41 protein-coding genes, 2 pseudogenes and 1 other annotated feature are annotated in these 43,755 nt (G+C 42.0%); of the genes and pseudogenes, 23 read left to right on the plus strand and 20 right to left on the minus strand.

Going from position 1 to position 43,755, the window contains the following annotated elements; translation table 11 throughout:
• Positions 1 to 153: 153 nt before the first annotated feature.
• The 7 genes and pseudogenes from ACEYX7_RS03545 to ACEYX7_RS03575 form a co-directional block, all read right to left on the minus strand.
• Positions 154 to 618: a hypothetical protein gene (locus ACEYX7_RS03545; RefSeq protein ID WP_374805069.1), complete on the minus strand. Its 465-nt coding sequence runs from the start codon at positions 616 to 618 to the stop codon at positions 154 to 156.
• A gap of 37 nt (positions 619 to 655) precedes the next feature.
• Positions 656 to 3,763, minus strand: coding sequence for a type III restriction-modification system endonuclease (locus ACEYX7_RS03550; RefSeq protein WP_374900210.1), 3,108 nt, complete (start codon positions 3,761 to 3,763; stop codon positions 656 to 658).
• Between the two features lie 10 nt (positions 3,764 to 3,773).
• Positions 3,774 to 5,654, minus strand: coding sequence for a site-specific DNA-methyltransferase (locus ACEYX7_RS03555; RefSeq protein WP_374900211.1), 1,881 nt, complete (start codon positions 5,652 to 5,654; stop codon positions 3,774 to 3,776).
• Positions 5,655 to 5,694: 40 nt separating this feature from the next.
• Entirely contained in the window at positions 5,695 to 6,393 is a 699-nt protein-coding gene (locus tag ACEYX7_RS03560; RefSeq protein WP_374900212.1) for a DUF4391 domain-containing protein, read from the minus strand.
• Positions 6,390 to 9,689, minus strand: coding sequence for an SNF2-related protein (locus ACEYX7_RS03565; protein ID WP_374900213.1), 3,300 nt, complete (start codon positions 9,687 to 9,689; stop codon positions 6,390 to 6,392). The genes ACEYX7_RS03560 and ACEYX7_RS03565 overlap by 4 nt, the downstream gene beginning before the upstream one ends.
• A 3-nt stretch (positions 9,690 to 9,692) precedes the next feature.
• Entirely contained in the window at positions 9,693 to 9,893 is a 201-nt protein-coding gene (locus ACEYX7_RS03570; protein ID WP_465246274.1) for a helix-turn-helix transcriptional regulator, read from the minus strand.
• A gap of 361 nt (positions 9,894 to 10,254) precedes the next feature.
• Positions 10,255 to 11,078: pseudogene (locus ACEYX7_RS03575) on the minus strand (integrase core domain-containing protein).
• Positions 10,687 to 10,803 (minus strand) — a sequence feature (AL1L pseudoknot). It overlaps the preceding pseudogene by 117 nt.
• Before the next feature lie 67 nt (positions 11,079 to 11,145).
• On the opposite strand from ACEYX7_RS03575, the gene ACEYX7_RS03580 reads away from it, so the two are divergent.
• From ACEYX7_RS03580 to ACEYX7_RS03610, 7 genes are all read left to right on the plus strand, one after another.
• Complete coding sequence (locus ACEYX7_RS03580; protein WP_374900214.1) at positions 11,146 to 11,433, plus strand: hypothetical protein; 288 nt, start codon at positions 11,146 to 11,148, stop codon at positions 11,431 to 11,433.
• Positions 11,434 to 11,555: 122 nt separating this feature from the next.
• Positions 11,556 to 12,884, plus strand: coding sequence for a deoxyguanosinetriphosphate triphosphohydrolase (locus ACEYX7_RS03585; protein ID WP_374804586.1), 1,329 nt, complete (start codon positions 11,556 to 11,558; stop codon positions 12,882 to 12,884).
• Positions 12,885 to 12,954: 70 nt separating this feature from the next.
• A complete protein-coding gene (gene ruvA / locus ACEYX7_RS03590; RefSeq protein ID WP_374804588.1) occupies positions 12,955 to 13,563 on the plus strand; it encodes a Holliday junction branch migration protein RuvA in 609 nt (202 codons plus the stop codon).
• 1 nt (position 13,564) lies between these two features.
• Complete coding sequence (gene ruvB / locus ACEYX7_RS03595) at positions 13,565 to 14,572, plus strand: Holliday junction branch migration DNA helicase RuvB (RefSeq protein WP_374900215.1); 1,008 nt, start codon at positions 13,565 to 13,567, stop codon at positions 14,570 to 14,572.
• 92 nt (positions 14,573 to 14,664) lie between these two features.
• The gene (gene ybgC / locus ACEYX7_RS03600) at positions 14,665 to 15,075 is read left to right on the plus strand and encodes a tol-pal system-associated acyl-CoA thioesterase (protein WP_374804592.1); all 411 of its coding nucleotides are present in this window, start codon (positions 14,665 to 14,667) and stop codon (positions 15,073 to 15,075) included.
• Positions 15,076 to 15,291: 216 nt separating this feature from the next.
• A complete protein-coding gene (gene creD / locus ACEYX7_RS03605; RefSeq protein ID WP_374900216.1) occupies positions 15,292 to 16,698 on the plus strand; it encodes a cell envelope integrity protein CreD in 1,407 nt (468 codons plus the stop codon).
• Positions 16,691 to 16,906: a hypothetical protein gene (locus ACEYX7_RS03610; protein WP_374804596.1), complete on the plus strand. Its 216-nt coding sequence runs from the start codon at positions 16,691 to 16,693 to the stop codon at positions 16,904 to 16,906. Before creD ends, ACEYX7_RS03610 begins: the two co-directional genes overlap by 8 nt.
• 75 nt (positions 16,907 to 16,981) lie before the next feature.
• Here ACEYX7_RS03610 and tsaD read toward each other — a convergent pair whose 3' ends face one another.
• Positions 16,982 to 17,989, minus strand: coding sequence for a tRNA (adenosine(37)-N6)-threonylcarbamoyltransferase complex transferase subunit TsaD (tsaD, locus tag ACEYX7_RS03615; protein ID WP_374806773.1), 1,008 nt, complete (start codon positions 17,987 to 17,989; stop codon positions 16,982 to 16,984).
• Positions 17,990 to 18,185: 196 nt separating this feature from the next.
• Between tsaD and rpsU the strand changes: the two genes are divergently transcribed.
• The 4 genes from rpsU to ACEYX7_RS03635 all read left to right on the plus strand — a co-directional run bounded on the left by rpsU (position 18,186) and on the right by ACEYX7_RS03635 (position 20,993).
• Positions 18,186 to 18,401 carry a 30S ribosomal protein S21 gene (rpsU, locus tag ACEYX7_RS03620; RefSeq protein WP_374804600.1) on the plus strand — a complete coding sequence of 72 codons (216 nt, stop codon included), beginning with the start codon at positions 18,186 to 18,188 and terminating at the stop codon, positions 18,399 to 18,401.
• 115 nt (positions 18,402 to 18,516) lie between these two features.
• Positions 18,517 to 18,963, plus strand: coding sequence for a GatB/YqeY domain-containing protein (locus ACEYX7_RS03625; RefSeq protein WP_374804602.1), 447 nt, complete (start codon positions 18,517 to 18,519; stop codon positions 18,961 to 18,963).
• Positions 18,964 to 19,130: 167 nt separating this feature from the next.
• Positions 19,131 to 20,072: an alpha/beta fold hydrolase gene (locus ACEYX7_RS03630; RefSeq protein WP_374900217.1), complete on the plus strand. Its 942-nt coding sequence runs from the start codon at positions 19,131 to 19,133 to the stop codon at positions 20,070 to 20,072.
• Positions 20,073 to 20,081: 9 nt separating this feature from the next.
• Positions 20,082 to 20,993, plus strand: a complete 912-nt coding sequence (locus tag ACEYX7_RS03635; protein ID WP_374806774.1) for a LysR substrate-binding domain-containing protein — start codon at positions 20,082 to 20,084, stop codon at positions 20,991 to 20,993.
• Between the two features lie 83 nt (positions 20,994 to 21,076).
• On the opposite strand, the gene ACEYX7_RS03640 is transcribed toward ACEYX7_RS03635, so the two are convergent.
• Complete coding sequence (locus tag ACEYX7_RS03640; RefSeq protein ID WP_374806777.1) at positions 21,077 to 22,966, minus strand: SurA N-terminal domain-containing protein; 1,890 nt, start codon at positions 22,964 to 22,966, stop codon at positions 21,077 to 21,079.
• Positions 22,967 to 23,214: 248 nt separating this feature from the next.
• On the minus strand, positions 23,215 to 23,487 hold the full coding sequence (locus ACEYX7_RS03645) for an HU family DNA-binding protein (RefSeq protein ID WP_374804610.1): 273 nt from the start codon (positions 23,485 to 23,487) through the stop codon (positions 23,215 to 23,217).
• A gap of 493 nt (positions 23,488 to 23,980) precedes the next feature.
• On the opposite strand from ACEYX7_RS03645, the gene ACEYX7_RS03650 reads away from it, so the two are divergent.
• The 9 genes and pseudogenes from ACEYX7_RS03650 to ACEYX7_RS03690 form a co-directional block, all read left to right on the plus strand.
• Positions 23,981 to 24,655: a hypothetical protein gene (locus tag ACEYX7_RS03650; protein WP_374804612.1), complete on the plus strand. Its 675-nt coding sequence runs from the start codon at positions 23,981 to 23,983 to the stop codon at positions 24,653 to 24,655.
• A gap of 148 nt (positions 24,656 to 24,803) precedes the next feature.
• On the plus strand, positions 24,804 to 25,277 hold the full coding sequence (locus tag ACEYX7_RS03655; RefSeq protein WP_374804614.1) for an Rrf2 family transcriptional regulator: 474 nt from the start codon (positions 24,804 to 24,806) through the stop codon (positions 25,275 to 25,277).
• Positions 25,278 to 25,279: 2 nt separating this feature from the next.
• Entirely contained in the window at positions 25,280 to 26,497 is a 1,218-nt protein-coding gene (locus tag ACEYX7_RS03660; protein ID WP_374804616.1) for an IscS subfamily cysteine desulfurase, read from the plus strand.
• Between the two features lie 101 nt (positions 26,498 to 26,598).
• Positions 26,599 to 26,982 (plus strand): Fe-S cluster assembly scaffold IscU, encoded by a 384-nt coding sequence (iscU, locus tag ACEYX7_RS03665; RefSeq protein ID WP_374804618.1) that lies wholly within the window; start codon positions 26,599 to 26,601, stop codon positions 26,980 to 26,982.
• A gap of 92 nt (positions 26,983 to 27,074) precedes the next feature.
• Entirely contained in the window at positions 27,075 to 27,395 is a 321-nt protein-coding gene (gene iscA, locus ACEYX7_RS03670; protein WP_374804620.1) for an iron-sulfur cluster assembly protein IscA, read from the plus strand.
• 49 nt (positions 27,396 to 27,444) lie between these two features.
• Positions 27,445 to 27,963: a Fe-S protein assembly co-chaperone HscB gene (gene hscB, locus ACEYX7_RS03675; protein ID WP_374804622.1), complete on the plus strand. Its 519-nt coding sequence runs from the start codon at positions 27,445 to 27,447 to the stop codon at positions 27,961 to 27,963.
• Positions 27,964 to 28,020: 57 nt separating this feature from the next.
• Entirely contained in the window at positions 28,021 to 29,892 is a 1,872-nt protein-coding gene (gene hscA / locus ACEYX7_RS03680) for a Fe-S protein assembly chaperone HscA (RefSeq protein WP_374804623.1), read from the plus strand.
• Between the two features lie 3 nt (positions 29,893 to 29,895).
• A complete protein-coding gene (fdx, locus tag ACEYX7_RS03685) occupies positions 29,896 to 30,237 on the plus strand; it encodes an ISC system 2Fe-2S type ferredoxin (protein ID WP_374804624.1) in 342 nt (113 codons plus the stop codon).
• A gap of 144 nt (positions 30,238 to 30,381) precedes the next feature.
• Positions 30,382 to 31,572 (plus strand): annotated as a pseudogene (locus ACEYX7_RS03690) (multifunctional CCA addition/repair protein); the annotation flags it as partial.
• Positions 31,573 to 31,948: 376 nt separating this feature from the next.
• On the opposite strand, the gene ACEYX7_RS03695 reads toward ACEYX7_RS03690, so the two are convergent.
• The 5 genes from ACEYX7_RS03695 to ibaG all read right to left on the minus strand — a co-directional run bounded on the left by ACEYX7_RS03695 (position 31,949) and on the right by ibaG (position 35,944).
• Positions 31,949 to 32,167, minus strand: coding sequence for a DUF1653 domain-containing protein (locus ACEYX7_RS03695; RefSeq protein WP_374805096.1), 219 nt, complete (start codon positions 32,165 to 32,167; stop codon positions 31,949 to 31,951).
• 17 nt (positions 32,168 to 32,184) lie between these two features.
• Positions 32,185 to 33,651, minus strand: coding sequence for an adenylate/guanylate cyclase domain-containing protein (locus tag ACEYX7_RS03700; protein WP_374805081.1), 1,467 nt, complete (start codon positions 33,649 to 33,651; stop codon positions 32,185 to 32,187).
• A 43-nt stretch (positions 33,652 to 33,694) separates the two neighbouring features.
• Positions 33,695 to 34,129: an HIT domain-containing protein gene (locus tag ACEYX7_RS03705; protein ID WP_374805082.1), complete on the minus strand. Its 435-nt coding sequence runs from the start codon at positions 34,127 to 34,129 to the stop codon at positions 33,695 to 33,697.
• A 292-nt stretch (positions 34,130 to 34,421) separates the two neighbouring features.
• Entirely contained in the window at positions 34,422 to 35,690 is a 1,269-nt protein-coding gene (gene murA, locus ACEYX7_RS03710; RefSeq protein ID WP_374805083.1) for a UDP-N-acetylglucosamine 1-carboxyvinyltransferase, read from the minus strand.
• A 2-nt stretch (positions 35,691 to 35,692) separates the two neighbouring features.
• Entirely contained in the window at positions 35,693 to 35,944 is a 252-nt protein-coding gene (ibaG, locus tag ACEYX7_RS03715; RefSeq protein WP_374805084.1) for a BolA family iron metabolism protein IbaG, read from the minus strand.
• A gap of 280 nt (positions 35,945 to 36,224) precedes the next feature.
• Here ibaG and alr point away from each other — a divergent pair, with 280 nt between their 5' ends.
• Complete coding sequence (gene alr / locus ACEYX7_RS03720) at positions 36,225 to 37,463, plus strand: alanine racemase (protein WP_374805085.1); 1,239 nt, start codon at positions 36,225 to 36,227, stop codon at positions 37,461 to 37,463.
• Between the two features lie 78 nt (positions 37,464 to 37,541).
• The gene (locus ACEYX7_RS03725; protein ID WP_374805087.1) at positions 37,542 to 38,162 is read left to right on the plus strand and encodes a hypothetical protein; all 621 of its coding nucleotides are present in this window, start codon (positions 37,542 to 37,544) and stop codon (positions 38,160 to 38,162) included.
• On the opposite strand, the gene ACEYX7_RS03730 is transcribed toward ACEYX7_RS03725, so the two are convergent.
• On the minus strand, positions 38,155 to 38,973 hold the full coding sequence (locus tag ACEYX7_RS03730) for a protein kinase domain-containing protein (RefSeq protein WP_374805089.1): 819 nt from the start codon (positions 38,971 to 38,973) through the stop codon (positions 38,155 to 38,157). The two genes, ACEYX7_RS03725 and ACEYX7_RS03730, sit on opposite strands and share 8 nt — an antisense overlap.
• A gap of 19 nt (positions 38,974 to 38,992) precedes the next feature.
• Complete coding sequence (locus ACEYX7_RS03735; RefSeq protein ID WP_374805090.1) at positions 38,993 to 40,504, minus strand: DUF3336 domain-containing protein; 1,512 nt, start codon at positions 40,502 to 40,504, stop codon at positions 38,993 to 38,995.
• A gap of 182 nt (positions 40,505 to 40,686) precedes the next feature.
• Here ACEYX7_RS03735 and ACEYX7_RS03740 point away from each other — a divergent pair, with 182 nt between their 5' ends.
• Positions 40,687 to 41,568, plus strand: coding sequence for an ATP-binding protein (locus ACEYX7_RS03740; protein ID WP_374806954.1), 882 nt, complete (start codon positions 40,687 to 40,689; stop codon positions 41,566 to 41,568).
• A gap of 86 nt (positions 41,569 to 41,654) precedes the next feature.
• On the opposite strand, the gene ACEYX7_RS03745 is transcribed toward ACEYX7_RS03740, so the two are convergent.
• The 3 genes from ACEYX7_RS03745 to ACEYX7_RS03755 form a co-directional block, all read right to left on the minus strand.
• The gene (locus tag ACEYX7_RS03745; protein WP_374805092.1) at positions 41,655 to 42,077 is read right to left on the minus strand and encodes a hypothetical protein; all 423 of its coding nucleotides are present in this window, start codon (positions 42,075 to 42,077) and stop codon (positions 41,655 to 41,657) included.
• A 324-nt stretch (positions 42,078 to 42,401) separates the two neighbouring features.
• Complete coding sequence (locus ACEYX7_RS03750) at positions 42,402 to 42,989, minus strand: hypothetical protein (protein WP_374805093.1); 588 nt, start codon at positions 42,987 to 42,989, stop codon at positions 42,402 to 42,404.
• Positions 42,990 to 43,232: 243 nt separating this feature from the next.
• Positions 43,233 to 43,688 (minus strand): baeRF3 domain-containing protein, encoded by a 456-nt coding sequence (locus tag ACEYX7_RS03755; protein WP_374900218.1) that lies wholly within the window; start codon positions 43,686 to 43,688, stop codon positions 43,233 to 43,235.
• Positions 43,689 to 43,755 lie beyond the last annotated feature (67 nt).

The raw sequence follows: 43,755 nt of genomic DNA on the forward strand, positions 1-43,755 counted from the left end.
GTGATGCTCTGCATAGTAGGTGAGTGTGTAGTTGGTTTGGCTCACCATTAGGTATTGGCAGTAGTCTAAGCGTGTGAGTGGTTTTTTTGTCATGCCTTATGCTACTATAGTTTATTCCCCTTATGCAAAAAAAATTACGGTTTTGCGTAAGTCCTAAATTAGTCTACGCGAAGAGTTTAGTGAGGATGGGTCTAAGATTGTTTTTTCGCCCGAGGATTTAATTTCTAGCTCTATTGACGTTGCATCCTTTTGGATTTTCAAATCGAACATGTCTCTATTTCTAAAGTCATCGCTTCTTATTTTATCATATTCAATAAGAAATGGTGAAACTCCGGCAATCTCTTGCAGCAAGTATTTCTTGACGATATTTTTTGCCAGATCTCCAAGGAAAATATTCTCAAACCGCTTATGAGGGAATCGCCCTTGCCAAGTATCTGCCGTGTGGTTCGCCTTCTTTAAAGCAGTGCTTTTTGCCCAATTTATTTCTGCAGGCACATCGGCGACAGTGTATTTCTCTACTAGCTTTCCGTTGTTTAACTTGATTCTCATGATTTCCCTTTGTGAAACACAATCATTTTCCGCCGAAGAAATGCCTCCTGCAACTGCGGAGGCAATCAAGGCTTAGATTTTTCTGAATTTCCTAAGATGCCGGTATCTATTGTTTGACCAACTCCATAAGTCGGCCAAAGCTATCCACTACGTCATACTTCACATTTTCAGGTGAGTGGCGACGGTTCATCTCATCGAAAAACTTGCGAGCGCATTTGATCTTGGTTTTCTCGATCTCACGCAGATCCATCGAGGACATCGATCCTTTGGTTTCTGCGACGAAGTAGATGTGCTTCACCGCGCCTTCCTTAAACGAGATGGCCCAGTCTGGGTTGTAGTCGCCGACCGGTGTCGGGATCAAGAAACCGCGCGGCAACTTGGCATACACGACGACCTCAGTGCTGGCCTCCAAAGCCTCCGCAAAATCGCGCTCTGGCTTCGATCCGGAATCCGGCAGCACGAAGTCGTAGATGTGGTGTCTGGGCGTCTTGACTGCGTTGCTGAAGTCCTGCTTGGTTTGTCCGGCAGTGAAGATGTCTAGATCGAACTTGTCCTCAACCGGATCGTAGGCCAGATGCTCGATGATGACGGTGGCTTTCTGCTCGTTGATTAGGCGTATCGCCTCGGCAATGAAGCTCTCTGGATTAGTCTTGAACTGCGTGAATACAGCGGTGCTGAGCCCCTTGAGGATTTCGGTCACCGTACGCCGTGTCAGCAGGGTGCCTTCTGCAAGTTTTCCGATCAGGTCATACTTGACCCCTGAATGGATTGAAACGCGGTTAGTTTCCGTCTCAGAGTCCTTCAATTCAAAAGCTTTGCCGCCCTTGATCCCATCGTAGGTCACAGCGGCTGCCTGTTCACCGTGCTGGATGGTGTACTGCAACGGGGTCACACGAAGCCCTGCATCTTTGTCGTTGAGTGTCTTGACCGCTTTCTGCACCAGCTCGTCGGAGTTGAAGTCGACGCTGTACGCCGCTTTACGGTTGATCCGATTCCAAAGCTCCTTGAACTCCTGCTTCTCAAAGTTGGCGTTTAGCGGGTTCTTCTTGGGCTTGCGGTCGTCACCAATTTCGGGCAACAGGCTCTCGCTGAAAACACTGTCAATCAGTTTGAACACCTGCTCGGCATGTGGTGCCAACTCGGGGGGCAGCGCAGCCAGCGCGCCGTCTTTCTTGGCCTCGTGGTACGCGGTGGTGATGCGATCTGCGTCGTCGGTGTAGTCGTGCTTGAGCAGGTACTTGTAGATCTGCTTAGCGAGTTGCGGTGTGACCTCGACATCACCAGTCGCTGTCTTCAGAACTTTGCCGGTGAAGTAGGCCTCATTCGCCAAGCGCGGACGCGCCGACAGCGACTCGCTGATGTCCTTCTGCAGCGCCGCTACGAAGTCCTTGTAGCTCTCGCTGGCCACCACAGTCAGCACGTTCACTTCGTGTACCGTGGCCGGGTGATCCATCCTGTCACCGCTTTGGTTGACGGACAGTCGCAAGCCACGTCCCACTTCCTGGCGGCGGGAAATTGTGTTGTCACTGTGCTTGAGCGCGCAGATCACAAACACGTTCGGGTTGTCCCAGCCTTCACGCAGGGCAGAGTGCGAGAAGATGAAGCGCACGGGCTCTACGAACGACAGCAACCGCTCCTTGTCCTTGAGGATCAGGTCGTAGGCGTCTACGTCGTCAGAAAGTCCCGCGTTCTCGCCACGCGCTGCGACCTTTCGGTCGGCCAGCCGTTTGCTCTTCTTGTCGATGGAGAAATAGCCGCTGTGCGTTTTGTCGGCAGAAATCCCTTTGAGGTATTTGACGTACGGCGTCTCATCCAGCTCCAGCACCTCGTTGAGGTAGAGCTGGTACTCCTCCTCGAAGATGCGGGCGTACTCACCTTTTTCGTCGGGCTGCGAGTAGTCTCGGTACTTGACCACTTCGTCGATGAAGTAAAGCGTGAGCACCTTCACGCCTTGCTGGAACAGCGCCTGTTCCTTGTCGAAGTGCGCCTTTATGGCCTCTCGGATCTGTATGCGGCGCAGCGCGGCCTCGGTCACATCACCAGTCGCATCCCCGACGGTGAGCTCAACGCCATTGGTGAAGCTCAGGGTGTCGGAGTTGGCGTTGATATCGGCTACGACAAATCCATCTCGGTACTGATCGAGCCCGTTCGACAGATCGAACAAGTTGTCGCCTTTGGAGAGCTTCCTCACTACCCGCTTGATGTTGCCACCCGCCAGTTTTTGCTCGAACTCCACACGCGCCTCTGGCGGCTTCTTGCTCGAAATCTCGATGGACTGCAGGTACAGATAACCCGCCGTGCCCGCTAGCCCCTTCACCGCGATGCCGCGCACGGCAATTTTTTTCACCAGCTTCTGGTTGTAGGCGTCCAGCGCATCGAGACGGTGGATCTTGTTGTGCGTAGTCTTGTGGGTGGCCGAGTAGCGCAACACCATCAACGCCTTGAACTCCTCCAGCGACTTCAGCGTCTCCTCGCCTTCCATCTTCTGAGGCTCATCCAGGATCAGGATCGGGCGGTTGGCGCTGATCACGTCGATGGGCTTGCGCGACTGGAAGTCGTCCAATTCTTCGTAGATCCGGCGAGCATCTTTACCAGTAGCATTAAAGACCTGGACGTTGATCACCATCACGTTGATGCCCGCATCCGAAGAGAAACTCTCCAGGTGGTGCAGCTGCTTTGAGTTGTAGATGAAGAAGCGTGCCTTCTTGTGATAAGTCTCCAAGAAGTGCTCGGCGGTGATCTGCAGCGACTTGGCCACGCCTTCACGGATGGCGATGCTGGGTACCACGATGATGAACTTGCTCCAGCCGTACTGCTTGTTCAGCTCGAAAATGGTCTTAATATAGCAGTAGGTCTTGCCCGTGCCCGTTTCCATCTCGATGTCGAGATTGACCTTGGCCACCTTGGTCTTGACCAGTGCGTCCGACACGGGCAGATTCTGGCCGTGCTGCACGGCTCGGATGTTGTCGAGCAGCGCTGTTTCCGACAACGTGAAGTCGGCGTTGCGGAATGCGGCTTCCCTTTCCGCTGCAGCTTCAGGCGAAGCGGCCTCCAGCGCGAGCGCCGCTTGCGGGCTCGCTGGGGCTGCTTTCTGGCTGCCTGGATCGAGCCGATAGCGAACGCCGCCATGATGCGGAACCTGTCCCTTGAAACAGTCCACTACTGCCTGCACGGCCGCCGTCTGGTAGGCCTGCGTCTTGAATTTCAACTTCATCGCCGCCTCCTCAAATGCATTTCACTTCGGTTGCAGGCGACAAGAGCTTGAAAATCTGCTCCACATTGATTTTGACCGCACTGTCCTTGAAACCTGCATCGCGGAACACCACGCGCAGTGGCTGTCGCTTGGCAAGCTCTTTGACAAAGGCCTCATCAATACCGCCATGCGCATCAAAACAGGCGGCTAATGCATTTTCATCAACAAAGAACACTTCCTTGTCCTGCATGGTTTCTTTGGTAATTGGCAGCGCCAAGTCAACGCCCCAATCGAGCATCACCTGGAACAGCAGGTCTTCCGCCGTGCGGTCAGGCTTGATGTTGTCAACCAATAAGTCAAGTTGATCTTTTTCGATTTCGTCTGGGCGATAGTAAACATCCGCCAAATTCGACGAATCGATTTTTAGAACCCGAAAGCCAAAATCGAATACTCCAGCTGCCGCTTGGTGTACGGTTTTTCCAGCTCGTCTAATTCTCTCCTTTGAGATTTCTGCTATGGTCAAAGGAAGATTATTTTTCGATAGGAAGTCGACCGCTGGCTTATGCTCCTTCTTGGCTCCGTCAAGCGGCTCTGGTATCTGAATGCCAATCAATTTCAGATTCTTCCCATACTCGAAAGCTGCTTGGAATGTTGATCCGGAGCCGAGGAAAAAATCAAGGACAACATCTCCTTCTTTGCAATTCGCAATCGCCATCAAATTGCGAATAAGCTTTGGAGGCTTCGGGTTGCTGAATGTGTTTTTGGTTCCATCCATCAATTCGGTCAGCACCGAATTCCCCTCCTGGTTATGGCCAAATTGCTCATGGCTCCACCAGTTTGTTGCGCATTGACCCTCCTCTTCGCGCTCGAATTTAAAGTATTTTTTACGCGGAGATCCGTTCCCATTATTTGGGAAGATAATTCTATTGTCTTCAAGAAGCTTCTTGTAGGTGGCTTCTTCTCCCATCCACTCATCATCAAGACGGTTTCCGGTAGGGGTGACAATTGTGTATCTTGAGCCACTTTGATCGCTGCCCACTTTCCAAGGCTTAGATGCCCAATCACCTCGTGGGTCGTTGTCTGGGTTCGAAAAAGCTCCCGTTAGTTCGACTTTACCCACCCCGGCAGCTTTGTAGACCCATTTGTCTTTTGCGTAAGCAAGGATGTGCTCAGCGACCAGACCAATCATTTTGGTTGGGTCGTTCGGTTGATTGCTGCGGCGGCGCCAGTGGATGTGCCCTTCAAAGTTATCTCTTCCAAAAATCTCGTCGCAGATATTCCGCAGGTTTGCAACTTCCTCGTCGCCGATGGATATAAATATCAATCCATCATCTCTAAGAAGATTTCTGGCGAGCTTAAGTCGGGAGTACATCATGCTAAGCCAGTCCGAGTGATATCGCCCGCTGCTGTCTGAATTCAGTATAAGACGAGCGCCAGCTTCGTCTCTCTGGTTTGATCGCGCAAGATAAGCAGATGTATTTTCGGCGAAGTCATCTTCGTAAATAAAATCATCTCCTGTGTTATAGGGAGGATCAATATAGATCATTTTAATTTTGCCGAGATAAGACTCCTGAAGCAGCTTTAGTCCGTCCAAGTTGTCTCCCTCAATGAACAAATTGCGCGTTTCGCCGAAGTGCAAGCTCTCCTTGATATTTGGTCTTAGCGTCTTCGCGATGGGGGCGTTAGCAGCGAGTAGAGCCTCTCGTTTCCCTGGCCAGTTTAGGTGGTAGCGCTCTTGCGGACCTTCAGTAATCGACTCGGCCAACTCCTGTTTCAATTGGTCGAAATCGACGGCCAGCGTCACGCTTCCATCTTTACCCTTGGCTTCCGTCACGCAACCCGGAAACAGATCGCGAATGCGTGCGATGTTTTCTTGCGTGAGGTTGGGTGAGTGCATTTTGAGTTTGGTCATGTTGGTGCCTTTGGTTGCTTTGCTTCCACCATATCGGGGTTCAGCGGGTTAATTGTTCAAGCTCAGATTTCAATTGCCGCAGGGTTGCGTTGATTTGAACCTTGCGGTTGAATTGTTTTTCCTTAGCTAATTTTGCCTGTGTTTTTTCAATTTCACGCTGCTTGGCTTGTGCCCGTTCAATGCGCGCAATCCAGTCGGACAAGGCCTCCTGTGGACGTGCTGGCAACGGCATTAAGCCTTGCAGCAGGACGGCGTACAGGTGGGCCATGTCGAGGGCCACCGGCATAGCCGTACGGGCAGTTGCCGCAGGCATCCAGTCGCTGGTGAAGTAGCTGGATAGCACCCAGCGACTGGCATCGGCTTCGCTCGGGCGCTTGTAAGCCGCCACTACCTGCGTTTTCGCCTGATCGCCCTGGCCTTGGTGTAGTTCAAACATGATCGGGAACTGCACCGCGCCATCAATGCAGCGGAGCACGTCTTCGTGCAGCTCGGTGGACTTGAGCTGGATGCTGAAAATCTGGATTTCCGGCACACCGGGCCGCGCAGGCAGGTTGATCGTCTCTGGGGCGAGCTTGTACTGCCAGACGATCTGCTCGACCTGCTCGACGAACAGTTCCTTCAGCCGGGTGTTGGCCCCGCTGTGCTCATAGATTTTGTTCTTGGGCAGCACGCGCCCGAAAGCAGCTTGCTTGGGGTAGGCGATCAGCGCTGTTTTTTTTGTGGTCACTCCTTGACTCATCCTGCCTCCTGAATCACGAGGAAGCTGATGAGTTCGAAGTCGTCCAGGCCGGAGATGGTGTCTGTCAGTGCTGTGGTCTTGCCACCGCTGAACAGGCTGTCCAAATCCTTTTCTTCCGTCACCTCGATCATCGAACGGATGGACTTGCCCAACAGGTCGGAGTACGGCTGCATCCGGCGGCCATCCGCCGTTTCCTGATTGAAGCGCTGGCACACGTCGACGATGGGTTTGTCCTGGCCCTTGCAGCAGGTACGCACTAGATCGAGTAGGCGCTTAACCTCGGTGTGATCATGAATGACCTCTCCCTCGCGGTTGATGTAGACGAGGTAGTACGGATGCAGGCGGTTGTGCTGGTTGAGGCTGATCCCAGCATTGCGATTGCGCAGCGTGAAGATCGTGCCCGGCCGCAAGCCCATCTCAGGTCTGGCGGGAACGACGGCGTGCATCCCGTTGGGCACATTGCTCAGTTCGCCCTGGGCTTTGACGTAGTTGAGCAAATCCATGCGGAAGTCGTTGAGGCCCAGGTCGGTGATGGAGACACCGGTCTTTAAATCCTCCAGCTCGATGACTTCCTCCTGCAGGCGACGTAGTTGTTCCTTGCGGTATGACACGTCGTTGGCCTGCGCAGACAGCACGTTGTCGTCACCTGTGGCGGTCACGTCAGCGATCATCATTCGGCTCTCGACGCGCTCTTTGAGGTTGATGTACTCGTCGAGCGAAATGTCGGGCCAGTAGTTGACCAGCTGGATGCTGCTATTGGGCGAGCCAATGCGATCTATGCGCCCAAAGCGCTGGATGATGCGTACTGGGTTCCAGTGGATGTCGTAGTTGATGAGGTAGTCGCAGTCTTGTAGGTTTTGGCCTTCGGAAATGCAATCGGTGCCGATCAGCAGGTCCACCTCGTGCGGCTCGTCTGGCAGTATCAACGCCTTCTCTTTAGAGCGAGGGGAGAACAGGGTGAGCAGTTCCTGGAAGTCATAGTTGCGCTTCTGAGTTTTGCTCTTGATGGTGGACTGCGGTGCCCCCTTGCCGGTGACCTTGGCGGTGTGGATGGCGAGCGTAGCCAGCAGCTCCGGCGCAAGGTTGGCGTACAGGTAATCAGCGGTGTCAGCAAAGGCTGTGAAGATCAGCACCTTCCTGTTGCCGGGGTTGATTGGGTTTGCAATCTTGCCGAGCAGTTGTGCTTTGAGGTGCTGCAACTTGGCGTCGTCCTGCGGCGTGATCTTGTTCATCGAAGCCAGCAAGGCATCGATGACCTGTAAGTCCACCTTCAGTTCGTGCTCCCAGGACGGTAAGTCCATGTCGGCGAGGCTGATCTTGATCTTGCTGCCGATCTCGCCGATCTCGCCGATCTCGTCGCCAGGCATTGGCAGCTCATCGTCCTCTGCATCCAGCACTTCCAGCACTTCCGTGAGGTCCCCCACCGTGACCGCGCCGCCGGATTGATTGAACGCAGCGATCTTTGCGAGGGTGGCTTCGTTGTTGGCCCGCAGCGATTGCAGCGTTAGCCGGAACGACTGCACCGAACTTTCAAGCCGTTTGAGCAGGTTGACCGTCATCAGGGCCTGCAGGCTCTTTTCGCGGTCGGCTTGGCGCAGCGTGCCCTTGCCGCCTACCTTGGTGTCGTAGATCTCCTCGTACTTCTTCAGACGGCTGGGCAGGATGTAGCTGATGGGCGCATACACGGCCAGCTTGAGCAGTGAGAGTTGCTCGAAAATTTCATTGAAGCCCAACACATCCGACCGCTCGGTCAACGGGCAGTGAAACGACAGCGGTTTGCGGCGCTCCGGAAATTGACCGATGTCCTTGGTGTCGTAGAAGGTCTGGATGTGCTTACGCGAGCGTGCGATGGTGACGCTGTCCAGCAGTTCGAAGAAGTCGAAGTCCAGTGAATCGAGGATCGCACGCGCGGTACGTTCTTCCAAGGGGAGCTTCGACCACGCGTTGAACGCTGCTTGTGCGCCTCGGAAAATTTCCTCGACGCTTCTGTCCGTGCGCAGCTTTTTTGTGAGGTTTTCGGAGTTGCCTTCGTAGGCCAGGGCCAGTTGGTTGCGCAAGTCAGTAAAGCGGTTGTTGACTGGCGTGGCCGACAACATCAGCACCTTGGTCTTGACCCCTTCTTGGATCACCTTGCGCATCAGCTTCTGGTAGCGGGTTTCCTTATCCTTGTAGGCGTCGTTATTGCGGAAGTTGTGCGACTCATCGATGACGACGAGGTCGTAGTTTCCCCAGTTGATTCGGTTCAGCGGCGTACCGAAGGACTCGCCGCTGGTGCGGGACAGATCCGTGTGGCAGAGGACGTCGTAGTTAAACCGGTCGCGGGCGAAGATGTTGGTCTTGAGGTTGCGGTTGTAGTTCAGCCAGTTATCCGCGAGCTTCTTGGGGCAGAGCACCAGCACTGACCGGTTGCGCAGTTCGTAATACTTGATGACGGCCAGTGCGGTGAAGGTCTTGCCCAAGCCGACGCTGTCCGCCAGGATGCAGCCGCTGTAGGTTTCCAACTTGTTGATGATCCCTGTAGCAGCATCCTTCTGGTAGTTGAACAGCTTGTTCCAGATTAGGGTGTCTTGGTAGCCCGTGCGGTCGTTGGGCAGGACGTCTTCGTCGATGTCGTCGAGGAACTCGTTGAAGATGTTGTAAAGCATCAGGAAATAGATGCTCTCGGGTGAGTTCTCTTGGTAGACCGAGGCGATGTGCTCGCAAATCTGCACAGTCACGTCCTCCAGCTTTTCGGGGTCGTTCCAAATTTGATCAAATAGGCTCAGGTACGTGGCAGCAAAGAGTGCCTCGTCCATCTTGTTGACGAGGTTGGAAACCGCATTGCCTTGCTGGTACCCGAGATCGACAGCGGTGAACCCGTGCAGGGGCATGTAAGCCGTGTCGGTGCCGCCAGCCTGCACGCAGGCGAACTGCTGCATCGGCGCTTTGGTGCGGTTGCTCTTGAATTTGGCCTTGCGCCGTATCCACTCAGCACACTCCTTAGCCACCGCCCGCTGGGTGAGCTTGTTGCGCAGCTGGATTTCAAACTCGCTGCCGTAGAGGCTGCGCTCGCGGTCGAGCTTGGGGATGTGGAACTCCTTTCGCTCTTTGCGAATCTTGTCGGTGACCTCGTTGGCAACAAAGGTGGGCGAGGTGAAGATAAAGTCCAGCTCGTCAATTTTTCCCAGCTCGGCTTTCAGCGCCTCGAAGGCGTACATCGAAAAGCACGAGGCCGCGACCTTCAGGCGCGCGCCTGGCCGGAGGGTCTGCTTGAGATCGTCGCCAAGCAACCTGCTGATATTGTCGATCAGTTCCATCAGTCACTTACCCCCGAATCCTTGTTGGTCAGATTGGTAGCAATTCATTCGTCCAGGTCGCTGCGATGGAAGCGCCACGTGCCGCCTAGCTTGAAAGCGAGAAGCCTTGCCTTCGGCTGCGAGACGGTAGACGGTGCGCTTGCCAGCCTTCAAGTAAGCGGCTACCTCGTCCAGAGTCAGGATTTCACCTTCCAAGTCTGCCATCGTCTCGCCTTTGCCGTTGATGAATATAAATTGCCAAGATTTGCCAATTTTTCCATATAACGGCGAATTAGGCAAGAGGCTGGGCGAAGAAAAACAGCCAAATCGTCGAATCGACGGACTCAGGAGCCATGCGTTACTATCTGGTTCTGAAAGCGGACGCGGGTTCGGTTCCGTGTTCCGCCACCATAATGTGAAATCCCAACCTGAACCGTACCGAGATTGTCGGAGACCCAGAACTCTGAGACAATACCGTTATGAAAAACAAACAATACTCAACTGAAATCAAGACTCGAGCCGTTGAACTACTCATCGACTCACAAAATGAACCGTACTAAGAAAATCGGAGACAGATTATCTTGAGTCAAGCAGCATAGCTTGACCGATTTAATGAACGATAGTAAATATTTTCTGCCTCAACAGGTGACAAATATTCATTAGTAGAATGTAATCGTTCATGGTTGTACCAGTGTACCCAATCAAGGGTTGCCGATGCAACATCCTTTACACCCTCCCATTCATGTTTAAAATAATCAATTACCTCCGTTTTGTATAGCCCATTCACACTTTCAGCAAGAGCGTTGTCATAAGAATCGCCAGTCGTACCAACCGACAATGACACGCTTAAATACGTCAATGACAAAGGCGGTATAGACCCAGCCTGTTTTTGTCTTGATGTGGTGAAATCAGCCACCCATACTTTTTTAATCCGTGCAAGCAGGTAGCTGTGGTTTTGTTTACGGCGACTTTGTTTTTCTGGGTTGTCCTGTTCGTCTTTGATACGATAGTAGGTGGATGGGGCGATTGGCAGGATTCTGCAAATCGACTCGACCCCATATAAGGATTTCTCATCATCAATGAATTTGACCATCACTTGCGTGGGCGGTCGAGCTCCGCCTGGGCGAAAAAAGCGGCGGCTTTACGAATGATTTCGTTGGCTTGTTTGAGTTCTTTATTTTCTCGTTCAAGTTCCGCAATGCGAGTAGCCTGGCTTTCAACAGTTACGGTAGTGGGATTTTGTTTGGCTAGGTGCTTTTGATGCCATGAACGAAGGGTTTCAGGTGTGCATCCGATTTTGGGTGCTATGGCTTGTATGGCTACCCATAGTGTGGGATAGTCTTTTTGTGAGTCGATGAGTAGTTCAACGGCTCGAGTCTTGATTTCAGTTGAGTATTGTTTGTTTTTCATAACGGTATTGTCTCAGAGTTTTGGGTCTCCGATTTTCTCAGTACGGTTCATTACTTTGGGCTTGATGGTGAATAATACTTTGGTCACAGTGAATCGTTATCTAAATGAAAATGATGCAACAATACAACTCACTATTATCAATGCCAAACTGGTAAAAATGACCGATTATTATCAAACATGGCAAATCATTGATAGTAAAAATCCACCTTTAAAACAAGCAGATTTTACCATCAACGAACGTTGGCATGGCTATCAAAAAGACATTAAAGTCAATCAAACCTATCAAATTGTCTTGTATCAAGGTCGGTTTGATGATGTGTTTTTAAAAGAAAATAGCTTTAAAAGTGTCAACTAATTTTTGAAAATTTAAAACCGTTTGAGCGACAAATCAAGTCGCTTATTTTTAAAGTTTTCATTTTTTTTCAGTAAAAATATGGCATGATAACACAAATGAAAAATCAACTGAGATAACACAATATGACTGAAATGAATTGGATACAACTACTCAATGCCAATCGCCTTGGCAGCCACAAAAGCCATACCGAACAAGCCCGCAGCCCTTTTCATAAAGATTATGATCGGATTATTTTTTCATCCAGTTTTAGACAACTGAACCGTAAAACCCAAGTCCATCCATTGACCCAACAAGATGGTATTCATACTCGCCTAACCCACTCGCTAGAAGTGTCTTGTATCGGGCGTTCTTTGGGCATGATGGCAGCAGAAAAAATCAACCACGCCTTACCCAAATGGATTAGTCCCTATGATGTGGGTGCCAGTATCCAAGCCGCCTGTTTGGCACACGATATTGGCAATCCGCCTTTTGGACATGCAGGGGAATATGCCATTCGGGATTGGTTTGATGATGCCTACCAACAGCATCCTGATTGGTTTAGTGCTGAACAATGGGCAGATTTGCGTCAATTTGAAGGCAATGCCCAAGGCTTACGTGTGCTGACACGCCTTGATTATCACCCCAATGATGGCGGTATGCGATTGACTTATGCCACTTTGGGGACGTATCTTAAATATCCTTGGTTGAGCCAAGCACAACTCGATGGTGTTGCATCGCATCAACGTGCCAAATTTGGTTGTTATCGCAGTGAAAAAGATTTATTGGCAAAAATCGCTGAACAACTGGGTCTAATTCAGCTTGGTGAATATCACTATTGCCGTCATCCTTTGAGTTATTTATTGGAAGCAGCCGATGATATTTGCTATGCCCTGATTGACCTTGAAGATGGCTTAAGCCTACAGATGCTGGATTATGATGAAGTTGAAGGCATTTTGATTGCTTTGCTTGGCGATCGGGGTTTGCCTTTAGAATTGTCACAAAACACCACTTGGCAACAAAAAATCGCCGCCTTGCGTGGGCGTGCCATGAAACATTTGGTAGAATGCGTCACCGATGCCTTTAAAGCACAGCATGACGTACTCTTGCATGGTCAATTACAGCATCATTTATTGCATTATTGCCATCCCGATATCCGCCAAGGTATTCAAGATGCCAAAAATCTCGCTCGACAAAAACTCTATAATCACCGTAGCAAAGCCGATTTGGAGTTGCTCGCTCATAGTAGCTTACATCAATTATTGCATGCTTTTATTCCCCTTGCCTACCCACAGCATCAGGTTAGTTTTAAACAACAACGCATTTTGGTGATTTTACAAAGTCTAGGTATACATTTTGGTGATAATCATTTTGACAACGTGATTGCGGTATTGGATATGCTAGCAAAATGTTCCGACCATCAAGCCTATGCTTTGGCTCAAGAGTTACAGGGCAATAAAGTGGGCTTGTTATAATTTTTTAAATCTCAAGCCAGCTTATGCTATAGTGTGGCAGTTTTTTATTGACAACATAGGCTAACAAATCATGATTGGTTATTTAAGTGGTGAAGTGATTTACCTAGAAGCTCCAACCGTTATAATACTCAGTCATGGCGTAGGCTATGAAGTAGATGTGCCTTTATCTACCTTTTGTCAATTTAAAAAAGGCGAAACCGTCAAGCTTTGGACGCATTTTGTGGTGCGTGAAGATGCTCAGCATTTATATGGTTTTAGCGATATGCAAGAAAAATTTTTGTTCCGCACTTTACTCAAAGTCAATGGTGTTGGGGCAAAAATGGCATTAGGGATTTTATCTACCTTGAGCGTAGAATTGTTAATTCATAGTATTGAACATGAAGATATTCAAAGCTTGGTCAAAGTCCCAGGGGTCGGTAAAAAAACCGCAGAACGCTTGGTGATTGAACTGCGTGATCGTTTAAAACAATTGGCAAAAAATGGCAGTAGTCACAATAACTTACCACAAATTGAACGTTTGCAATTTTTACCTGACTCGCCTGTTGCTGAAGCCGAAGCCGCATTAATGTCTTTGGGCTATAAACCAGCCGAAGCCCAAAAAGCAGTCGCCATGGTCAAAGCTGATGGCCTAGACAGTGCTGGATTAATCAAAGCTGCCTTAAAAAATATGGTGAAATAATATGTATGACCGCCTGATTACTGGACAAGAAAAAGCCGAAGATCATATCGACCGAGCCATTCGTCCTACCACATTGGCAGATTATATCGGTCAGCCTGTGGTACGTGAGCAAATGGATATTTTTATTCGTGCTGCCCGTGGACGTGGTGAAGCTTTAGACCATACTTTGATTTTTGGTCCCCCAGGTTTGGGTAAAACTACACTGGCAAATATTATTGCACGTGAGATGGACGGCAATCTCAAATCCACATCAGGACCAGTACTGGAACGGGCAGGCGATTTGGCAGCCATGCTGACCAATTTGGAAGAAGGTGATGTGTTATTTATTGATGAAATTCATCGTTTATCACCCGTGATTGAAGAAATTCTCTATCCTGCCATGGAAGATTATCAATTAGATATTATGATTGGTGAAGGGCCAGCCGCACGTTCGATTAAGCTCGATTTGCCGCCATTTACTTTGGTTGCAGCCACAACCAGAGCCGGCTTATTGACATCACCTTTGCGTGATCGGTTTGGTATTGTGCAACGTTTGGAATTTTATTCGGTTGATGATTTGAGCATTATTGTTGAGCGTTCAGCACGATTAATGAGGGTTGCCATGACTGCACAAGGGGCTTTAGAAATTGCCCGCCGCTCACGTGGTACGCCACGTATTGCCAATCGTCTATTGCGTCGTGTACGCGATTATGCTGAAGTGCGTGGTACAGGTGAAGTCACACAAGATATGGCACAGCAAGCCTTGGATATGCTCAATGTCGATAAAGTCGGATTGGATACGTTAGACCATCGTTATTTGTCTATGCTATTAGAACGTTTTAAAGGCGGGCCTGCTGGTGTGGAAGCATTGGCAGCGTCTATGGCGGAAGACAGTGGCACGCTTGAAGATGTGATTGAGCCATATTTGATGCAACAAGGCTATATTATGCGTACCGCACGTGGCCGTATCGCCACGGCTCAAAGTTATCATTTATTTAATTTGCCTATCCCAGACGGTGAAAAAAACTAAAAACTTGAGCAATATCGCCAAAGTATTTTTTGCAATCTCGGGTAAAATCAACGCCATTCTGCATCATTTACTTTTGGCTTTTTGGGGGCAATATGTCCGAGTTTCGTTTCAATATTCGTGTTTATATCGAAGATACTGATGCAGGCGGTATTGTTTATCATGCCAATCATATCAAATATATGGAACGCACTCGCACTGAATGGCTTAGAGCCGCAGGTTTTGATCATTATTGGCACCAAAGCGATTATAACTTTGTAGTACATCAAATCGCAATAAAATATCATCGTCCAATCATGATGGATGACTATGTGACAGTTACTGCAAAGGCTTTATCTTGTAAAACCGCATCATTCGTATTAGAACAAAAAATATATCGTGGTGAAGAGTTATTAGTCAGTGGTGAAGTGGGCATTGCTTGCTTAGATAAAAACTTACGCCCACGCAAATTTCCTGAAAATTTACGTGCGATGCTTATCGATTCAATTGCAATGAATTCACAATAATATTTTTTAATTTAATCAAGATTTTAGGTTATATTCAAGGTATTACCAATCAACTCGTATATCTAATGTTGCACGGATGCTCATTCTTGCATGGGCAGATTTAAAATCAACGCATCTCAGTTCACACAAACTTCACACATATTTCATTTTCATTTCAAATAAAAACCATCTGTACCATGCATGATTGCATCATCTCAATCATATAGGTCAAAGATGATGCAAAAAGTAAATGTAATGGCAAAATTGGCAATACTCTGTGTATTGCTCATCGCAATGATGATGGCGTTGTCCTTTGTACGCTATTTGGTCAATGAACGGCAAAGTTATCAAAACAATGTCGTCGAACAGATTGAGCAAAATCAAATCGGTTCACAAGCGATGATGTCACCTTTTATTATGGCGCCTTATAAACCCTATGTTGCCTGTGACAATATGAAAGAAACGACAACTTCCACACCACAAACTAGCTCTGTAATAAACTGCTCACAAGATGAATACCGTATCACGCCGATGCAACAAAATGATTGGAATGCAGATTTTGAGGTCAAAAATGACCAATATCAGCGTGGTATTTATCGTGCCACCAATTTTATCACGCATATCACAGGTAAAGGGCAATTTAATACACCAGCCTCAAATCCAAATAATCCATCTGAATTAACAGCTGCAAAAATGATTTTGCCAATTAAAGATTTACGTGGATTATCGCAAAAAATCATGATGACCATTAATGGGCAAAAATATGCTTTTTCAACCAGTAAAGCCTATCCAGAACTAGGCTTAGAACTAGATTTAGGAAATATCCCATTGCAAAGTGTTAATCAGTTTGAGATTGATATTCAGCTTGAAGGATTAAAACAATTTAATTTCTTTGGCGATGAAAATACACAGTCTTTTAATGCACAAGGTAATTGGCAAAATGTAAAATATTTGGGAAGTAGTTTGCCCAAAACCAATAACTCAGATACACAACATTTTAATGCAAAATGGTCTAACTTTGCATCATACACGCTATTATCAAATACTGATGTCAATCAATGTTTAAAGAATGCCCATTGTACATTATTAGACGACAATAATAATGGCTTAGCGATGGAATTTTTAGATCCAAAGAATATTTATCAACAAACTGATCGTGCCATCAAATATGGTTGGTTTATTACGCTGATTACTTTTGCATGCTTCTTCTTATTTGAGGTTGTAAAATCATTACGTATTCACCCGATTCAATATTTATTGGTTGGTGTAGCACAAGCGGTATTCTTTATGTTGCTGTTATCTGTTAGTGAGCAATTAAACTATATGCTTGCCTATTGGATCGCCAGTGTAGCATGTATCAGCCTGATTTCATGGTATTTAATCTATGTATTAAAGCGTTGGCAAGATGCCACAATTTTCGCCTTATTATTAAGTAGTTTATACGGTGTAATGTATGTTTTATTACAGTCTTCGGGTATGACTTTGATTTTCGGTTCAGTCTTAGCGTTTATGATGGTGGCAGTAGCGATGTTTGTAACACGAAATATCGATTGGTATGCTTTGAATGAAAACGTTAAACCAAAAAATAAATCAGATGATGAAGAAACTTTAACATCACCACAGTATGGAGAAAGTGATGAATAAAATCAGTATCAAACGTGTAAATCGCCACTCAAATAGAATAAAGTTTTTATTATCCAGTAGTTTGGCAGATTGTTTAATGCAGTTACGTTTAAATAATCTATTGTATTTAAATCTAGGTAGTATGGTGGTTTGTCAATCTTTGGGTATATTACTTTATTTTCGAGGAAATAAATTATATCGCGTTGATGAGAAAATCCATTTAGCTTAAATCATCAAAATATAGACATCCCATAAAATAAACGTTTTATGGGATGTTTATCATTTCCAATTGTTAAAAATCAGCTTAAACCGCTTGCAATTCTGCCATTGGCCAACGTGGCGTAGTGCTGACTTGCAAATCATCCTTTTGCCCAGCTCTCAAACGTTGATAACCTGCAAAAGCAATCATCGCTCCATTATCAGTACACAGTGCCGGCTCAGCATAATAGACTTTCGCCCCCATACCTGATAAAGATTTTTGCAATTTTTCTCGCAATCGCACATTGGCACTCACACCGCCGGCGATGACCAACTGTTTTAGACCTGTTTGTTTTAACGCTTTTATAGACTTTTTCACCAAAGTATCGACTACCGCTTCTTGGAATGAGGCTGCAATATCTGCATCACGTCCCCGCCCTTGTAATGCATTGACTTGAGCCGATACAGCGGTTTTTAAACCACTAAAAGAAAAGTTTAATGCCTGTTGCATCAATGGACGAGGGAAAGCAATCGCATCAGGATTACCTTGCTCAGCAAGCTTAGCAATATTTGGCCCACCTGGATAAGGTAAATTCAGCATTTTTGCTACTTTATCAAAAGCTTCCCCAGCAGCATCATCGATGGATTCGCCCAACAGTTCATATTGTCCCAAAGCATGTGCCGCCATGAGTTGCGTATGTCCGCCAGATACCAACAATGCCACAAATGGAAACGCTGGCGGTGTCTCAGACAATAGCGGTGCAAGCAAATGCCCTTCCATATGGTGCACGCCAATAGCAGGAATATTCAAAGCAAAAGCCAAACTTCGCCCAAACAATGCACCTGTCATCAACGCTCCCATTAGCCCAGGTCCACGCGTATAGGCTACAGCATCTAAGTCTTGCTTTGTCACTTGGCAATCTTGTAATAATTGTTCTAATAAAGGAATTAATTTACGCACATGATCGCGTGAGGCGAGTTCTGGTACCACGCCACCGTATTCAGCATGCAATGCAATTTGGCTATATAATACTTGTCCGAGCAAGCCTTTTTCGCTGTCATATAATGCCAAACCTGTTTCATCACAAGATGTTTCTAAACCCAATACCAACACAATCAATTACCTACTTTTGTGGTCTTTCTGACAAGAATACACATTATAGACTTGTAAGTGCAAACAGAAAAGCGTAAAATAGCGCCTTCATTCACCGTAAGTTGTTGTTTCTATCAATAAAGCTTATCGAAATTCACTGTATTGATATGATTTTAAAGCAATTTACATTATCCATCATCTTGACAGAGAGGTTATTATGCCACAAGTTAAATTGAAAGAAGGCGAGTCAGTAGACGTTGCTATCCGTCGTTTTAAACGTTCTTGCGAAAAAGCAGGTATCTTGGCTGACGTACGTAAACACGAATTTTTTGAAAAACCAACACAAGAGCGTAAGCGTAAAAAAGCTGCTGCTGTTAAGCGTTATCAAAAGAAAGTATCTCGTGAATCAATCCGTACTACTCGTTTGTACTAATTGATTATTGATACTTAAGAAAATTTTTTAAGTTAAGTTTTAGGTTAGATTTTCTAATTTAATTCAATAATTTATTTGATTTGTTGTTTGACTTTAATTTGATTGAGATACACTGATGACGACTTTAAAAGCCAATATTACTGAAACGTTAAAGACTGCCATGAAAGCAAAAGATATGGCGACCGTGACAGTGATCCGTGGTTTGCAAGCGGGCATTAAACAAATCGAAGTCGATGAGCGTATCGAGCTTGATGACAATCAAGTGTTGAACGTAATCGAGAAACAGGTCAAGCAACGCAAAGAATCGATTAAAGCTTATCAAGCTGCCAATCGAGAAGATTTAGCTAGTAAAGAACAAGCCGAACTTGAGGTTTTATCTCAATTTCTACCAGAAGCTATGACTGAGGAAGAACTTGATTCTCTTATTGTGCAAACCATTACTGCACAACAAGCAACTAGCATGAAAGATATGGGTAAGGTGATGAACGCTCTACGTCCAATCATAGCTGGACGTGCTGATCCTGTACAAGTATCTGCTAAAATCAAAGCACAACTCGGCTGATTTTAACTCTATTCTACTCCCAAAATAAATTTTATTATTGACCCTATTAAGTGTCTGCATTTCTACGTCCATAAAAATTAAAAACCACTTTGTATTTTTGTCTTGCATTGCATTTTTTTGTTTATTTTGGCTACAATAGCATGTACTTACACAATTAAACGACTACTATGACCAAATCAACCACAGCAAAAAGCACTACTCTTCCATTTATGCAACAGCATTTTATTGATCTATCGAATAAGCAACGACTTTGCGTAGAAATGGCTGGCGATGAAAAACGTCCTACCATTCTGCTCATCATGGGTTTAGGCTCGCAATTAACCATGTGGCCAGATGCTTTTTGTCAATTATTGCTAGATAGTGGCTTTCGGGTAATACGTTTTGATAATCGTGATAGTGGTTTATCCAATAAGTGTGAATTTCTGCAACCACCTTTATCTTTACTTAAAACTATGGGGCGTTTTAGTCTTGGCTTAGCAACCAATGGGGCGAGTTATACACTCTACGATATGGCAGAAGATGTGCATTTATTACTCAATACACTACATATTGAAAAAGCCCATATTTTAGGTGCATCAATGGGTGGTATGATTGCGCAAATTTTAGCAGCGAAATATCCAAATCAAGTCAAAAGTCTAGGCTTATTATTTACTAGCAACAACCAATCATTCGCACAACCACCCAACTTATCTATCTTAAAACAAATGTTCAAACGCCCTAAAAGCAATAATCCTGAAGATATTATCAACAACACTGTACAGTTTTATCAGATGATCGCATCGCCAAATTATAGCACCAATTCACAGTTTTACGACTTTGCACAAGGTTTATACCAACGTAGTTACCACCCAATGGGCACACAGAGACAGTTCTACGCAATTCTAACCACAGGCTCACTCAAAAAAATTAACCATATGATTCAATCACCTACATTAATCATTCATGGTTCAAAAGACAAACTCATCCCGCCGAGCAACGGAAAAGCCGTTGCAAAAGCCATTCCTCATGCAAAATTTGAATTAATTGATGGTTTAGGGCATGACATCTCCCCCCATTTTATGGCAAAATTAGCAGACTTATTTACAGACCATTTTATGGCAAACAATTGATAGGACACCATGGCAGCATTACCTTCACTCCGTCAGCTTTCTTACTTGGTCACTTTATCAGAGACTTTACACTTCACTGAGGCCGCTCGACGTTCGTTTGTTACCCAATCCACTTTATCAGGCGGGATTATGGAACTTGAACGTTTACTTGGTGGAATGTTGGTCGAACGCGATAGACAAAACGTACGTTTAACACCACTTGGAGAAGAAGTGGTTGCACGTGCCAGAGTACTTCTCGCAGATGCACAAGATCTAATGCGTCTAAGCCGTGAAATGAGCGAACCTTTAACAGGTGACTTACACTTTGGTATTATTCCTACTATTGCGCCTTTTATCCTGACACAACTATTAAATCAAGTGCAGGAAAAATTACCACGCATCAATTTCCATCTGCATGAAAATCAGAGCAGTAAAATCATTTCAGATCTTGAGCATGGTAGTTTAGACATGGTGTTTTTGGCATTGCCTTTTGACACCAACAGCTTGAAATTAAAAGAAGTATTTACTGAAGAGCTTTATATTGTATGTAGTGAAAAAGATTCCAAAACACTCAATGCAAAAGAAATGACTGATTTAGATCTTAGTCGATTGATTTTGCTTGACGAAGGACATTGTTTACGCGATCACACTTTAAGTGCCTGCCCAATCAATGAACGCAAAAATGATGCTCGCTTGAAAGCCAGCTCTTTGCCAACTGTGTTAGAGATGGTTTCTGCCAACTTAGGCTTTACCATGATGCCACACATTGCACTCAAAAATATCAATCAATTACAACTTAAAGGGTTAAAAACCTTTACTGTAAATCAAGCACCAAAACGCACTTTAACTTTGGTTACACGTAAAAGTACGCCATTACAAAACGAATTTGACATTGTTTATCATATCTTAAAAGATATTTGTGTAGAGATGTCTAAAGCATAATTGCAAACTGATTTAATCCAGCTCAAAAAAAAAACCTATCATCGATTGATAGGTTTTTTTTATTGCTTCAGCAACAACACGCATTATGGTGTTGTTGGTTGCGTGGTATGGATTTTTACTTTTGCATTGTCACGTAAGTAATGCGTATAATCATTCAAAATCAATTGTCCACGTGGGTCATAACGATCTGTCAATTGTGCTGTCTGCTGTGCATCCAAATTAAATTGTGGATTCTTCTGCACTGCTGACACACCGATCACATACAGTTTATCACCGCTGTCTGCCGTGGTTACTGACCACTGCCCTTCTTTTGGTGCAGCAACACTGTAAATCGCACGTTCAATACTTTGCGGTAACATACGACCAAATCGTGGCACTGGGCCTAGATCTCTAAAGTTTAATTTACTTTGAGCGATTGCACTGCTTGCAGGCTGACTTGCAAGAGCTTTAAGGCTTGCATCAATGCTGGCACGTGCTTGCTTAATTTGCTCTTCACGTTTTACCGCTTGCATAACTTGTGTCTTGGCTTGTTCAAAGCTTTGTTGTGCTTCTGCACGGTAGCTGGCTACTTTTACCCACACAATATCGTGGTTTGGCAATGTAATCGCAGTAGAGACGTTATGATCGCCGTGTGCCACTTCGCTCGAGAACAGTTTGCCACGTACACTTGGGTTGGCAAGAATTGGATTAGCTGTTGCTTGCGTAAATGCCTTGGCAGATTGAACAGTGGTTTTGAATTTTTCAGCAATTGGGGTCAAATTGTCTGCTTGCATACCTGCATCAGTTGCTTGATTAACCAATTCAGCAAACTCTTGTTCTGCTTTATGTAATTTTGCTTGTGCTGTTACTTCTGCACGAATGTCCGCCAATGGTTGGACGTTCGCCAAACCTTCTACATTATCCAAACGGATAAGGTGATAACCATATTGTGTTTTGATTGGTGCAGACACTTGCCCTTGAGCCAAACCTACCACCGCACGGTCAAATTCATCACCAAATACACCAACACTATAGCCAGTAATCTTACCACTTTGTGCTTTAGATGCAGGATCTTCAGAATATTGCTGCACTAAAGATGCAAAGCTTATGCCTGCTTTTAATTTAGCATTGATTTCATTTGCCAAAGCTTGTGCTTGTTCTGGGCTGTGTTTTTCTGTAGTGACCAAAATATGGCTGACTTCACGTTTGGCATCTTTACTATGTTCCGCCACATAGCGGTTGTATTGTGCTTGGATTTCTTCTTCGCTCACTTCAACCTTTTCAGCGAACTGTCTTGGTGATGCCACGACATAACTGACATCAACCGCAGCAGGCAAAATAAATTGCTTTTGATGTTGATCATAATAGGCTTTGGCTTGTGCATCAGTCGCAGTAAAATTCTGGGCAAACTGATTGAGATCAATCTCAGCAATATGGCTTACGCGTTCCTGTGCAAGCATTGCAATTAATGCTTGACGTGTATTGTTTGAATAAGGTGTTGCCTTGATGATACTATCCATCAATAAGGTAATTACATCTCGCTGACGTTGCGATGCAATCAGTTGATCCACACTCAAACCTTGTTGTTTTAAAATTGCTTCAAAACGTGCTTGTGAAAACTGACCATTTTCTTGAAAGTCAGGAATGGTACGCAAAATATCTGCAATCTGTGCATCACTAAGATTGATACCCAATTTGTCTGCTTGTTGTAATAAAAGCTGTTGCATAATCATTGCATTCAGCGTTTGTTCTTGTAATACAGCATCATTGATCAGTGAACTATCACCGTTTAGCATCTGTAGATAATCGCCACGTTGTTGATTGATACGCTGATCTAAATCCGTTTGGCTGATTTTCTCACCATTGACTTTGGCAGCGTATTGACTACCACCGTTAAAATACTGATCTACACCTGTTAATGCTAAAGGTGTCAAAAATGCCACCAATAAAACTTTACCCAGCCACCCACGCATCAAGCGACGAAACGTTTCCATAACAACTCTCAAAAAAACCGCAAAATAAGTGGCAATGTTACCGAAAAATGGCATTTAAACCAAGTAAAATCGGCTATTTTTCACAAATTTAATATCAAACTTAGTGCGGCTTAAATCCAAATATGGCTCATATATCAGATTTATTGCTTATTTTTAAATATCAGAAAACAAAAAAACGTATCATAAAGATACGTTTTTACTCAAGTAAGAAAACTAGAGCATAATTTTTTTGTATTGATAACAAAAACTTATGCAACAGAATCTTTCAAGTTTTTACCTGCTTTAAAGCTTGGTACTTTGCTGGCAGCGATTTGAAGTTCTTCACCAGTCTTAGGGTTACGACCTGTACGTGCAGCACGCTCTTTTACCATGAATGAGCCAAAGCCCACCAAAGTTACAGTGTCATTTGCTTTTAACGCATCGCTGATAGATTCCAAAGTTGCATCTAGGGCTTTACCCGCGTCAACTTTAGTTAATCCACTTTTTTGAGCAATTGCATCAATTAATTCTGACTTATTCATCAAAGATATCCTCTGGTTCGATTTTCAAATAGTTAGGCTATACCTGCCATGGCTCGCCATCTTGCTGTTATAGCAATAGCGAATACATAAAACAAGTATTCTCCTAGAAATTTCTCAAAAAACTTAAAAAATCCCACAATGGCAAGCATGATAGCTGATATCACAGTGCGTTAAAAGAGATTTTCATACTTTTTTATGAATTTTTTTCTTGTAATTTCAGGCATATTGCAAAGTTGAGATCAATATCACAGATACCTAAAAATTATCTTTATCATTCGACATTTTTTAATTTAATATTTTTATTTGAACCAATCTTGAAGCGACATCATGATTTGCTTAATCAACCGATAAGATTGTGATAAAATCATACAAATTCTTTACTTACAAAGCACATCTGTTACATCACCTATCCATAATAGCTCTTTTTTAGGCTTGACAGTCATGACTTTTTAGCCTTAAATCCGTACATCATTTCTTTGCAATCTGAGCCACTATGACTGAAGACCAAAAAAAAGCTGAACAACATACCGACAACACGCACATTGATGCACAATCTATCTTGATTGTTGCGGTAGAAACAGCTTTGTCTTATGTCATCAAAAATGACCGTGTTGCCAAATCTTATAGCACTCAATTCGAGCGTATGGCATTGCGAGTGCAATTTAATACTTACTATCCTTCTGCCAGAATCATCGCAACTTTTGATAAAAAAGGCTTATTGTTAGATTGGGAACAGGCATATACAAAATCAGAAAAAGCACCAGATATGATTATTTATGTATCGATGATGGATTTGATACGGATTTTACTTTTGGGTGACAATAAACGCATCAGAAATTTGCGTATTGGTGGAAAAACTGAATTACACCAAGATTTCAAAGCATTTTTAATCAGTATTACCTTACCTGCTGTACTCAGCGATTGGCGTAATTTACTCAGCATGACAACAGGCAGTGAAGTTGAAAATAAAACGCCTCGCCCGACTGCTAAACGCTTGGTTTCACAAATTGAATTACAACGCAAGCATATGCGTAAATTAGAAATTCGTGCTAAAGGCTACAAAAATGACTATTTACGTTTGAAACATCGCCATCGTATGCTCAGCATTGCTTATTGGGTAGTTATTGTCGCTATGGCAATCACTATTTTTGTTTTAGCAATGAAATAAAAAACTTACCAATAATCAAAGAGAGTGCTATACTCTCTTTGATGAAAAATCCAATAAGATTAATAGAAAAAATAAACTTGACTATTTTACTCTGAATTAATTATAATTCGTTTAATCCTTTTAGATGATTGAACTGGAATTTTCCTTTATGCGTCTAACTACTCGTGGGCGATATACCGTCACTGCAATGCTTGATTTGGCACTTCGACCTGCCGATCAGACCATCACTCTTTCGGAAATCGCTGCCAGACAAACTATTTCTATTGCTTATCTTGAGCAATTATTTTCTAAATTAAAACGCAACCAGTTGGTTACCAGTGTACGTGGTGCTAACGGCGGCTATAAGCTTGCACGTTCTGCTGATACGATTACTGTTTTAGAGATCATTGAAGCGGTCAATGAAAGCGTTGATGCGACACGTTGTGATCATCAAGGTAATTGCCAAAATGGTGCAATGTGCTTGACACATGACTTGTGGCACGGTTTATCTGCACATATTGAAAATTATTTAAGCAGTATTACCCTAGCCGACTTGATTAACCGTGAAAACGTACAAACTGTTGCTATACGCCAATCATCACATGATGATCTAGCCCATTTCCATGTTACAGGAACACATTAATTATGACTCGTTCAATGTATTTTGACTATGCAGCTACTACCCCTGTTTTACCTGAAGTGGCTGAAGCAATGATGCAAGCCCTTACTTTCGAAGGTAACTTTGGTAACCCTGCATCACGTTCACATGGTTACGGTTGGCAAGCTGAAGAAACAGTTGAAAACGCACGCCAACAAGTTGCAGATTTGGTCAAAGCTGATCCACGCGAAATCGTGTTTACGTCAGGTGCAACCGAATCAGACAACTTGGCAGTAATCGGTATCGCTGAGTTTTACAAAAATAAAGGCAAGCACATTGTTACGTCTAAAATCGAACATAAAGCAATTTTGGACACTTGCCGTTATTTAGAAACGCAAGGTTTTGAAATCACTTACATCGAGCCAGAACCACGCACAGGCTTAATCACGCCGGATATGGTCAAAGCAGTATTGCGTGAAGACACTATTTTAGTGTCTTTGATGATGGTCAATAATGAATTAGGTACTGTGACTGACGTTGCTGCGATTGGCGAATTAACCCGTGCCAACAAGACATTTTTGCACGTTGATGCTGCACAAGCTGCAGGTAAAGTCGATATCGATTTAAGCACCATAAAAGTAGATTTGATGAGCTTCTCTGCTCACAAAGCTTACGGTCCTAAAGGTATCGGTGCATTGTTTGTACGTCGTAATCCGCGTGTACGTTTGAAAGCAATGATTCACGGCGGTGGTCATGAGCGTGGTATGCGTTCAGGTACGTTACCAACGCATCAAATCGTGGGTATGGGTAAAGCATTTGAAATCATGGGTCAGACCATGCATGCTGAACAAGAACGCATCCGCAAATTACGTGATAAGCTGTGGAATGGCTTGGCAGATATGGAAGAAGTATATCTGAATGGTCATCCTACACAAAACGTGGCGAATTATCTCAATGTTAGCTTTAACTTTGTCGAAGGTGAATCATTGATGATGTCGCTTAAAGACATCGCTGTATCAAGCGGTTCTGCGTGTACATCTGCCACTTTAGAGCCATCTTACGTATTGCGTGCTTTAGGTTTATCTGATGAATTGGCTCACAGCTCAATCCGTTTTAGCTTCGGTAAATACACCACTGAAGCAGAAATTGACCATGTCATCGAAGTCACTCGCAATGCAGTACAAAAATTACGTGAATTGTCACCACTTTGGGATATGTACAAAGACGGTATTGATCTCAACAGCGTAGAATGGCAAGAACACTGATTCTCAAAATCTAAGTCAAGTTTACCCGCTTATAGTATCAAAACCTGCCAGTAACTTGACTTAAGCAGTATTAAATTTTTTGGAATATTTGGAGCAAAATCATGGCATATTCAGAAAAAGTCATCGATCATTATGAAAATCCACGTAACGTTGGCGTGCTTGATAAAGACGCAGAAAATGTCGGTACAGGCATGGTCGGTGCACCAGCTTGCGGCGATGTGATGCGTTTACAAATTCAAGTCAATGACAATGGTATTATCGAAGAAGCACGCTTCAAAACTTATGGCTGTGGTTCTGCGATTGCATCAAGTTCATTGGTAACAGAATGGTTAAAGGGCAAAACTTTGGATGAAGCTCAAGCCATCAAAAACCTTGACATTGCTAACGAGTTGGCTTTACCGCCAGTGAAAGTACACTGCTCAGTATTGGCAGAAGACGCAATCAAAGCAGCGATTGACGATTATCGTCAAAAGCAAGCGAAATAATGCTATAATTGTAAAGTTAAAAAACACTTGTGATAAAGATTTTGCAAGTGTTTTAACCAATTTAAATGAAAAATATCATAGGGTGAAATACGATGATTTACTTAACAGAAAGTGCTGCTAACCATGTTGCCAATTTTTTGAAAAATCGTGGCAAGGGTGAAGGCATTCGTGTTGGAGTAAAAACATCGGGCTGCTCTGGCTTGGCTTATGTACTTGAATTTGTAGATGATACCAATCCACACGATCAAGTTTTTGAGCATTTTGGGGTAAAAGTTTTTGTTGATCCAAAAAGTTTGGTTTATCTCAATGGCTTAGAAATGGACTATGTTAAAAATGGTCTGAACGAAGGCTTTGAATTTAACAACCCAAACCAAAAAGGCGAATGTGGCTGTGGTGAATCATTCACGGTTTAATGAAGCGACCAAATCTGTATCAAATACCCTGTAACTTTTGAGCATTGAAATGAATTTTTTTGAATTATTTGCCCTACCTGAACAATTAAATCTTGACGCAGCCGAGTTAAAGCAAAAGTATTTACAATTACAACAACAATATCACCCTGACCAACAAGCCAGCCAGCAAGATGCTAACCTGGAAAAATCCAGTGAAATCAATCATGCTTATCAAACTTTATTGCATATTGATAGCCGAGCAGCATATTTACTACAATTACAAAAACAAGACTTTGGCTTAGAGCAATCGATTCATGATTTTGAGTTTTTACAATCGGCTTTGGAGTTGCGTGAACAATTAGAAGAAGCCACAACCAGTGAACAATTGCAAAATTTACGTCAAGAAATCGCCCAATGGGTTGATGGTCTAACCCGTGAATTTCAACATGATTTTAATGATCAAGATTGGGGCGAAGCCCGTGATACGGTACGTAAATTACGCTTTTTCCGTCATGTATTACAAGATATTGATCAAGCAGAAGACCGTTTGTTTGATGCGGAACAATATGATTTAGATGATGAGTTTTAAGTTTTTATTTTTGATAGTTTTTTACAGTACAATCTAATCGGTAATTATAGGCATCGCATGGCACTTTTACAAATCGCAGAACCTGGGCAATCCGCTAATCCACATGAACATCGTATTGGAATTGGGATTGACCTTGGTACGACCAATTCACTTGTGGCAACGGTACGCTCTGCTCAACCTGTGGTGCTTGCAGACGACGCTGGACACAATTTATTGCCTTCTGTGGTACATTATGCCGAAGACAAAACCATTGTTGGCTATGCTGCCAAAGATTATCTAGAAAGTCATCCTGAAAATACCATTGTATCCGTAAAGCGTTTTATGGGTCGCTCCAAAGCTGACATTCGTTTTCAACATCCCTACACGCTGCATGGCAATGACAATCAAATGCCAAGCTTTGCCACAGCACAAGGCGATAAAACTCCTGTGGAGATTTCCGCTCAGATTTTGGCAGTATTAAAACAGCGTGCATTACAATCTATTGAACATGACATCACAGGTGCAGTGATTACCGTGCCTGCCTATTTCGATGAAGCACAACGTCAAGCGACTCGAGATGCGGCACAATTGGCAGGTTTAAATGTACTGCGTTTGCTCAATGAACCGACTGCTGCTGCGGTGGCGTATGGTTTGGATGAAAATTCAGCGATTACAGAACAGCAAAACTTTGCTATTTATGATTTGGGTGGCGGTACTTTTGATATTTCGATTTTAAAATTTAGCCAAGGCGTGTTTGAAGTCTTGGCAACAGGTGGTCATACTGCTTTGGGCGGTGATGATATCGACCGTTTGTTATTAAAACATTTAAAACAACAATGGCAATTGGGCGATTTATCCAATCATCAACATGCGGTGCTTTTACAGCTCACCAAGCAAGCCAAAGAACAATTGACCGATGCGGAACAGACCGACATTGTTTTTGAAAATCATCAATATAATTTAAGTCGTGCGCATTTTGCCACCATTATTCAAGCGGTGACTGAACGCACTTTGCAAGTCTCGGCTCGAGTATTGCGTGATGCAAAATTGAGTATTACTGATATTGATGCGGTGATTTTGGTCGGTGGTTCAACGCGTAGTCCTGCCATTCAGAATGCGGTACAAGATTACTTTAAAAAACAACCTTTGTGCAGTATCAATCCTGATGAAGTCGTGGCACTCGGTGCGGCCATTACCGCCAATCAATTGGTTGGTAATCAAAATGATGGACATTTGTTGCTTGACGTGACGCCATTATCACTCGGTCTTGAGACTATGGGGGGCTTGGTCGAGCGGATTATTTCTCGTAATACTGCTATTCCAATTACACGTCGCCAAGAATTTACCACTTATCAAGATGGACAATCTGCCATGTTGATTCATGTGGTTCAAGGTGAGCGTGATTTAGTCGAACATTGTCGTTCACTCGGACGATTTGAACTGCGTGGCATTCCGCCAATGGTTGCAGGTGCTGCACGTATTGAAGTCACTTTCCAAGTCGATGCGGATGGTTTGCTTAATGTTTCTGCGCGTGAAACGACCAGTGATGTACAAGCCCACATCAATATCAAGCCATCTTATGGTCTGTCTGATGCTGACACCGAACGTCTATTGTTAGAAGGCTTTGAGTTTGCTGAGCAAGATAAGCATGCTCGCCATTTACAAGAAGTCAAAGTTGAAGCACAACGTGAGCTTGAAGCATTAAGACAAGTGCTTGCCAAAGAACAAGTAGACTTACTTGCTGATGATAGTCAAGCTTTGCAACATGCTATGCAAGCGTTATCGCAAACTTTACAAGGCGATGATTTGACTGCAATTGAAAATGCGGTACAAGATCTAAAAATTCATAGTGATGAACTTGCTGCCAAACGCATGAATCACCACATTAACCAAGCCCTTAAAGGCACAAAAGTGGATGATTGGGCGAGTTTTAGCCAAAATAAGGAGTAACCCATGCCTCGTATTAAAGTGTTACCACACGCTGATTTTTGCCCGAACGGTGCTGAATTTGAAGTGGCAGCGAACAGTAATTTATGTGAAAGTTTACACGAACACGGTGTAAAAATTGAACATGCGTGTGATATGTCTTGTGCATGTACCACTTGTCATGTCATTGTACGTCGTGGCTTTGATTCGTTGAAAGAAATGAATGATGTCGAAGCGGATTTGCTAGACCGTGCTTGGGGTTTGGAAGCGGATTCTCGCTTGTCTTGCCAAGTGATTGTGACTGATGAAGATTTGGAAGTAGAAATTCCAAAATACACCATCAATCATGCTTCTGAAGGCAGTCATTAATTTTTTGATAAAATTAATCTGTAAAATTAAGCCTTAGTATTTCATCATGCTAAGGCTTTTTTGTGGTCAGAATTTTTTGCTTAATTGACGTATTTGCTTTAACATTTAATCTATTTTAAATCTTTATTCAAACTAGGTAAAAACATGCAAATCTATTTGGTGGGCGGTGCAGTTCGAGATCAACTATTAGGACGTGAGGTCACCGAGCGTGATTATGTGGTGGTTGGTGCGACTGCTCAGCAATTATTAGATTTGGGATACCAAGCTGTAGGCAAAGATTTTCCTGTTTTTTTGCATCCTGAAACAAAAGAAGAATATGCCCTTGCTCGAACCGAACGCAAAAATGGACATGGTTATCAAGGTTTTGAATTTTTTGCAGCACCCGATGTGACTTTAGAGCAAGATTTATTACGTCGTGATTTGACTATTAATGCTATGGCAATGGACGATAATGGACAAATTTTTGACCCTTATCAAGGACAGCACGATTTGGCACAAGGCATTTTACGCCATGTATCAGATGCTTTTATTGAAGATCCTTTGCGAGTTTTTCGTGTGGCACGTTTTGCTGCCAAGCTCAATTTTAAAGTTGCACCTGAAACTATGCAATTGATGCAAAAAATCAGTCAATCTGGAGAATTACAACATCTTTCAGCAGAGCGTATTTGGAAAGAAACTGTGCGTGCTTTGGCGGAATGCAATGCAGCAGTTTATTTCCAAGTTTTATATGATTGTGGTGCGTTGCAAGTTTGGTTTCCTGAAGTTGCTGCCTTGTTTGGCGTGCCACAACGTGCTGCTTATCACCCTGAAATTGACAGTGGCATTCATACTTTAATGACCATACAAAAAGCCTGTGAATATGATTTTGATGTGATCGTGCGTTTTGCTTTGCTGTGTCATGATTTGGGTAAAGCACTTACACCAAAAGATGAATTACCACGTCATCTGATGCACGAAGAACGAGGACTTGCCCCAACACAGGCTTTATGTGAACGTTTAAAAGTCCCAACTGAATTTAAGACGGTCGCTTCGAAAGTCTGCGAACATCATCTCAAATCGCATCGACTATTTGAAATGACTGCATCAAGTATTTGGAAATTATTAAAAAGTTTAGATATTTTACGTCGTCCGCAACACGTCACTTATTTTGCTCAAGCGTGTCTGTGCGACAGCCAAGGACGTTTAGGTTTAGAACAACGCCCTTATCGTCAAGCGGATAAAATTTTACAGATTGCTGAACGCTTGCAGGAACAACACATCGCCATTCCAACACATTTGCAAGGCGTACAAATCGCTGACTATATGCAACAACAGCGTGTATTATTGGTTAAAGATTTTATTGCTTGTGACCAAGATTTTCAAAATTATCAACATCGTAAACAACAGCAGATTACTTTTGATATTCAAGGTAGTCAAGGCAATAAAGAAAATGTTGTGTTGGATACTTTATATGATTATCTTGTATCTATCAGCCAAGAGCAAAATACACCACAAAAAATGCTGATTAAAAATAGTTTAAATCATCAATTAAATATCGAGTTTGATTTAGTGAACTATCAACTGACACATAATCAAGACCAAACATTTACATTAGATAATTTTTATCAAGTATGGTGCTGTATCTATCAGTTCTTTGATGAAAATTTTTAATTTAATGTCTTGATTTAGTATAGTAAGTATAATGATAGGTATTATACTTACCCAACTATGCTTAAAATAAGGCTTTTTCTAACTTAAAACGTGGTTGCATAATACCATCAAGGTAAACCTCTTCAGTAAACATAGTGAGTGGTCTTACCCAAATCCCATAATCACCATATAATGCTTGATAAACCACGAGTTGTTCTAAAGTTTCAGAGTGCTGAGCCACAGACAATACCTGATAAAGCTTACCTTTATAATGACGATAAATGCCTTTTTGAAGACCCAAAATACGTTCAGTAGACATCAGTCATCCTTTTCAATGCGATTTTTATTTATACGGACAATACTGTCTTTACTTAATGGCACCGCACCATCTAAATCTGTACGCTCTTTTTGAATCTTAATACGCGTAATGGTTTTTTCCATTGCCTCAATCAATTTTTCATACTCATAAGCTTGTACTTTGTCTAGATTTACCATCAAATTAAAGCCTTTATACTCATAATCATACCAGCGATGATACCTTTCAATTGCGACATCATAACGTTCTACCACCTGCCATGACTGTACAACTTCATTGATCCCTTTCAATCTTAGTGGCTGATTTTTAACACATAAAAAAGTATCTTTGATTAAGTTGAATGTTTCTTCTGAAACAAAGATTTGTCCAGCTTCAGCTGCCGCTTGTAAACGTGCTGATAAATTTGCATCTCGTCCAATAATGGTATAAGCCATACGGTGTGTTGTACCGTAGTTCCCTACGTGGCAATATCCAGTGGCAATCCCAATGCGGATATGTAATGAGGTAAAACCCATTTTTGCCCAACGCTCACGCAAAATACGCATTTGTTGTTGCATTGCCACTGCCATATCAATGCATGCAATCGCATCGGCTTTTACACCACGGCTATTTGGATCACCGAAAAATAATAATAATCCATCTCCCATGAACTTATCTACCGTTGCACCATAATGCTTGGCGATTTCAGTCATGTGTTTAAGATAATCATTAAGTAAGAACGCCAAATCATCGGGAATTAATTTTTCAGATAAGTCAGTAAATCCTTCAATATCTGAGAAAAATACTGTAAGTTTACGGCGTTTGTATTCTATTTTTGCTTTGATTTCACCTTGAGCAATAGATTGCCAAACTTGCTCTGGTGCATAACGTGCCAACTGATTATTTAAGCGAAAATACTCTTCTATTTCTGCTTCATAACGCTTGTTCTGCTCATTAATTTCTACAAAGCGATTATTCTGATAATAGTTATTAATAATGATTTGCATCAATAGAAGTACAATCGAGATGATACTTAATGCAGATGTTGAATTGGTGAAATAAAGATTTTTTGGCAAATCTGAAATAAGAAAAAATGTATAAAATCCAAATAATAGCACCAAAGGCGAAAAATAAATAAAAACTTTATTCACTCGTCCTACAATCGCAATAAAAAATAAGCCAGCAATAATAATCAAACTAGGAATAATTTTAGCATGCAATGCAGCAATAAATATCCCTGCAATCAGCACATCATTAAAAAATGAAAAATCATTACGTGTCTTTCGCCCATAATGATATCCAATCTTATTTAAATATTTAGACTCAAAAAATAATAAGGAAGCAACGATGGGAATAGCCAAAAAACTATGCAGATGCACGTTTGGCTCAAGGATAAATGCTAAACCAACAAGTAATGATAAGGATAGATAAGCAAATATACGAGATACTTGCTTAAATTGATATGAGCTTTTATTAAAAATGTTATCCATACCGACCAACTAAAGGTTTAGTACATCCTTGTTTCGTATTCAATTAATCCATACGCCAATCAAACGGCATATCACCCTGCCCACGCAATGCAAGCATAAGTGTCTGACGCATATGCGCAAGTACATCACTGCGATAAGGCACTGCAGTAAGACCAAAAACAGGTTTTGGCCATGCAACGTCATTCTGATAACGCACGATATGATGGAAATGCAACTGAGGTACCATATTACCCAACGCTGCAACGTTCATTTTATCAGCACGAAATACACGAGATAATTGGCTAGATAACCAGCTTGACTCACGTAAAAATTGTGCCTGATCTGCAGGGCTTAATTCGTAGAGTTCGCTGACTCCTGCAACGCGAGGAATCAAAATAAGCCAAGGAAATTGCATATCATTCATCAAACGACAGGTACATAAAGGAAAGTCGCCAACGTAAAAACTATCTTGTGCAAGCTGAGGATGTAATGTAAACATAGGATGAAATCTAATAAATATATCAATGACTGGTTTGCTTATCTTACCACATCAAAACATAAAACATAGCTTAAAATTAGCTAAAATAAACGAATTTGAATAAAATAGACAAAAGATGCACAATTTTATATATGACTTTAGTCGTATTTTTTTCGTCATATATTGGTTTTAAGATAAAGAAAATAATAGATTAGCTGTAAATGGTATATTTTTCAAAAGCTTAAATTATATTAACATCATGATATTGCAAGATTTGTTACCATGCAATACCATGATATAAAATATAATATCATTACACAGTGTCGGCTTTTACACGCTGAATATCGGCACCCAACGCACGTAGTTTTTCTTCGACATGTTCATATCCACGATCGATATGATAAATGCGGTCTACTAAAGTCTCACCTTCTGCTGCCAATGCTGCAATCACCAATGAGAACGATGCACGTAAATCAGTTGCCATGACGGGTGCAGCTTGTAATTTCTCGACGCCAACGACCACCGCATCATGCCCTTCAACATGAATGTTTGCACCCATACGGCAAAGCTCTGGGACGTGCATAAACCGGTTTTCGAAGATGGTTTCCGAAATTTTTGCTTCTCCATCGGCAATCGCATTCACCGCCATAAGCTGGGCTTGCATATCTGTTGGAAAATCAGGGTGTGGTAAAGTACAGAAGCTGACGGCCTTAGGACGTTTACCTTGCATATCTAGCTCAATCCAATCGTCACCTGTACTCACCACAGCCCCCATTTCTTGGAACTTCTCTAGTACAGCTTCCATTAGTTCAGCACGAGTATGTGTTGTACGGATTTTACCACCTGTAATGGCTGCAGCTGCAAGATAAGAGCCCGTTTCAATACGGTCAGCAACCACTGCATATTCACAGCCATTGAGTTTTTCAACACCTGTTACGACAAGCGTATCCGTGTCAATACCTTCAATTTTTGCACCCATCTTATTTAGCAAATGAGCCAAATCCGTAATTTCAGGCTCACGTGCAGCATTGCGAATCGTGGTTACACCCTCAGCCAATACCGCAGCCATCAAGATATTTTCTGTACCACCAACTGTCACCATGTCGAAAATCACTTCGCCACCTTTTAAGCGACCATTGACCTTTGCATTTACATATCCAGCTTCGACTTCAATCTCTGCACCCAATGCTTCCAAAGCTTTTAGATGCTGATCTACAGGGCGTGAACCAATCGCACAACCACCAGGCAAAGATACTTTTGCCTCGCCATAGCGTGCCAATAGTGGACCTAACACCAAAATCGATGCACGCATGGTTCTCACCAATTCATACGGTGCAAATTGATTATTTAAAGTGCTTGTATCAGCAGTCACTGTATCATCCTGATAAGTCATGGTGATACCCAAACCTGCAATAAGCTTTACCAATGTATCTACGTCTTTCAAACGTGGTACGTTGGTTAATTTAATAGGTGTTTCTGCCAAAATCATGGCCGCAAGCAAAGGCAAGGCTGCATTTTTCGCACCAGAAATACGCACTTCACCATTAAGTGGTTTACCACCACGAATCAAAAACTTATCCATGCTTATACTCCAAACACACTTTGTTTTTTCCATTCATCAGGCGTCATGGCACGAATCGTCACGGCATGTACTTCACCCGATGTAATATATTGATTCAATGGTGCATAAACAGCCTGCTGACGAGCGACAGTGCGTTTGCCGTCAAAACAGCTATCCACAATACGTAAGTCAAATTTGCCGCCTTCTCCTTTTACCTGAATATCGGCTTGTGGAAAGGCTTGGATTAAAATTTCGTGAAGTTGTTCTGAGTTCATCAGCTAAAAAAGTCCAAAAAGTGACAATCAATAACCACCCATTATACTATGATATGTGCTTTTCTTATAGCGAGATAGTGAGATTTTTTACAAAACTGTGACTTAAAAGACCAGATAGCACTGAAAATTTTGTGCATGACATTTCTCATAAATGAACCAACGATAATATTGCACTGAAATAACAAATATTTTTAGACTTTAGAGAGTTGCCAAATATTCATTTTTCTGTTAAAAATTAGCTTGCTTGGATGCCCAAGAATACCAATCAGGAGCCTAACTCATGTCACAATTTTTCACCAAAACCGCACTCTGCTTTGCTTTAAGTACAGTTCTTTTTACCCATTCGGCGAATGCTGCCCCTGCATTGACCTATAACGCTGCCAAAGCCACACAAGTCACAAAACAAACCGCAAATGCTTATCTTGAGATTGATACCAAAGCTTTTGGTGACAATCTTGAAGCGATGAAAACCCATTTACAAGGCAAAGCCAAAATCTGTGCCATTCTCAAAGCTGATGCCTATGGCAATGGTATTGATAATTTGATGCCAACTGTGATTGCTCACAAAATTCCATGTATTGGGATTGCCAGCAATGAAGAAGCCCGTATCGCTCGTGCTCACGGCTATAAAGGCGTAGTGATGCGTGTTCGTACATCTACGTTAGAAGAAATCAAAAATGGTATGCAATACAACATCGAAGAATTATTCGGCAATTTAGATGCGGCGACCGCTGCCAATACTTATGCCAAATCTGTTGGTAAAAAAATCCGTTTCCACCTAGGTCTAAACTCAGGTGGTATGGATCGTAACGGTTTGGATATGAGTACCGCTCAAGGCCCAGCTCAAGCGGTGGCTTTGACAAAATTGTCTAATTTGCAATTGGTCGGTATCATGACGCACTTCCCTGTTGAAGACAAAGCGGATGTATTAAAAGGTTTAGAAGTTTTTAAATCTAATACCGATTGGCTGATTGCGAATGCAAAACTTGACCGTAGTAAATTAACCATTCATGCGGCAAATTCTTTTGTCAGTTTACATGTGCCTGAAGGTTGGTTTGATATGGTTCGTCCAGGTGGGATTATTTATGGTGAGCCTGTTTATGAACGCCCAGAATACAAATATATTATGTCTTTTAAAACCCACGTTGCTGCGGTAAATTTCTATCCAAAAGGTTCAACTGTAGGCTATGACCGCACTTATACTTTGACCCGTGATAGTTATTTGGCGAATTTGCCGATGGGTTATTCTGATGGTTATCGCCGTGTCTTTACCAATAAAGGGCATGTATTGATTGCAGGACAGCGTGTACCAGTGGTTGGTAAAGTATCGATGAATACTACTATGGTTGATGTCACTGATATTCACGACCAAGTCAAAGCAGGCGATGAAGTGGTATTGTTTGGTAAGCAAGACAATAGCGAAATCACCCAAGCTGAAGTCGAAGATATCAACGGTGCATTATTGGCAGATCTTTATACCGTTTGGGGTAATTCAAATCCTAAATTTAATAAAGATTAACTCTTCATTTATATTGAATATAAAAAGAAAATCACTGCTGTGGTTTTCTTTTTGCTTTAAGGTATTGTTTGATTAAAAATGAATGATTTAAATGAAAACTGGAAACCTGAATTTGGCTCTATCATTTTATGGTTGGCTATGGATAAGCATGGAAAAATAGCTTTGATGATTAATAATTGTTGGGGTGATATTCCAAAAATATTATTATCTCAAGCCAACATCAACAATACGATTAATGATTTAATAGATTATCTTTATGAAGAGTCGCTATCCCACCCTAACAAAATTAAAAATAAAAATGGTGAATTTGAATTGGATTTATATGGTTTTTGGCTCAATAAGAATATAAAAAATCATCATGAAAAATATCATGAATTAACCCAAACTTTTCTTGAAAGTAAAGATAAAACGGCTTGTGATTTAAATTTTGTCATCAACAAAGGTCTATATATTTATCAAGCCATTGAAGGTGACCAACAAGGCGATGATTATCCGATTGGTTATCACGGACACACTCAAATGGGTGATTATTATCGTTATCTTATCCCAAAAATATATCTAAATATTGATGAAATCCCAAAAGAATTATGGTGTGGTATTGCTGTATCAAAAGATTTAGATTTTTCAAAAGATAGGATTATCTTTAATACGAATATGAATGTACATTTTACAGATTTATTAAATAAAGAAATCAAATAATATCTACCAAATCCCCCAACCGTTTATCAGCATGTTTTTGCAACATCATATCGATGATATTTTGCCAATATTGCCGCTGTTGATGATTTTCAAAAATAGATTTAGGCATGATAGGAATAGGCATTTGACAATGCTGTATTGCCCAATCTTGATAATTATCCGCTATAAATGCTTTTTTTCCGACCAATATCTCATAAATCAGTAAACCCAAAGCATAAATATCACTTTTCACAGTTTTTGCATGACCATGAAATAATTCAGGTGCCATATAACTTGGTGTGGCGTGACGGCTAAAGCTATTGTTATTTTGATTTAAATTCTCTAAAGTTAATTTTTCAATTAATGCAAAATCAATTAATCTCAACTCAAAACCACTTTCACCAAATTGCATAAAATGTGATAACTTAATATCAACATGAATACAATCCATCTGATGTAATTCATAAATTATAAATATTATTTTTTTGATTAACATGATTTTTTGTGAGAGATTGAATCTTAAAATATTTATATTCTTGTATTTTGGCATAATTATGATTTGTTCAGCACAAACATTTAAACTTTTTAAAACATCAAAGTTTTCAATTTTAATCTCTGTAATACTGTGTTTTAATACTGAATCAACATGTAATAAACGCAGTTTATTTTTTAAATATTTTATATTTTTAATTTCTTGTAAAAATAAAGCGTGTTGCATTTCATCCGCATCAAGCGTTAAAGCTTTTATTATATGATTTTCATCTACAGAAAAAATCATCTGCCCTTGTCGCTGACAGATGATTTTTATATTATTCAAATTGATATCTTGCATGGTACTATTTTCAATGATTCTATGAATTTAAAATCATCGATACATATTGCTGTTCTGCCAAAAGTTGATTTAAACAACGTTCCAAAGTTTTCCCAATACGAGCATGGATCTCAATATTCGACAGCCTTGGCCAAGTTGCTCGCTCACCTTCTCTCTGCAACCGTTTAAATAATGGCAAAGTCGGATTTTGTAACATATAACCATAATGTCTTAAACTATAATCACCGACAATATTAATATCACCATAATAACGCTGACCAATAATGCCGTAACCATGATCCAGTAATCGCTGTGCAAAAGGCATACTATCCAAATGTGTACGGGCAAAATCCATGGCTTCCAAAGCTGCACCACGACTCTGATGACGCAACAAACGGCTCGGCCAACTCAAAAAGTTTTTGCGGTAACGTTGTGCATCACTTTGCATAAATGGCACGATATGCGGATTGACCTGACTGGCGATACTGTAATTGATATTATACAGCTTTGCCATTTTGTCCTGTGGAAAATCACTGCGTACGCTGCCATCCACCCAACGCACACCCGACATATATGGTGTATATTCACCATCGGCACGTTTGGTGGTGAGTTTGACTGCTGGGAACATAAATGGCACAGCACAAGATGCCAAACAAGCACTCCAGATTAACAAATCTGGTGCAGTAATTTCATTCATGATTTGTGGCTGACGCTCTACGCTATACGGTGCAACCACGATAGATACTTTTCGTTGTGAGCAAGCTGTTGCTTCAGCGAAAGTATATTCGCCCAAATTTTTACGCAAAAAGTTCTTGAGTGCATGAATATCGGCAATACCGCCCCGATCTTTGATGATATTCACCACATCACGGAATTTAAACGCATATTCATAAAAGCCATCGCCATTCAACAAATCTATCAACTGTTCATCATCATGAGTTGCCATCATGCCTGCAACCAATGCACCAGAGCTTGCTCCTGAGAATACTTTGGGTAATAAATCTTGTTCAAATAGTGCCTTGCACACGCCACTATGGAATAAACCTAAGGTTGCACCACCTGATAACATCATGGCAGGCTGACCATAAGCACTACTCGCCCCTTGAAAATAAGTGACTTTTTCATCCAAATTAAAAGCGGTAAAAGCATCCGATGCGACGTATTCAAAAGCTTGGCAGACGCTATCAATATAATCTTCAATGATTTTTTTTGTACCGACAAAGGTATGAGTAAATAATAAAGGATGAGCAATATTACCAATATCAAAACTCAAACCTTCACGTAAATATTGAGCTAAAGCAAGCTGTTGATCGGGATTTTTTTGTAAGCGTGTAATGCGTGCATAACGTTGCCCAATCAGCTCATAATCATAATAAGAAGATTGATTTTCAAATTTCCAAGCTTCTCGCCCTGTGATACGATCCAACTCTAGGGCAGTGTTTTTCCATTCTTGATAAGTTTGTGCTTGGGACAAATCTTTTTCTAATTGTGTTGCCACATAACGCTGATGTGCCGATAGTTTCGAACGTTTTAATAAAGATAGTGCCGACATTATACTCACCAAACTGTATAAATCATATTATTGAAATTAGAGCATAACATAATCGTATTTTGGTTGGGTAATTTTTAGTTTGAAATATAGTTTTTTCGGTGATGATTTTTAGACTTTGTGGTCATTTTTTGCTACATTAAACAGATATACATTTTCATTTGCTTTTCATTTCAGGATAAATAATGAGCCAGATTGATTTAACTGCCCAAACACAGCTTGTATTGCAACAAATTGTTGAATTATTACAAAAAAATCAAATACAGAAAATAAACAATGACTTCTCCGCCTTGGCTTACACATGGAAAAATCAGCAACTTTATCCGATTACGCAATTGAAAAAAATTTATTTGGATGATTTAAAAGGTATTGATGTACAAAAAAATAAAATCGTGCAAAACACAGTGCAATTTTTACATGGTTTTCCTGCTAATGATGTATTGCTGACTGGTGCAAGTGGTACGGGAAAATCATCTTTGGTACGTGCTTTGCTCACCGATTATGCCGAGCAAGGTTTGCGTTTGATTGAAATTGAACGTGATGATCTCAAAGACTTGCCTTTGATTCGTGACTTGATTCAAAACCGCCCTGAAAAATATATCATCTATTGTGATGATATGGCATTTAATGCCGAAGATGAAAATTATCGTAGTCTAAAAAGTGCGTTGGATGGTTCATTGCAATCGGGCTTGGATAATATGCTGATTTATGCCACCAGCAATCGCCGTCATTTATTGCCTGAATTTATGCATGAAAATATCCCTATTCGTGTGGTCGATGTACCGCAATATACTGAATTGCATCCGCAAGAAGCCATTGAAGAAAAGATTTCTTTATCCGATCGTTTTGGTTTATGGCTATCGTTTTATCCGACCGAACAAGATTTATATTTGCAAATCGTCGAGCATTGGTTAAAGCAAGCCCAATTAGACATGACCGCAGAGGTTAAAGCTCAAGCTTTACAATGGGCTCAAATGCGTGGGCAACGTTCGGGGCGCAGTGCTTATCAATTTGCCAAACATTATATTGGTCAGCAGGCGTTGAAAAATATAAATAACCCTGTCTAACACGCCAATCCGCTAAAATTTAAAATACACCTAAAACCCAAAACCAAACGCCCTGTCAATGCTATCATACATTCACAGGGCGTTTTTTAGCTATATTCACCCGATTCAAACTCTCTACGCACTGGCGGTGCGGATAAGATAGCATCTACATCTAAACTGGCAATAAAAGCAACTAACTCTTCAAACATTTCACGATACACTTGGAACTGCTGTTCAAAAGGTGCTGATGGCGTATAGCTTTGTCCATTTTCTTGCCAACGCTTTTCCATACGCTTGCTTCCTTCTATCCATCTTTTTGCTTGTTGCAAATATTCTTGACGATATTGCTCAACTCGCTGTGGGTAATCAGGTTGTTTGGTCAAATATGCCAAATGTAGCATAGTTAGAGTTTCATAACCAACCGCATGCCAGACAGGATCTGATAGCTCATAGGGTCTTAAATGTTCATTGTGCAGACAGTTATCATACAACTGATACAGCGTTTGTAAATCATGACAGGGTGCCATCATATAGCTTAACATATCAAAGCTTTGTTCGATAAATGCTTCATACTGAGCTTTGCTAGTAATAGATATTTTATAATAATTTTTATCCTCTTTAGATATTTAAAAAAACTCGCATATCTGATCAATAATTTATTTGTGCTTGGTAAAAAATATTGCTTCTCTCCTAAATACCTATCTGATATACCATGTCTCGGAATATCATTAATATAAATAGTTACTGAACTTGATACCTCAGGTAACAGCTTATTAGAAGTTTTGTCATATCGTATTTCGGCAGAAATTGACAAAACCAGTTGAATTCTTTCGGTGTTAAATACATAAGCTGTATTAGACAGTTTTTTTTCCTTTTAGCTTTCGTTGTTTTATTTGGGCTTTGAACAAGTCATTGGTATATTTCTTGAATAATGATTTATCCTCCAATACCGTTTCTTCATCTTGTTTGTTAACGTCTTCAAATGATTTGATTTTGTCTTGCCACATCGTCATGTTATAGGAGATGAAGTCATCCCAATCCACCAAGCTATCATCTTGGTAAACTTGACCGTTAGGTAAGAATACGGCGGACAATTCATCGTGTCTGACGACTAGATTATTTTCCCGAGCGGATTTAACAATCACGGCTGCAAATATCGTCTCTATATCAGGCGGTACAAAACTAAAATCTACGATAGTATGTGTACCATAGACTTCTTCTAAGCTATCTGCAAAGTATGTGTACATATCCACAATATCATTGTCATAGAACTGTTTGGCTTGTTTGGCAAAGTTCTGTACGGCATTGGCTAAATTGATAAAAGCTGGGTCGATGGCATCTAGCTCATACTCTTCAATTTGCTCTTGCATCTCGACTGCTTCATCATAGCTATGTGGCACGCCATATTTGGCATTCCATACCACAATTCCTGCAAAACTCATAGATTATTCCTAAATTTTTAAATAAATTAATGTTATGATATTATAAAGTAATTTTACAAAAAGCCAATAGAGTAAATTATCAGCTATGCTTTTGTTGTGATATTTATAATTTTTTGATATTTAAACTATTTTGCCAAACATTATATTGGTCAGCAGGCGTTAAAAAACAGAGATTAAAATTTTTCAAATTTTAATCAAAAAAATGACAGGACGAATCCTGTCATTTTTTGGTTTTAGCAGCGGTTAGAAACGTGTTTCTAAAGCGACTGCATTTTCATCGCCCATGATGTCTTGTGGTAAGAACACCACAGAACCGCCATGGTTAATAACTAGGTGAATGATTTCACCAACTACGTCGTCAGTAACGTTTTCACCATGTGCATTTTCCACTAGTTGGATCGTTTGGTTTTCTTCATTGATGATCGCTGGTTGAATAAAACCTTGGCGAACGAACAATTTTTCACCATTACCTTGGAAAGCTGACTGATAAATCGTTTGTAAATCAGTGCGTAACAAGTTATTGCCACGTGCAGCATCAATTTCGCCTTTGGCATTTTGATGCAATTGAGTACGATACTCATCGATTGCTGTTTGGATACTGTCAATGATGTGTGCTGCTGAGCCATCTTCCAATTGTGTTACGTTATCTACACCTGCAATGATGTTGTTTGCACGGTCGCATACATCTTTATATAGCAAAAGAAATTAATAAATGGCACAAATCCACATAAAATAGAAGAACAGGGTATCAATACAATCTAAACGC

This window comes from Hubeiibacter jixunmingi, from assembly GCF_041928215.1.
In the GTDB taxonomy this organism is placed as follows: domain Bacteria; phylum Pseudomonadota; class Gammaproteobacteria; order Pseudomonadales; family Moraxellaceae; genus Acinetobacter.

Excerpts from the sequence above, each read along its gene's own strand:
- ACEYX7_RS03740 (WP_374806954.1), top strand. The coding sequence starts at position 40,687 with ATGAGCCAGATTGATTTAACTGCCCAAACACAGCTTGTATTGCAACAA.
- ACEYX7_RS03655 (WP_374804614.1), top strand. The coding sequence starts at position 24,804 with ATGCGTCTAACTACTCGTGGGCGATATACCGTCACTGCAATGCTTGAT.
- alr (WP_374805085.1), top strand. The coding sequence starts at position 36,225 with ATGTCACAATTTTTCACCAAAACCGCACTCTGCTTTGCTTTAAGTACA.
- creD (WP_374900216.1), top strand. The coding sequence starts at position 15,292 with ATGCAAAAAGTAAATGTAATGGCAAAATTGGCAATACTCTGTGTATTG.
- ACEYX7_RS03555 (WP_374900211.1), bottom strand. The coding sequence starts at position 5,654 with ATGACCAAACTCAAAATGCACTCACCCAACCTCACGCAAGAAAACATC.
- ACEYX7_RS03625 (WP_374804602.1), top strand. The coding sequence starts at position 18,517 with ATGACGACTTTAAAAGCCAATATTACTGAAACGTTAAAGACTGCCATG.
- iscU (WP_374804618.1), top strand. The coding sequence starts at position 26,599 with ATGGCATATTCAGAAAAAGTCATCGATCATTATGAAAATCCACGTAAC.
- ACEYX7_RS03630 (WP_374900217.1), top strand. The coding sequence starts at position 19,131 with ATGACCAAATCAACCACAGCAAAAAGCACTACTCTTCCATTTATGCAA.
- ACEYX7_RS03635 (WP_374806774.1), top strand. The coding sequence starts at position 20,082 with ATGGCAGCATTACCTTCACTCCGTCAGCTTTCTTACTTGGTCACTTTA.
- ACEYX7_RS03660 (WP_374804616.1), top strand. The coding sequence starts at position 25,280 with ATGACTCGTTCAATGTATTTTGACTATGCAGCTACTACCCCTGTTTTA.
- ACEYX7_RS03745 (WP_374805092.1), bottom strand. The coding sequence starts at position 42,077 with ATGATGGCACCCTGTCATGATTTACAAACGCTGTATCAGTTGTATGAT.
- hscB (WP_374804622.1), top strand. The coding sequence starts at position 27,445 with ATGAATTTTTTTGAATTATTTGCCCTACCTGAACAATTAAATCTTGAC.
- ACEYX7_RS03730 (WP_374805089.1), bottom strand. The coding sequence starts at position 38,973 with ATGCAAGATATCAATTTGAATAATATAAAAATCATCTGTCAGCGACAA.
- ACEYX7_RS03700 (WP_374805081.1), bottom strand. The coding sequence starts at position 33,651 with ATGGATAACATTTTTAATAAAAGCTCATATCAATTTAAGCAAGTATCT.
- ACEYX7_RS03645 (WP_374804610.1), bottom strand. The coding sequence starts at position 23,487 with ATGAATAAGTCAGAATTAATTGATGCAATTGCTCAAAAAAGTGGATTA.
- fdx (WP_374804624.1), top strand. The coding sequence starts at position 29,896 with ATGCCTCGTATTAAAGTGTTACCACACGCTGATTTTTGCCCGAACGGT.
- ACEYX7_RS03565 (WP_374900213.1), bottom strand. The coding sequence starts at position 9,689 with ATGGAACTGATCGACAATATCAGCAGGTTGCTTGGCGACGATCTCAAG.
- ibaG (WP_374805084.1), bottom strand. The coding sequence starts at position 35,944 with ATGAACTCAGAACAACTTCACGAAATTTTAATCCAAGCCTTTCCACAA.
- rpsU (WP_374804600.1), top strand. The coding sequence starts at position 18,186 with ATGCCACAAGTTAAATTGAAAGAAGGCGAGTCAGTAGACGTTGCTATC.
- ACEYX7_RS03610 (WP_374804596.1), top strand. The coding sequence starts at position 16,691 with ATGAATAAAATCAGTATCAAACGTGTAAATCGCCACTCAAATAGAATA.
- ACEYX7_RS03725 (WP_374805087.1), top strand. The coding sequence starts at position 37,542 with ATGAATGATTTAAATGAAAACTGGAAACCTGAATTTGGCTCTATCATT.
- ybgC (WP_374804592.1), top strand. The coding sequence starts at position 14,665 with ATGTCCGAGTTTCGTTTCAATATTCGTGTTTATATCGAAGATACTGAT.
- iscA (WP_374804620.1), top strand. The coding sequence starts at position 27,075 with ATGATTTACTTAACAGAAAGTGCTGCTAACCATGTTGCCAATTTTTTG.
- ruvA (WP_374804588.1), top strand. The coding sequence starts at position 12,955 with ATGATTGGTTATTTAAGTGGTGAAGTGATTTACCTAGAAGCTCCAACC.
- ruvB (WP_374900215.1), top strand. The coding sequence starts at position 13,565 with ATGTATGACCGCCTGATTACTGGACAAGAAAAAGCCGAAGATCATATC.
- ACEYX7_RS03585 (WP_374804586.1), top strand. The coding sequence starts at position 11,556 with ATGACTGAAATGAATTGGATACAACTACTCAATGCCAATCGCCTTGGC.
- ACEYX7_RS03640 (WP_374806777.1), bottom strand. The coding sequence starts at position 22,966 with ATGGAAACGTTTCGTCGCTTGATGCGTGGGTGGCTGGGTAAAGTTTTA.
- ACEYX7_RS03650 (WP_374804612.1), top strand. The coding sequence starts at position 23,981 with ATGACTGAAGACCAAAAAAAAGCTGAACAACATACCGACAACACGCAC.
- hscA (WP_374804623.1), top strand. The coding sequence starts at position 28,021 with ATGGCACTTTTACAAATCGCAGAACCTGGGCAATCCGCTAATCCACAT.
- ACEYX7_RS03735 (WP_374805090.1), bottom strand. The coding sequence starts at position 40,504 with ATGTCGGCACTATCTTTATTAAAACGTTCGAAACTATCGGCACATCAG.
- ACEYX7_RS03550 (WP_374900210.1), bottom strand. The coding sequence starts at position 3,763 with ATGAAGTTGAAATTCAAGACGCAGGCCTACCAGACGGCGGCCGTGCAG.
- ACEYX7_RS03750 (WP_374805093.1), bottom strand. The coding sequence starts at position 42,989 with ATGAGTTTTGCAGGAATTGTGGTATGGAATGCCAAATATGGCGTGCCA.
- ACEYX7_RS03570 (WP_465246274.1), bottom strand. The coding sequence starts at position 9,893 with ATGGCAGACTTGGAAGGTGAAATCCTGACTCTGGACGAGGTAGCCGCT.
- ACEYX7_RS03560 (WP_374900212.1), bottom strand. The coding sequence starts at position 6,393 with ATGAGTCAAGGAGTGACCACAAAAAAAACAGCGCTGATCGCCTACCCC.
- ACEYX7_RS03705 (WP_374805082.1), bottom strand. The coding sequence starts at position 34,129 with ATGTTTACATTACATCCTCAGCTTGCACAAGATAGTTTTTACGTTGGC.
- murA (WP_374805083.1), bottom strand. The coding sequence starts at position 35,690 with ATGGATAAGTTTTTGATTCGTGGTGGTAAACCACTTAATGGTGAAGTG.